This is a genomic window from Domibacillus mangrovi, assembly GCF_001906925.1.
In the GTDB taxonomy this organism is placed as follows: domain Bacteria; phylum Bacillota; class Bacilli; order Bacillales; family Domibacillaceae; genus Domibacillus; species Domibacillus mangrovi.
Map to the genome: position 1 here is coordinate 346030 of NZ_MRWQ01000005.1, position 57671 is coordinate 403700.

Sequence of the window (57671 nt, forward strand, 5' to 3'; positions counted from 1 at the left end):
CTGTGTACCAACTTTCGTTAAGCCATAAATACCGCCAAGCATGAGCACAAGCGCGATGCCAAGTACTACGAAACGGTGAGCAAGTGACCATCTGACTGCTTTTTCAAACAGGACGAGATGACGTGATTGTTGCCGTTTCACTTCGATATTTTCAGGTATTGCCGTTAAAAAACGGCTCGCCAGCATCGGAATTACCGTTAATGCGACAACGAGTGACGCCACTAAACTGAATGAAATCGTCAGCGCAAATTCTTTAAAAATTTGCCCCAGAATCCCAGAAATAAAGACGACCGGTAAAAAGACAGCAACTGTTGTAAGCGTTGATGCCGTAATAGCCATACCTACTTCTTTCGCCCCGTCATAGGCCGCTTTCTTCGGATCTTTCCCCATTGAAAGATGCCGGTATATGTTTTCGATGACGACAATGGCATTATCGACAAGCATCCCGATTCCGAGCGCAAGTGCACCGAGCGTCATAATATTCAAATTAAACCCTGCAAAATACATGAGCACAAATGTTATAATGACTGAGTATGGAATCGCGACACCGATAATAAGCGGACTTTTTATGTTACGCAAAAAGAAAAACAAAACCGCCATCGCAAGCGCACCCCCGACAATAAGCGAGTTGGCAATGTTGCCGATCGCAAGACGAATGTAATCCCCTTGGTCAAATAAAAGATCGGCCTGTACACCTTCATATTGACTCCTTAATAACAACTCATCTAACTTTTCTTGAAATTCTTTGGACACAGCCGCTGTATTCGCACCTGATTCTTGGAGAACACTTAGTAATATGGCTGGTTTTTCATTCGCACGTGTCACCGTGTCTTCATTTAGCGGCTTCAATTCTACCGTTGCGACATCTGAAATCTTGACTTCTTCTCCATTTAGAGGGTTAACAGAAATCGTCAAGTTTTCAATATCAGCCGCTGTCGTTAACTGACTCATTATACGTGTCGTTAACGTTTTCCCTTCTGCTTCAACTGTGTTGCCCGGCAATGAAATGTTGTTCGCTTGAATCAATTGAACGACATCTGACTGACCAATCCCGTATTCCTTAAGCTTTTCTTCATCGAGTTCAACAATAAATTCATCAGATGTAACACCCGTTACCGATACGTTAGCCACTCCTTCTACTGACGATAAATCAGTCTCCAATGTTTTGGACAACTGCTCAAGATCAACCTTTCCATCTGATTGCAGTGACAACTGAATAATGGGAAACTGGGACGGATCAAATTTCAAAAACTGCGGCTCACCGGCGCCTGTTGGCATTGGTGTCTGGGCGATCCGCTGCAGGACATCATTTTGAACATCATCAATGTTTGTGCTCCATGAAAATTCAAGCAAAATGAAATTGGAGCCTTCCTGTGATGTCGATGTTATCGTATCAATTCCTGGAAGCGTCGATAAACTGGCTTCGAGCGGCTTCGTAACTTTTTCTGACACTTCTTCTGGTCCTGCTCCGTCATACGTCGTCACGATAACTGCAATGGGCGGGTTCAAATCCGGAATGAGTTTCAATGGAATACGCATCAATGATACGATGCCTAGAATGATCACTAAAAACATTAAGACCGTTGTAAAAACCGGCCGATCAATAGAAAATTTACTGATTTTCAATCTTCTGCCCCCTCTGCGATTTGCTCTGCTGTCTTTTAACTATACCTAATATTTCCTCGAGTTAATCAATTCAAACGCATTCGATTACACAAAAAACCGACCTTAACATTAAGATCGGTTTTCTTTGGAGATCGTCCATCCTGTATATCCATACAAAACCGTCAACAGGGGACTGACTAAACAAAAAAATGCGAAAAAGAAATAGTCCGTCACCGGAACACCAAGCACATCCGCAATAAAGACACCGCATACGCTCCATGGAACAAGCGGATTCACAACGGTTCCTGCATCTTCAAGTGTTCTTGATAAATTCTTTTTTACTAGTCCCAATTTTTCAAAATGGTGACTAAACGCTTCACCTGTAAGTAATATGGATAAATATTGCTCACCGATTATGACGTTGATCCCCATTGCGGTAGCAGCTGTCGCAGCAATCGAATGCCCTGCTGTTGTTAGTTTTCGCTCAATTCCTTCAAATAGGCATGGAATAACACCAAGCGTAAAAAGCAAACCACCAAGACTTAATGATAGCAATATAAGGGACACTGTGAACATCATGCTGTCAAGTCCTCCCCGTGACAGCAATGCATCCACTTCGGCATTCCCTGTGTCCGGCACGAATCCGGCAAATAAAACGGCCGCTGTGTCTGCAATTGATTTGCCCGAATGAAAAAAAGAAAGCCCTGTGGCAAACGCTGTACTGGCCGCAAGCGTTAAGAGCGGCGGAACTCTTCTAATAGAAAGGATAACAAGCATTAGAGCCGGCAACCAAGAATACCAGTGAATAAAGCCCATCTCTTGAATCGTGTCTCTTATCTGCTGAACATCTTGAAATGAACTACCATCAAGATCAGGGGACAAAGCCGCAAATCCAGCAAGGGATAGAAGAAAGGCTGGCACTGTCGTCCACGCCATATTTTGAATATGAACGAACAAATCCACACCAGCGATCGATGCCGCTAAATTGGTCGTGTCTGATAAAGGGGACATTTTATCGCCAAAAAAAGCACCGGACACTACTGCGCCTGCTGTAATAGCAGCTGACGCATCCATCGCAGATGCCACGCCGACAAGCGCAACGCCAATTGTCGCCACTGTCGTTAATGAACTGCCAATAAACAATCCGATTAATGAGGCAGTTAAAAACACAGCACCATAAAAAAAGCCGGGCGATACAAAGAAAAAAGCAGTATCCATTAGTGAAAGAATCGTTCCTGACAGCAGCCATGCACTAATTAACAGTCCAATCATGAAAAAAATAAACACGGCTGAAATTCCTGATTTCGCTCCGTCTACCAGTCCTTTTTCAAGAGAGGTGTATGGAACACGCTTCATAAGGCCAAACAGAATCAGAACAAAAATCGACACAATAACCGGTATGTGCGGTACTGTTCCTACAAAAATAATCATTGTACTAATAATGGCCATAATCATAAAAAGTAAGCTCATCGCTTCATAAAAAGCGGGTTGATATACCTGCTTTATGTTAAACATTCCAACACCCCTGATTCCTTACACATTTTACATGCCTTATTATTGCGAAATAAAAATCACCCGTCAACATAGAAAAGCCCCTCTATGAGCAAGAGAGGCTACCTTGTTCCATTTATCCCATTAAGTTGTACAAACGAATATTTTCATGTTTATCCTGGAACCAGCGCAGTGCAAAATCATTTTCAAATAAAAAGACAAGTTTGCCTGCACGATCTCGAACAAGCGTGCTTCTCGATGATGACATGGAATCTTTAATGTCTTCTTCATTTTCTACCCAACGAGCAATTTTCGAGCCAATTGATTCCATCCGCACTTCCGAATTGTATTCGCCTATCATCCGATGTTCAAACACTTCAAACTGAAGTTGACCGACCGCACCTAGAATATATTCTTCTGTACGAACTGTTTTGTATAATTGTATAGCACCTTCTTGCACAAGCTGATCGATTCCTTTATGGAAACTTTTTTGTTTCATCACATTTTTAGCGGCTACTTTCACGAACAATTCCGGTGTAAACTGGGGCAATTTTTCATATTGAAAGATTGGTTTACCAGCAGTGATTGTATCACCAATCTGATAATTACCTGTGTCATACAACCCGATGATATCGCCGCTTACCGCTTCATTGACCGTACTACGGTCATCCGCAAGAAATTGTGTGGACTGCGATACTTTCGTCGTTTTCCCCGTCCGTGCAAGTGTCACAGCCATCCCACGCTCAAATTTGCCTGAGCAAATACGTAAAAAGGCAATCCGGTCACGATGAGCTGGATTCATATTTGCCTGTATTTTAAAAATAAAACCCGAAAATTGTTCATTTAACGGATCAATTTCACCGATATCGGCTGTACGCGGCTGTGGCGCCGGCGCAAATTGCAAATACGTTTCTAAAAACGTCTGCACACCAAAGTTCGTCAAGGCGCTGCCGAAAAATACAGGTGATAATTCACCGGAATCAATTTTCTCACGTGAAAAATCATTTCCTGCTTCTTCAAGCAACATAATATCGTCCATTGCTTCTATATAATGGGACGTTTGTTTGATCGGATGATCAGCAGCAATATGTCCGTCTGCATCAAGCGATAAAAAACGATCGGCTTCTTCTGTACGGAATTGTTCTACCCGTTTGTTATAGCGGTCATAAATACCGAAAAATTCTTTTCCCATTCCGATCGGCCAGTTCATTGGATACGACTGAATGCCAAGGACTTCTTCTAATTCTTCTAACAGTTCAAGCGGCATTTTCCCCTGGCGGTCAAGCTTGTTAATAAATGTGAATATCGGAATGCCTCTCATGCGGCATACTTTAAATAATTTTAATGTCTGTGCTTCAATTCCTTTCGCTGCATCGACTATCATGACCGCACTATCTACAGCCATAAGCGTTCGATACGTATCTTCACTAAAGTCTTGATGCCCTGGTGTATCCAAAATATTGACATTAAAATCTTTATATGCAAACTGCATAACAGATGATGTAACCGAAATACCACGTTGCTTTTCAATTTCCATCCAGTCAGATGTCGCAAATTTCCCTGACTTTTTTCCTTTTACTGTTCCTGCATCTCGAATCGCGCCTCCAAATAAAAGCAGCTTTTCAGTCATAGTCGTTTTCCCGGCATCTGGATGGGAGATAATTGCAAATGTCCGTCTTGATAATACGTCTTCTTTAAATGATGTCACACTCTTTCTTCCTTTCCATTCTGACACGTTTATAGTCTGTCGATTCAGATAGCATATATAGTAAGTACTTTTTAAATTTCACGTCTTTTTCAAACAGTTAAATAACCGACGGACTTAATTATAAACTAGACAGCTGTTTATGTGTAACTAAAAATTAAGAAGTGAGTACGATGATGTATGTATGGAGACTATTCTACAGATGTATTGTTCTTATAATCAGCTTTCTTTTTTTAATAAATAGATATCAAATTAACTTGCCCATCAAAAAAACAATAATATTCAGAATATTTTTTCATTGACTTTTTTGTTTTTTATTTTGCAATAACGGGAATACATAAACCAACATAGCATTACAACTTAAACTTTTAGGAGGAAATAAATCATGGGCTTTATTATGTTCTTAATTGTCGGTGGGGTCATCGGCTGGCTTGCAGGACTTATATTAGGTAAAGACATTCCAGGCGGTATCATTGGCAATATCATTGCAGGTATTATTGGAGCATGGGTCGGCGGAGCACTTCTTGGCCGTATGGGTCCAGACATTGGCGGTATGGCGATTATTCCAGCTCTAATCGGTGCAGTTATTCTCGTTGCTATCGTAAGCTTTATCCTTAAGAGAATGCGTCATGCATAATAAAAAAGTGTCGCCCGCTCAAGCTGGCGACACTTTTTTTATGTTAATGTTTGAAATGCCTGGTCAAAGTCACGGATTAAATCATCCGGTGATTCAAGACCTACTGACAAACGAAGAAGACCGTCTGTTATGCCACGTTTATTCCGTTCTTCTGGCGGCATTGCCGCGTGAGACATTTTTGGCGGATACGATAAAATTGATTCAACTGCACCAAGACTTACGGCAAAAACCGGAATTTTCACATTGGCGCTAAACTGGCGAACAGCGTCTTCATTTTCAAGTTCAAATGATAAAACGGCGCCTCCTCCTGATGCTTGGCGGAAATGTGTAGAATGACCTGGATGAACAGCTAGACCTGGATAATACACATTTTTCACAAGCGGATGTACAGCCAAGTAATTCGCTATTTCAGCTGCACCTTTTTGTGATTGTTCAAGTCGAACAGACAATGTTTTTAATCCACGTAGTACGAGCCAGCAGTCCTGTACCCCTAATACGGCACCAAATGAGTTTTGAAGCGCATAAATCTTTGATGCAATGACTTCATCCTTTGCGACAGCAAGGCCTGCTAACACATCGCTGTGGCCTGATAAGAACTTCGTTGCACTGTGTAAAACAAGGTCGACTCCAAATTCGATTGGACGTTGCAATGCGGGCGTTAAAAACGTATTATCAAGGAATGTCAGACAGTTATTCGCTTTCGCTAGTTTAACGATCCCTTCAATATCGGTCACTTTCAAAAGCGGATTGGATGGTGTTTCCATATAAATGACTTTCGTATTCGGCTGAATTGCTTTGGCCACTGCATCAAGATCCGTCATATCAACGAATGTATGTTCAATACCGAATCGTGTCAATACCGCTGTTACCATGCGGAATGTGCCGCCGTATACGTCCTCTGTTACAACGACATGATCTCCTTTAGATAATAGAAGAAACGCAGTTGAAATCGCCGCCATACCAGATGCAAACGCAAATCCGCGCACACCTCCTTCTAATTCTGCAATCGCGGCTTCAAGTGTTTCACGCGTCGGATTTCCGGAACGGCTGTAATCATACTGGCCAAATGAATCAAAATCAGATTGGTGAAACGTTGATGCATGCTGAATTGGTACACTGACGGCTCCTGTATATGAATCGAATTTATGCTCGTTATGAAGCAATTTTGTTTGAAATGTATAGTCACTCATCTAATCTTCCTTTCATTTTTTCAAATGCTTGCGTTAAATCCTCCATTAAATCTTCTACGTGCTCAATACCAATTGAGAAACGCAGAAGCTTGTTACAGATTCCGTTTGCGATGCGCACGTCTTCAGGTATGTCCATATGCGTCTGCGTCGCAGGGTACGTAATAAAGCTTTCTACGCCTCCAAGGCTTTCCGCAAATGAAATCAACTGCATATTTCGCAAAAATGGATTGACCCAGTTTTCCGATTTTAAACGAAACGAAAGCATCCCGCCCTGTCCCGGATATAACACATCTAAAATGTCTTCGTGTGCTTCTAAAAACGCAGCGATTTTCCGTCCATTTTCTGTGTGCTGCTTCATACGTAGACTAAGCGTTTTCATTCCCCGGGCAAGCAGCCAAGAATCAAACGGTGACAGTACCGCACCAATCGCATTTTGAAATTCAAATACTTTTGCCGAGAGCTCTTCTCCTTTTACTGCGATCAGTCCAGCAAGTACGTCATTGTGACCGCCAAGATATTTCGTCGCGCTATGGAGAACGATGTCAGCCCCTTGCTCGATCGGACGCTGCAACAACGGTGTATAAAACGTATTATCAACAATCAAAAGTAACTTATGTTCTTTTGCAAATGAGGCAACAGAGGAAATATCCGTTTCCTTCATCAATGGATTCGTCGGTGTTTCCAAAAAAATGGCTTTCGTTTTGTTTGAAATGCGCTCTTTCGTTTTAGTCAAATCCTCAAAGCTGTCGTATGTAAATGCCAGACCAAACTTTTTCCAACCTTTTTCAAACAGACGATATGTGCCTCCATATAGATCAGCTGATACGAGAAATTCATCGCCCGGCTCAAATAAAGACAAAAGTGTATGTATGGCTGCCATGCCAGATGAAAAAGCAAAACCTGCATCCGCTCCTTCTAGATCGGCAATCGTTTTTTCAACGACTTCACGTGTCGGATTTCCTGTTCGCACATAATCATACCCTGTCGACATACCAATTCCTTCGTGACGGTATGCTGTTGAAAAATAGACAGGCGTATTAATTGTACCGGTTGGATTATTCGTTCTGTTGCCAATTTGCGCTAATTTCGTTTCAATATTTGTCATCGCGATCGCTCCTTTTTATAAAAAAACAAGCCTTCATGGAAGAAGGCTTGTTTTTACACTTCTTCTCATCTCCCGGACGGTGTCAGTCCGCTGGATTTAGCACCTTTGCCCTGCAAGGCCGGTTGCTGAAGCATCATCGGGCCAGTCCCTCCGCTTCTCTTGATAAGGTTTGTTTAATTAGTCTTATTTTTTTAAATGTACAGGAAAATAAGCGTGATGACAACCTTTTTATTGTACAAATTGTTTATCAATTAATGCTGCAAAATCTGGTTTTTCTTTCAAAAACTTGAGGTCGTATGAGGAAGCCGCAAATTCCTTCACCACTTCTTCATTAATATCTGCTGTATACGTGATCCGTTTCCATGCACTGTCAACGACATCTGCAGGTAGCTCCTGTTTCGTCGTTTCTTTAATATCTGCAATCGTTAACGTTTTCGTTTCATCTGGATTACTGTTAATAAAATCAATCGCTTTTTTGTGAGCACTGACAATTGATTGAACAAGCTCAGGATTTTCTTCAATTAAAGCGCCATTTGTTGCAAGTACCGAGTTCGGTAATGTCGTTCCGTATGAGATTTCTGTGCTGTCAACAATGATTTTTGCATTTTCTTCTTTGACAAGAAGTGATCCCCACGGCTCTGGAACAGCAGCTAGATCCACTTTTCCTGATTCAAATAAGCCCGCATATTGCGCCGGTTTCCCTGTCGTATGCTTTAATGTACCACCAATCCGGTTTGATTGGATACCGTAATCGCTGATGAACGTTTCCATTTGAACATCATGTGTGCATCCGACGCCTGGCGTGATAAACGTCTTCCCTTCGAAATCTTCCACTGTTTCAATCCCGCTGCCATCGCGTGCAACAATGACGGTACCGCCTGAGGAGCTCCCTGCAATCATTTTCACGTCTGCTCCATTTGTAAAATTATTCATGACCGGTCCAGGACCGACAAGACCAGCATCCACATCACCGGTTTTTAGCGCCACCATAAACGCGCCTCCATCCGGGAATGTTTTGTACTCCACATCATATTCGTCGCCAAGCGCTTCTTCATAATAGCCTTTTTCTTTGGCAACAATCGCTGGAACGTGATCAAGATTCGGGAAATAGCCAATGACGACTTTTTCTTTTTCGCCTGCCCCTTCTTCACTTGACCCGCATGCTGCGAGTGTTAATACTGTTGCCGCGGCAATAAAACCAGCTGCCCATTTCTTTTTCATATTATTCTCCTCCTTTAGTTCGTATCCAATCCCCAACGTTTCATCACATTTCGTTCAACACGCTGGAAGAAAATCAAATCGACAATCGAGCCTATAACACCAATTAAAATCATAACGGCGATCACAAGGCTCATATCACCGAAATCAGATGCATATTTCAGTGTATAGCCAAGACCCGGTCCTGTACTTAAAATTTCAGCGGCCATTAACGCACGCCAGGCAAATGCCCACGCAAGGCGCATGCCCGTTACCGCATAAGGCACAGATGCCGGTAAAATAACGCGAATAAATTGATCAATCCCTTTTGACCCCATCGTTTCCGCAGCACGTATGTAAAGCGGTGGTACGTTTTTGATACCCATTCGCATATTGATCGTCATCACGAGCGTTCCACCAAGTACGACAATAAAAATAACGGCTTTTTCGTTCAAACCAAACCACATAATAGCTAATGGAAGCCAGACGATACTTGGTACGCTTTGTAAAGCAAGAATGAGAGCACCGAGTGTGTCATCCGCTGTTTTTGATTTTGCCAGAATAATGCCAAGGGCTGTTCCAAGAGCAAGTGAGATGGCAAGGCCAATAAACAAACGGGTAAAACTAGCTCGTAAATCATATAAAAGCGTCTTATCCACAAATCCGCGTTTCATTGCTTCCCATACGTCAGTCGGTTTCGGCATGACATCCGGTGTCCATCCTCCTGCTCTGACGATAAACTCCCACGCAATAACTAGAACAATAAAAAAGATGAATTGCTTACCTATTTTCTGCATATGATAATTCCTCTTTTACAACTTTATCGATTTCTTCTTTTAATAACTGGTTAATTCGTTTCTCAAGCTCAATCGTTTCAGGCACATCGAAGCGGCGCGGACGAGGCAGATCAACTGGAATGTCCGCAATAATCCGTCCTGGCCGCGTCCCCATAACAATAATTCGCTCGGACAGTTTAATGGATTCAGAAATACTATGTGTAACGAACAAAACAGTTTTTTTCGTGTCCAGCCAAATGCGTTCCAATTCTCCATGCATACGTGTTCGCGTTTGTTCATCAAGCGCACCGAACGGTTCATCCATTAACAGAACTTTCGGGTCCATCGCAAATGCCCGGGCAATCGCGACACGCTGCTGCATACCGCCGGATAATTCATGCGGGTAATGCTTCCCATAATTAGACAACTGAACCATTTGCAAATAGTGGCGCGCCTTTTCGACGGCTTCTGCTTTTTTCATTTCTTTTTTATAAGGAAATATGACGTTTTCTTCCACATTTAGCCACGGAAATAACGCAGCCTGTTGAAAGACCATCCCGCGGTCTTTACCAGGCTTCGTAATTGGTACACCATCGAGTAGGATTGTACCGCTTGACGGTTTGACAAGACCCGCCACCATCGATAAAAGTGTTGATTTCCCGCATCCTGATGGACCCAGTATTGAAATAAATTCTCCCTCGTCAACAGAAGCTGAGACATTGTCTAGCACAATATTAATCACTTTATTATTTGTATACTCTTTATTAATTTGATCGATGTGTAAAAACATTTTAACACCCACTTATTTAATAATCCCCATTTGTTAAATCGGATTTATATGTATTATACGCTATGCCTTGAAATTGTCAATCTAATTTCTTAAGTTAATTTTTTCCAAACGAATGCTGAGCTCATTATTTTTATGTTGGATAAATAATCCGAAGTCAGAAACTTTACTGGAAGAGACAATAGGAGAAAACAGTCACATTACCAAAATCATCGTGTTGTTTGAAAACATATAAGCATATACCCTCTTAAGTCTTCCTTTTATCACCTGCTTAGAAACTGTTAACGGTTATGACAACATCACATATAAAAAATCTTATCTTTCGGAATTTTTCATGTATAAATAAAAGTTTGCAGCATATATATTAAGTAGTACATAACTATTTATTTTTTACATATTAATCTTTTGTAAATTTTATGTTAAGATATAAGCATAGGTATTGACAAATAGATTGGAGGAAGGAGTGTCGTGAATTATGACAGTAGCTGAATTTTTTGGAGGAATCGAATATTCTGTTACACAATTTGCTGTACAGCTTACGAAAGAAATGGAAGAGAAAATCGTAAAGCGCGAGTTGTTTTACGAAGATCAGATTACCCGCTATATTGATCACCGCGCAACATTATTCACTCAATCATTACCCCTCAATTTGGCCGTCTCAGCGGTAATGAAAAAAGAAATAAAGACCCATGTTTTTTTTAAGCTGAAACCGGTTATAAACCGTCATATCGTATTCCAAGTCGTAAAATAAAACTTCATTCAATAGAGGATCTTACTACCCGTTCATGCGGGATAAAAAGAGACGCTTCGCAGTTTGCGAAGCGTCTCTTTCATGTTGTTAAAATGAGCTGAAGTGCTTTTGCATGAACAGTGATTTGAACCGGAGTTGTTCCGATCTGTTCTCCATCAACCATGATAGAAATCGGTCTGTCTGTATGGATTGTCACGATTTTCCCTTTTTTATACGTAACACCATGCGTTAAAACAGGATTGCCTCGTAATAGTGCCGGGAACAGTCGAAAGAGAATGTTTGTCCGTTTCACTGTATGCAGCATGGTTATATCTAATACACCGTCGATTGGATGTGCATACGGACAAATAACGAGTCCCCCGCCATAAGAGGATGTGTTCCCACATGCAATCAACCACGTTTCATCTGAGACAAACTTGTCATTGTCAATCATGATTGTACTTTTAAATGGTTTAAATACTAGTGACGATAAAATAGTCCCGATCGCATAGTTAAATGTGCCAGCCCCCATTTTATTGAACCACTTTTTATAAAAGGCTCTATTTATACGCTCCGCAATATCTGCGTCCAGTCCTGTTCCTGTGACTGTTAATCCATAGCTTGTATTCACTTTCAGCACATCAATCTGTTTTCGTTTGCGGGCCGTAAGCAGCTGATCCACAAATTGTCCCGGATGATACGTTAATCCGAAAATGCGAGCAATATCGTTACCTGAACCTGCTGGCAAAACAGCGATCGCCACATCCGTATGGACGACATCTTGTAAAATGGCATTGACTGTTCCATCACCGCCGATGATCGCTACAGCTTTCACTTTCACTTCCTTCATTTTTTGCCAGACAAATTCGCGTGCTGATGCTTCTGAACCGCCGATTAGTACATCATACTGGACGTGCTTCTTTTTTAGATGCCGCTCCACTTTTGTCCAGAGTGATCGAGCGTTTCCATTTCCAGATGACGGGTTGACAATAATAATATAAATAAGGACCACCCACTTCAAGACTTTAGGAACCGAAGAAGATAAGTGAGCGGATTAACTGCCCGTAAAAGCCCGACTTGAGCTGTTTGTTATTTCACTTCCACTTGATGCTCTTCATGTTCATGCAGTCCTTCGTTATTTTCAACATGAACTTTCACGGTGAACGTACCTGCTTCTGGAAATGGATAAGCAGCTGTATATTCGCCTGGACTCGTTTCTTTCGTATCAGCCTATTCATGTTTTTCAGCATTGCTATTGTTCCAAATCTCATAACGTACATGAGCTTTTTCTAGTGGCCTATTCTCATTTTCCACATGGGCAGTTAGATTTGTTTCCGTTTCAGTTCCTACATCATTGAGCTTCATAAAATGCACCGAAAAGCCTGTCTTACTTTCGCCGTGTCCATGCTCATGAGCTGCTTCTTCATGAACAGCGCCCATTCCGACTGTAACAGACGTTTTCGGCATCGTATGCAGTCCTCTTGCTGTTACGTGCACCTGTTATCTCTATTTTAAAGGTAGCATCAACCTTTCTATTTTACCTCCTTTGCCAACTAAAATCTCTATCATTCTATCTCTTTACATTTAATGTTTCATATATCGGTGCTGATAAATAGAAGGAAGTACACATGAACAGTCCTTTTCCTCCCAAGGGTCTAACACTTTATTTCCAAAATGAGCAGTCATCTTCAATCCAAATTTGTGCATTCCCAACATAAAAATTCCTGCTAACTGTTGATCATACTTCATATTAAGCGGAGATGGAAACAGCTCCTGAACAGAAGACGAAGATGGCAGACAAAGTTCTAATGTGAGCTGCATCAGATTAGGATTACTCACTCCATCTATAAAAGCACTGAAAATGAATAGTAAACAAGCAGGCATTAAAATCATCCCGTTCAAAAATGTATATCGTTTCCTTTGACCTTTGCAATAGCGCTGATTTGGATCTGGTGATGCAAGAGGCCACCACGTACTAAAAGATAACGCGATTAGCAATAGCATATAGCCATTATGAAGAAGGGAATGTTGCAAAATCACATCTAACACGACTGGTAAATGGTAGATAAAAAATAATACAGCAAAAACAATTAATGATATCATCGGTGGTAAAAAGAATTTACTTATTCCTCTAACAAGTGAAATATTTCGTATTTTCTGAAATAATAATTCAGGAATCCCTAACAAAAAAACGGGAGGGATAATAAAATATAAAATACTCATTTGAATCATATGCATACTGAATGAAAGATGAGCCATTGCTGATAAAGGGCTGGCAATGATTACATAAAATAGAAATAAGCTTAAGAAAAAGAGAAGTGGTTGCTTTTGATATATTTTCGTGCTTGTAAAGGCTTTCAATAATCCGATATACAGTACTGCCACGCAAATGACGCCTATCAAATAGGGTGAATTCCATAACGATTGACTGCTAAACAACATTTCAAAAAACATGTTATCACTCCTTTTGTTCTAATCGTGTTATATTTTGTTACTCTCTTGTTCTATTAGCATTGTTTATTCCTTCTATATCTTCGTTATATCTCGCTGATCGATCATTCTATAAAATAATGTTATTCATCAAAAAACTAGTTTGTATAGGTTTTTTATAATGTTATTGATTAAGATTGATCATATTAAACTCTATGTTTTAAGTATTGTAAAAAACGGAAAGCTGTTATAAATGTTGTTAAAGAACAACATTTATAACAGCTTTCATTCGTTCTGTACATTGCCATAAAAATAGCCCTGATTTTCTTCTTAGAGAGAAAAATCAGAGCTTTATCTAGAGTACTTCTTTTCTTTTTAATTGCTGCTTTCAACAGCCGCTTGCAGTTCTACAACCGCCTGTTTTACGTCATCTGCATAGCTGATCGCTGAAATGATAGAAACGCCATCTGCACCTGCAGCAATAACCGGCGCTGCATTATCAATGGTAATCCCGCCAATGCCTACGATCGGGATCGTAAGATTTTGAGCCCGCATCGTTTTAATAAGTGCCGTTCCTGCAACTGGCCCCGTATCGGTTTTCGTACCCGTCTGATATATGGGACCGGTTCCAACGTAGTCTGCACCGTCTGCGATTGCTTTTTTCGCCTCGTCCATCGTATGAACAGATACACCAACGATGCCCCCGTTTATTTTTCCCCGGACGCTAGAAGCTGCTTCGTCTTCCTGTCCAATATGTACACCATCCGCGCCAATTTCAACGGCCAATTCGATATCATCATTTATAATAAACGGGATATTGGCTTCTCGACAAAGAGCTTGTAGACGAACAGCCTGCTCTTTTTTTGCGCTTCCTGCCAATGCATCTTTTCCCTTTTCACGAAATTGGAACATTGTAATACCGCCGTCAATCGCTGCTTGCAATGTCTCTTCAATCGACTGTTTGCAGTTAGGTGTGCCTGCGATAAAGTAAACGGCCAGTTGTTCTCTGTTCATTAGCATCCACCCCGCTGCCGGTACGCCCAGTGATTCGTCGGACCATGGCCGCTTCCGATGTTAATTCCATCTTCAATCGCCGCCTGAATAAATTGTTTCGCCGTTTCAGCTGCTGTTCGCACAGATGCACCCTTCGCAATCTCCGCTGTCATCGCAGCGGAAAATGTACAGCCCGTTCCATGCGTATCTTTCGTGTCAATTCGCTTTCCTGTAAATGTGTGGAACTCTTTACCATCGTACAGCAAATCATATGTCACGGCTCCTTCGTCATGCCCGCCTTTAATAAGCACATTTTTCACACCAAGTGCCGCAATCACTTTCGCTGCCTCTTTCTTATCTTCCTCCGATTTAATCGTTCGCTTTGAGATCGCTTCTGCTTCCGGAATATTCGGAGTCACGACGAGCGCAAGCGGTAACAATTTTGTTTTTAATGCTTCCATCGCTTCTTCTTGTAAAAGCGGTGCGCCTCCTTTCGCAATCATGACAGGGTCCACGATGACGTTTGTAAAATGATGTTCCTTTATTTTCAATGCGACGGCTTCAATAATGTCGGCTGAGAATAACATACCTGTTTTCAATGAATCAACGCCAATATCTGATGCAACCGCATCAATCTGCTTTTCAACCGCTACCACAGTCATTGGATACACACCGTGGACGCCGAGTGTATTTTGTGCGGTTACAGCCGTCAATGCGGATGTGCCAAATACACCGAGTTCTTGAAATGTCTTTAAATCGGCTTGAATACCTGCTCCACCCCCACTGTCTGAACCAGCTATGGTTAATGCTTTACAAATCGTCATTGCTTCCATTCCTCCCATTTCGCCTGTTGATTTATTTCCTCTCTTCCTGTTAACGATAATTCATTTAAAAATGCTGCCGCAAATGTACCCGGACGATTTGGTCCTGATGTTTCTACTGCGCGCTCAGCTGCTACCCCATAAAAGATAAGTGCGGAGGCCGCTGCTTTTGCATAGTTTTTTTCGACTGCACAAAACGATGCGATCACAGAACCGAGCAAACAGCCCGTTCCTGTCACGCTCGTTAAGATCGGATCGCCATTCCGAACAATAAATGATTCATTTCCTGCAACGACATCTTCCGCTCCTGTAATAACGCACGTGACGCCGAGCATTTTTTCTGCTTCTTTTGCAAGATGACGAACATTCGCATTTCCTCCGCCATCCACGCCTTTTACTTGAACCGATTGGCCACATAAAACCGCAATTTCACCGGCATTTCCACGTAAAATGTCCACATTTACTTCCGCTAAAATTCGTTTTGCACTTTCAGTCCGGTACAATGTTGCACCGGCTCCAACCGGGTCAAATAACACCGGAACACCCGCCTCGTTTGCTGCCTTTCCTGCTAAAATCATTGCGTCGACCTTCGATGCTGTTAGCGTACCGATGTTTAATACAACGGCACTTGCGATTTTCGCCATATCAGCTGCTTCTTCCACTGCATCTGCCATGACCGGGGAGGCACCGAGTGCAAGCAGGCCATTAGCTGTAAAATTTGTAACGACTGTGTTCGTTAAATTATGCACGAGCGGTTTATTTTTTCTGACACGTTCAAGCAATTCTGCTGCAAATTCATTGTTCAACTATTTTCATCCTTTCTGCTTGTTAAAAATGTTTGTTTTCTGTAACCGAATGGCTACGATGACACCGAGAATAGACCCCGTTATACTGCTGATAAGAAAGGCTGGCATGAAAAAGAGAGCGGCTGCTTCCATTCCTAAAAATAGATTCGCTATAGGTACCGACACAAGAGATGCTATTACGCCCGTTCCGATGATTTCGCCTGCTGCTGCAAATGAAGGCTTCTGCCATCTTTTATAAGCATAACCTGCGAGCAGCGCACCAATCATACTTCCAGGAAACGCAAGAAGCGAACCGATCCCTAACAAGTTCCGAACAGCGGCTGTCATAAAAGCAATGACAAGAGCTGGACCTGGTCCGAGCAAGACTGCAGACAATACATTGATCGCATGCTGCACGGGATATGCTCTTGCGACACCTGCCGGAAATGAAATGAATGTTGCGCCTAGTACGGCAATAGCCGTCAACAGTGCCATGATCGCCATATTTTTTGGTGTAAACAATGTAAATCCCTCCATACAAAAAACCAGATCAGCAATACGTCTGATCCGGTTTGTCGTCAGTGATTGCTACTTCCCTACGCCGGTATTAACCGGATCAGGTAGTTGGGGTTAGAAAAAGTATTCCCTCTCAGCCATAGTGTTGGCACCCCCAGTAGTCCTGTTTATTTTTTCATTAATTTTTGTACAGTAACAATAAGTTCTTCAATAACTTCAAGGTCGCCTTCTTGAATGCGTTCAGTCACACACGTTTTTACATGTCCTTCTAAAAGCATTGCCGCTACATGGTTTAATGCAGACTGTGTCGCGGCAATTTGTGTAACGATATCATCACAATACATATCTTCTTCAATCATGCCTTTTATTTCAGGTATCTGTCCTTCAATGCGGTTCAGACGCGTCACTAAGTTTTTTTTGACACCTTCGGAATGGTGGCTTTTCTGCTTATCGGCGGCACATGCCGCATGCTCTTCCTTCATGGCCGTCAACTCCTCTTATGCCAACTATAAAAGACCGGCGCAAGCCGGTCAACATTGATTACGCTTCAAATACGGTTACTTTTTTCATTTTGTCGCCTTGTTTCATGTTTTTAGCTGTTTCTAAGCCCGATGTAATCTTTCCAAAAACAGTATGAACGCCATTTAAATGAGGCTGTGGCTCATGTACTAAGAAGAACTGGCTTGAACCTGTATCTTTACCTGCGTGAGCCATTGATAAGCTTCCTGCTTCATGTTTATTAGGGTTGTTGGCAGTTTCACACTTGATTGTAGTGCCGCTTCCGCCCATCCCTGTACCTGTAGGATCGCCGCCTTGGCTAACAAACCCCGGGATTACTCTGTGAAATACAACGCCATCATAAAACCCTTCATTAGCCAATTTTTCAAAATTAGCTACTGTGTTAGGAGCATCCTCTGGGAAAAATTCAATCTCAATTTTTTCGCCATTTTCCATTTCAATCGTACCTTTTTTAGCCATAACAAACATCTCCATTTCAGATAAAATTAATCAGTCTTTATGATAACATTATTACCGGCATAAAAAAAGCACCGAGCTTTTTGTCATGTCTTTACCTTCTATGACTCATAATTTTTGTTTCGATACTTCTAAACATTTTGTTTCTCCCTTTTTGTGAAATGTTTTCCGCTTTCAAGACAGCTCTTTTTTTCATATAATAGAGGTATTCTAGTAAAGGGAGTGTGATAGTAATGAAGACACGCCCCGGATTGCTATGGAAAGCAGCTGTATTGTTTTTACTGCTTGTATCTGGTGTATTCTGGTATGTGCAAGGTACAAATAAAACGACTGTTATTCCATTTTCATCAGTCGAAAACATTATCCAAAAGGAAAAGGGACAAGCAGTCGAGCTAGAAGAACATCCAGATGGTACTCTTCATATTTCCACGCAAAACGGAGATTATACGTCTTATATTTCACCCGGAAGTACAGCTGTGGATCGATTGAATGAAACGTACAATATCCGCTATGAATATGTAAAAGTGGAGGCGTATGAAAATTGGATCGCCATTGGGTTCATTTTAATCATTGCAGCAATCGGGTTTTATATTTACCGGAAAAAAGGCGGCGTTGGTGTTGCCCAATCCATGAAAAATAGTGTCTCTCATGCTCGCCCACTTCCAAATATTACATTACAGGACGTTGGTGGTTTGTCGGATGAAATGAAGGAAGACATCCTGCAAACACTTTCTATATTGAAAGAAAAAGACTTATCTACACGACTTGGTATCGAACCGCCGCGTGGCATTTTATTGTATGGTCCGCCGGGCACGGGAAAAACATTACTTGCCCAAGCCATTGCACGTGAAATGGGCGCTTCCTTTTTCTCATCAAGCGGATCGGCTTTTACCGAATTGTTTGTCGGCGTTGGTGCATCACGTGTGCGCAGCCTATTTAAAGAAGCACGGAAGCAAAAACCCGCTGTTATTTTTATTGATGAAGTAGATGCGTTGGCCGGCCGCCGGAAAACACATGGCGGTGAAGAAGGGGAAAAGACATTGACCGAGTTGCTCGTACAGCTTGATGGCGGTCATGATAATGACGGACTGCTCTTCATTGCTGCAACGAACCGAAAGGATATGCTGGATGAAGCGTTTCTTCGTCCCGGCCGCGTCGACTTCTCGTTTCATGTGACGCTTCCGGATGCAAGAGGCCGGAAAGAAATTATCGACATTCATGCGCGTGGTAAAAATATGACAGAAAACGCTGCCGCCATGCTGCATGATTTAGCTGAAGCAACTGTTGGCTTTTCTGGTGCTGAATTATCTGCTTTATTTGAAACAGCCAGCAGAAGCGCGATCCGTAGTGGCCGTGACACGATTGAAAAGAAAGATTTTGACTATGCGCTTGATCGGACGATTCTCGGCACTTCAACGCGCCCCCTCGCCGATCCAGCTACGAAACGGCGCGTAGCGATTCATGAATCGGGACATGCGCTTGTTGCCGCGCTCACAAAGCCAGGGTCCGTCCGAAAGGCGACGATTATTCCGCGTGGACAAGCCCTTGGCTATGTCGCACCCGTTCCGAAAGAGCTTCACTTATCTACCGCAAGTGAACTCATTGACCAAGTAGCGATGATTTTATCCGGTGGTGTAGCGGAACGGCTTTATCTCGGTGAACATTCTATCGGTGTCAGCGGCGACGTACAGCAAGCGAAACAAATTTTAGAACGAATGGTAGATACCGGTATTTTTCAAGATCGATTTACCCTCACATTCCGGCAAGCGGACAAAGAAACAAAAATGAATGAATTGTTTGAACTGGCATTAGCACGTTCTGAAACCCTTATTGAAGAACATCGAACAGCGTTTGACCGGCTCGTTGAAGCACTGATGACGCAGGAAACTCTCGAAGGTATTGAAATCGAATCACTTATTCACCCATTTTAAAAAAGGAGGTCTCCGAGCGGCGGAGGCCTCCTTTTTTCGTTAAAGTACTTTTCTTAAACATGCTTTCGTTCATGCTTTAAGGTACTGTTTGCCACAAACATCCGACTGTTACAATGATAAGAATCCAGTCTGCTAGGCTTTTCACTCTTTATTATATTTAATACGCACATTATTTTAAAAGATTAGGCCCGCCATCTAGTTCATTTTAATAGAGGTGAATATACATATAATAATAAACCGGACAAGGGGGCATTTAGCTTAAGACCCTTTATAAAGTGAAACTTCATTCAGTGGGGGTTATGTGAATCATGCAGACGTTGTCACAGGACGTGACGTTCTTAGTCTGCCTTCCTCTTAGCCTCCGCTGAATAAACAGGAACTCAAGTAAAGAGCGCCGCGTCCTGCGGCAATACCTGAGTGACCGGCTTCAGCCGGCCCGAACCAATCGGGCTTTTACGGGCAGTTGATCCTCCACTTATCCTTCTTTTCTTTTCGAAGTCTTGAAGTAGGGGTCTTACTACCCGTTAATGCGGGATAAAAAAGGAGTAAGTAAAATGAGTTTCGATATTGGAATGACGATTTTGGTGTTTATCATGACGATGGTTGTCATCTTTTTACGGCCAGGGGGAATAAATGAAGCATGGCCCGCATCTGTTGGAGCATTGATTATTTTACTGACAGGAAGGGTCTCTTATGAGGATATCACAGATATCATTAATAAAATCGGCGGTGCATCAATTACCATTATGGCCACGATTGTCATGGCTGTCATATTAGAAAGTTTTGGTTTTTTCCACTGGGCCGCTGCAAGACTTGCACGTTTAGCTAAAGGTTCTGGTTACCGCCTCTATTGGTATATTCAATTGTTATGTTTTTTGATGACCCTTCTATTTAACAATGATGGTAGCATTCTTATTACAACTCCGATTTTAATTTTACTCCTAAAAAACCTACGGCTAAAACCATATGAACAACTTCCCTACCTTTTAAGTGGGGCTTTAATTGCAACAGCTTCCAGCGCACCCATTGGCGTAAGTAACATCGTCAACTTAATTGCCTTAAAAATTGTCCATATGTCTCTTTATATGCATACAGCTATGATGTTTGTACCTGCTACTTTAGGGTTGTTGTTTATGTCCTGGTTAATGTTTATCGTCTTAAAGAAAAAATTACCTAAAACCTTGCCTAATACGACATATGATATAGAAGATATGTTTTTCACCCAACACTTCCATCCATTAAATGGAACTATCTCTGTTGATACAAAACGCAAACGGACAATATTTATGCTAAGGATCTTGTTGTTTGTCTTTATGATGCGGTGTCTGCTATTTATAGCCTCCTACATTTCTGTTCCAATTGAACTGGTCGCTGTTCTTGGCTCACTTGCCCTTCTTGCATGGAGATGGTACCATTTGCGGACAAATCCCATTGATATTTTGAAAAAGACACCTTGGCACATTCTTATTTTCGCCTTTTCCATGTATGTGATCATTTATGGGCTTCACAATGCAGGATTGACAGAATTGCTTGTTAATTTATGTAAACCTATTGTGAACCAAGGATTACTTCAAGCGAGCTTTATTATGGGAGGATTAGTGTCTCTATTATCTAACTCGTTTAATAATCACCCTGCTTTAATGATCGGAACCATTACTTTAACAGAAATGGGACTAGATCCTATTACATTAAAAACCATTTATCTCGCAAATATTATTGGCAGTGACATGGGCTCTCTATTATTACCAATCGGAACGCTCGCCTCTCTTATTTGGATGGACATTTTAAGACGTAATAAGATTAAGGTAACGTGGAAGGATTATATAAGTGTATCGCTAATTGTCATCCCAATCACAACGATTATCACATTGTTTTTACTTTTTTATTGGGTTCAAATGATTTTTGCCTGATCGTTTCTTACATGATAAAAACGCCCAAAAGAAAATGCCTCTTTTGGACGTTTTTTAGATTCATCAACTTTTTTGAGCGAATTAGGCTACTGCTGTACTTTTACCGCTTGAATGTTTTTCATTTTATTATCCCAGCAGTTTTGACTCAGATCAACCGGATACTCTTCCGGATTGAGCGGCCGTTTATATTCATTCCAAAGCAGTTCAAGATTTTCACTCGTCAGCTGGCGAATCGATTCAATAGCAGGCAGATCATATACACGTACGCCATTAAAGAAAATAAGCTCATGGAGTTCACGCGCTTCAAAATTCGTGACAAACTTGCTTACAAACGTATGAACGGGATGAAACATTTTCAACTTTTCTTCATTTTGCGGAATTTCTTGGTCAAGCGCTATATAATCACCTTCTGCTTTACCGTTCAATTTATTCACGATTCGATACACACGTTTCAAGCCAGGTGTCGTTACTTTTTCAGGATTAGCTGACAGTTTAATTGTATCAATCATGTCTCCTGCTCCGTCCTCGATGGATACGAGTTTATATACTGCACCAAGTGCTGCCTGGTCATATGCCGTGATCACTTTTGTGCCTATACCCCATACATCAATTCTCGCACCTTCTGCTTTTAAATTCATAATGGTATATTCATCAAGATCATTGGACGCAATAATTTGCGCTTCAGGAAAACCAGCTTCATCTAACATTTTACGCGCCTCTTTTGACAAATACGCCATATCTCCGCTGTCAAGACGGATGCCGATAAAATGAATTTGATCGCCCAGTTCTTTTGCCACTTGAATAGCGGCCGGTACACCTGATTTTAGTGTGTCGTACGTATCGACTAAAAAAACACAGTTACGGTGACGCTGTGCGTATTTATGAAAGGCGGTATATTCATCTTTGTACGTCTGTACGAGTGCATGCGCATGCGTGCCAGATACAGGAATGCCAAATAATTTTCCGGCGCGGACATTGCTTGTCGCATCAAACCCGCCAATGTATGCTGCACGTGTTCCCCATACTGCTGCATCCATTTCATGCGCACGACGTGAACCAAACTCCATCGCAGGCTCTTCCCCCAGCACTTGCTTGATACGCGATGCTTTCGACGCAATTAATGTTTGATAGTTCACAATATTTAGCAAAGCTGTTTCAATAATTTGCGCTTCTGCCAACGGTGCTTCGACACGCAAAATCGGCTCGTTCGCAAAAACAAGCTCGCCTTCTCTCATGCTTTTTAACGTTCCTGTAAATCGCATTTCTTTTAAATACGACAAAAAGTCATCCCCGTATCCGAGAACGCGTAAATATTCAATATCGCTATCTGTAAAACGAAACTTCTCTAAATAATCAATAATTTTTTCAAGACCAGCAAAAACACCGTACCCATTGCCAAATGGAATTTCTCGAAAATATAATTCAAATACTGCTTTTTTTGTATGTATGCCGTCGTACCAGTACGTTTCAGCCATATTAATTTGGTAAAGGTCCGTATGCAAGGCAAGACTGTCGTCTTCATATCGTGACATAATTACTACTCCCTTTGCTTTTCCATCGCGCTTTATCCCTGTCATCTTACACCTTTTTGCATACGGCGGCAACCGTTCTCAAGATATTTTCTCGTCTCTAACAAACAAAAACCCGCATTATGCGAGTTTTTTTGCTTCAATATATATGATGTGATGTCCGTCTATTTCCGTCACTTTAAACACCCAATCGTCTTCTTCAATACTATCATGTAATTTCGTGTCTATCTTACCTGTTAAAAACCAGCCGCCTAATGTATCCACATCTTTATCATCCAGCGCCGTTCCAAGAAGGTCATTCACTTCTCCAATCAACACTTTTGAGCTAAATAAATAATGATCTTCTTTTACTTTCCGTACTTCGGCAATTTCATCGGCATCAAATTCATCACGGATTTCGCCGACAATCTCTTCTAAAATATCTTCAACGGTCACAAGACCAGCCGTACCGCCATATTCATCAATTAAAATTGCCATGTGCGTCCGTTCTTTTTGCATTTTCACAAGTAAATCATGAATGAGTATATTTTCAAATACACGAATAACCGGTTTGACAAACGGACGCAGCTGTTCAACTTTCGGAAGTGGTTCTTCTTTCACCGCAACAGTTAAAATTTCTTTAAAGTTGACCATACCGATTACATTGTCCTTATCCCCAAAAATAACCGGATAACGCGTATATTTTTCTTCTTTGACAACCTCAATCACATCATTCATCGTGTCTTCAATCGACAAACTGACCATTTCCGTCCGCGGCACCATTATTTCTTTCGCCATGCGCTCATCAAATTCAAAAATGTTATTCACATACTTTAGTTCAATTTGATTAATTTCCCCGCTTTCATAGCTTTCAGATAGCAGCAGCCGCCATTCTTCTTCTGTATGAACGGATTCGTGTTCTGACGCCGGCTTCAGCCCAAAAACACCGACTAACAGACGGGCAGATCCATTTAACACCCAAATAAACGGATACATAATGCGGTAAAACCAGATCAACGGAACAGCTAATGCCAGCGTAACAGCTTCTGCTTTTTGGATCGCAACTGTTTTTGGCGCCAGTTCCCCAACGACTACATGTAAAAACGTTACAACCGAAAACGCGATTATAAATGACAAAATTGATGCAATGGAAGGTGCTAGCTCAAATCGCTCAAATAGCGGGTGCAACAGCGCCTCAACGGTCGGTTCGCCTAACCAGCCGAGTCCAAGCGCTGTAACCGTAATTCCAAGCTGACAAGCCGATAAATACTCATCCAAATGCGTTGTGACACGCTCAACTGCCGCCGCACCTGGTTTTCCTTCTGCGACGAGTTGTTCGACACGCGATGAGCGCATTTTAACAACCGCGAATTCTGCTGCAACGAAAAATGCAGTCAGTGCGATTAATAGAGCGATTCCGATTAAATTGATTATCTCCAATGACAAGCCCCGAATAAACGAGGCGTACACCTCCTGTAATGTAAAAATAAGCCGTTTATTTTATCCTATTATACCACGTTATCTATCCATTTAACACAAAATCCGGCTCAGCATCGCTGACCGGACTGTTAGTAAAGTTCGTCTACCCTGACGAGTTTATATCCTTGCTTTTGAAGGTAAACGATCACATCTTCAAGGGCATCAGCTGTCGCTTTGTGAATATCATGCATTAAAATAATCGTACCGTCCCTCGTGTCTCGTTTCACTATATCATAAATGGCTTTCGGGTCGTGAGATTTCCAGTCAAGCGTATCAACTGACCAAAGAACAGGTGGTGCGCCAATAATTTGATTGACTCGTTCATTCGTCGCCCCATAAGGTGGACGGACCGCAATCGGCGAGACACCGGCCGCTTGTTCAACAGCTTCAGCTGTCGTACCAAGCTCTTTCTTTACCGCTTCCGCTGTAATTTTCGTTAAATCTTTATGGCTCCATGTATGGTTGCCAATTTCATGACCTTCTCGAACCATTCGGTCCACAAGTTCCGGATAAAAATCAACACGGCTGCCGAGAACAAAAAAGGTTGCTCTCACTTCATACTTTTTCAACACATTTAAAATAGCCGTCGTGCTGTCTGGATTCGGACCGTCATCAAATGTAAGGGCCACTTTTTTCACATGATTACCACTGGATGCAGCAAGCGTTTCTTGAACCTGCTGCCCTTCTTCGATATTTTTGGCAAAGCGTTCCCGCCATTCTTTTTTCAAATAAGGATAAACCGTTTTAAGCGGCAATCTCACTTCTGCTAATTCACCTTTATTAAAATTGAAGACCATATCATGCTCTTCTATATATATGTTCGACAGTGCCTCTTTACCCGCGAACAGTTGAGCCACTTGTTCACCTTGTCCTTCTTTTTCTAGAAGAACATTTTGCACAGGCGTTTGCAATACACGTGCAGCTTTGTCGGGGTTAATAAATAACTCTCGTGACGTAATCCACTTTTTAGCTGCCACATCTGCGATCATTGTATCGCATGAAACAGTATTTTTGCCCATTCCAATATATGTTTCTGTTGTGAATATAATAGAATAAAACCCTTCACCTGCTGAATTAAGACGAAATGTAAGAGTAAATGACGCCGGTTTTTTAGACAATCTACTTTTCCTAACAGCATCCAATTCCTCGAAAAATTGTGTTTCTTTTGACTGGACATATTTTTCTATCTGTTCATTTAAAATCGCTTCTGAAAAAATGGGATAATGAACAGCCATATTATAAAGCTTTTCTTCGGCCACTTTCGTTTTAATGTCCACACCGTCATATTTTGATTTTTTCATTTCCGTTGCCCACACGATTGCTTCATCCCGGCTATCTGTTCCTGTAACAAGCAGGTTAGCTACAATTAGAAGAACAAACAGCGTTATACTGCCCAGCACTACAAGAATTAATTTCTTTTGCTTCATCTTGCATCCCCTACTATTTCGCGCATTTTTTGGTTATGAATTCCATTTTTTTAATTTTAATGAATCTATGAAAAGAATACAACCCTTTTCCTGAAATAATTGTTACATTTTTGTCATCAATTGTTGAAGAATGCAAAGGGCATCTTTTTTTGTCAACGGATTTTCTCCACATAAGCGTCCAATTTCAAATGCCCAGGGAATGTCTAGAGCAGAGGAGAGTGGCTCACTGAAAACAACGGAAGGCCGATCATGTTTCAACAGGCTGCCTTTATCTAAAATAATGTATTCATCCGCCCATTCATAAGCAAAATCAACATGATGGGTTGATACGATGACGGTTTTGCCACGCTGGTGGAATGTGTGAATTAAAGCGATAAGTTTTTGCACATTCGCGGGGTCTAGTCCAGCTTCTGGTTCGTCCAAAATGAATACATCCGGATCCATCGCTGCTACCCCAGCGATAGCGGCACGCTTTTTTTCACCTGCGCTAAGTGCATGCGGCGGTTTATGACGAAGATGCTCAATTCCACACGCCTTCATCGTTTCTGTTGCAGCTATTCTTGCCGCTTCTTTCGTCCAGCCAAGCTGAAGCGGACCATACATCACATCTTCCTCTATTGTCGGTGCAAACAACTGCATATCCGGATTTTGCATCACAAAGCCGATTCTTCTTCTCCATTTTTGCAGATGCTTTCTTTTGTAGATAAGCTCTTCCCCGTCCCATAAAATCGTACCGGCAGTTGGCTGCATTAATCCGGTTAAATGATGAAAAAGTGTTGATTTTCCCGAACCGCTTTCACCGAGGACAGCTATTTTCACACCTTTTTTGATCGTCGTGTTGATTTGTTTTAATGCTTCTGTTCCATCAGGATAAACGGAACAAATACTTTTTAATTCGATCATTTCTTTTTCCTCCAAATTGATTGCCATTCAGACGATGATATATAGTCCAAACCGCCGCGTAAATCGACAGCATGCTGTCTCTCATTCATTTCCATTAATGTTGATGTAAAGATATGAACGGCGGCTCTTGCAGCCATTTGAATACCCGGGCGTCCGGATCGCAGCGTCTGTGCCATCAGCACCTCGCTCTTTTTTTCCCACAATTGAAAAATAAAGCGATAGACGAGCGCCACAATGTCAATAAATAATGAAGGCAATTTACAAACATGCATCAGCCAAATAATTTGTGTAAAAGGCGTTGTCAAAATAAACGCGTAGAGAGATGCGGCAGAAGCAAACGCCGCACAGGCTGTTTTCACAGCTTCTTGTATAGTCTCTTTATTTGCGTATATAGATAACCAGCCTTCAAAAGAAAAAGCAATTGGCAAAACGCCGGCTATAATAAACGTAGCCGGCGCCATTAATAATCGCATATATAAAATGAGTGATACACCGCCCCTAGAAACAAATATGGAAGCCATGAACACTACAAATAGTGCTACGGCCGTTTCTCGCCATATTAAAGAAAGAAGCAGCATCGGTAAACAGATAGCCGCCTTTTCAGCGGGGTGAATGCGAGCGAAACGGCTGTTATATGCCGCGCGGTTGAGCACATTCATGATTTCTCTCTTTTCGAACGCGTGCGGATCGTTCCAATTACGTATCCAATTACGCCAGCGCCAAGAGCAGCTTGCAATGAAAAAAGAAGACTCTCCGTTTCACCGCCCGGCGGTTCAAAAACGGGTGTAGCCCACGGTTTATAGTCCGCTTGAATAGCCGTGATTTTTTCTTCTGCAAGACCGTCTGCCCCACCAAATTCACTGTCCTGCCACATAAAAAGTGGAATGATAGCAATTGCCGCGGCTAACAAAAATAAGATGATGTTTTTTTTCATGAGAAATGAACCCCTCTCAGCGATGTACGGTGCTTCTCTAACCAATTAACGGCAGCAGCTGTCAGCAATCCTTCACATACAGCAAGCGATACTTGTGTCACGGCGAAAATGCCCGCAAATTCAAGAAATGATGCATATACTCCGCCCGTTTCAGATGGAAAAGCAAGTGCCAGTTGCAAAGACGTAACGGTATAGGTTACGATATTTGCCGCAAAGGCCGTGAAAAAAGCATTCGTTCCCGCTTTCACGCCCGCTTTTTTCAACAGACGGTACACTGCGTATGCCGCAAATGGACCGGCAATCGCCATTGAAAAAGCATTCGCACCTAGCGTTGTAATGCCTCCATGCGCGAGCAAAAGAGCCTGAAACAGTAGAACAATCATACCAAGTACGGTCATTGCTGACGGTCCAAACATCATTGTGCCAAGTGCTGTCCCGACCGGATGCGAACTACTGCCAGTCACAGAAGGAATTTTTAATGCGGATAAAACAAACGCAAAGGCACCAGCAAAACCGATCATAAGCTTCGCTTCCGGGTTTTCATCAATAGCTGTTTTTAACGTTTTTAATCCCCACAGAAAAAATGGTATAGTCAGGATCCACCAGAAAATAGCCCATCCTATGGGCAGAAATCCTTCCATAATGTGCATCGCCGCCGGTTCTGTGTAAGAGTTCAGCCAGAAAAAGACAGCAAGCAATAAAATGATTAATTTTTTCATACAATAGCCTCTTTTCAATTAAATGAACGGGCTGCATCGATAAATACAGCAGCAAGTTCTTTGTTGGATGGAAAGCTGCACGTTCTAATTTCATGATAGTCCGGGGGCAAACTTTTACAAATAAGAACGTACCGATTCATTTCGGTTAATTTCTATGTTGACGTATGTCGATCACTCCTTTTTCGGTAACGCAAAAAGCCCCCGCTTCTTTAATGGAGCAGGGGCAGAAAATCGCAAAAAAGACATACTTTATACGTATTCATCCCGTTCTTCCCACCGAAGAATAGTGTTTAGGCATTAAAAGCAGGTCTCCTGGCTCGCGGTCCTTTTACTTTTGTCCTCCTTCCCGGTGTATGCACCAGTGGGTATAGACAATTTCATCGCGCTTACAGTAGCGGGGGCTGCATCGGATTCACACCGATTTCCCTATTATCCCGGACGTTCGAACTCCGGGCACTTTTAATGTTTCATATTTAGTTTTATTTTCCTAGTCAAGGATAGCAGGAAATATATTATTTTGACAAGGGAAAATTCATTAATTCAGTAAAAAATGGATTAGTTGTTCATAAACCAAGTAAAAAAAGCGCCAAAGTATCGCGCTTCTTCAACTTAATCATCTGTATCGGTTTCGCCGACTGTTGCTTCACCGGTTGCACCGTTTACATACACGTCCGTTTCTGTTTTACTGTCACGAATTTCAATTTTATAATGGCCGTCGTCAAGTTCCACTTCAGTTACGTCACCTTTTACTTTTTTCTTCGCAGCCGCAATCGCTTCTTCTTGTTTAACCGTTACATTTACTGCCTCATTGTTATCATCATCGTCGTCATGATCATCACGTTCTATTTTCAATATTTCCCCTGTGTCTCCATCAATGGCGATATCATGATGATTTGTATCTACTTCATAAACAGGTCCATTCCATTCGTGCTCAAGTTCAATGCTTTCCACGACCGCTTTCGTTTCTTTTTCAGCGATCGCTTTTGCTTCTTCCATCGTCAATTTCGCACCCACACTCGGCACTTCCGCTTGAATTTTATCTGTTTGAACACCCCATACAGCTCCTCCACCAATAAGCCCTAATGCTAATAATCCGCCTGTCATTGTACGTTTTTTCATGTTTTTTTCCTCCTTGTTTTTTGATCTTGCTTCTATCATAGCCTCGCAAGATGAGAAAATAAGGTTAGAAAAATGAGAGTTCGATGAGAGACATTAATCATCCCATGAAATGGACATAATCTCACCAGAAATGACATTCACCTGCACGATTGCCTCGTCACCGTTTGCAAGATCAATATCGACAATAAACGAACCCGCTTCGTCCTCGTCGCCCATTTCAATTTCATCGATCGTACCAGGCACTTCACGGAGCGCAATTTCTCCGGCTTCCGCTTCTGTCAACGGTCCTGATTCCTTCGCTGGATCTATTTCTTCTCTAAGTGCATACTCTTCTTCAATTCCCGACTCTTTATATTCCTTCACTCGCTCTGATACTCGAATCATCTTCTGAAGTTCACCCGTCTCGCTATCGACGGTTATCACATATTGCTCTTTGGCCACTTCAATCGTATACACATACTGCCCATCTCTCTCAGCTGATTTTGTCACTGTGCCGTTATACAGCTCGGCCAGCTGCTCACCTGCTTCCGTCATCGTAACGTTCGGCGTCGTCCCATTCCGATATATAAAAAAAAGAGCCGCCGCAGCTGTTAAGACAGCGATTGTGATCCAAACTTTTTTCATTTCTCTTCACTCCGTTTTTTCATTCATTGTAGCCATGTATTCTGAGATATCGCTAAGAGTGATGATCGCCGTCGTCCCTTTTCCTTCTTTACTTTCTATTTTCACATCGGTTCCAATCGCAACCCCTATATCTTTAGCCAACGACAGTCCAAGACCAAACCCGCCCGTTTTGCGAGAACGTGCTTTATCAACTCGGTAAAAACGATCAAATATCTTATCAATGTCACCAGATGGAATACCAATGCCTTTATCAATGACACGAATTTCATTTTTTTCAACAAGAAGGCAAATCTCCTTATCCGAATATTTACGGGCATTGTCAAGAAAAATGTACAGAATTTGGCGTAACTTCGCACGATCAGTCCATACAGTAATGGATGCATATACCTTTACATCAACACGCCGATCATACGCTTTTTCAAACGATTCCGCGGCCTCCTTTACAAATGACGCTACGTGTACAGGCTCTTTTTGAATGTTCCATGATTCATCGTGCCGTGCAAGCGTTAATAGCTGCTGCGTTAATTCTTTCATCCGCACCGCTTCCTCATGAATCGCTTCAACAGATTCATCAAATAAATCCGGCCGGTCTTTCCCTCGCCGCCTTAACAAATTTGCATACGATTCAACGACCGTCAGTGGCGTCTTTAATTCATGTGATGCATTTTGTACAAATGCTTCCTGCTTCACATAGTTTTTTTTCAGCTGCTCCATCATGTCGTTAAATGTTTCCGCCATTTCATTCAATTCATCATTTTGTTTGCTATTCATTTTAATCTGTTCATACTGGCCGCTTTCTCGTATGTGGCGCATCGTTTGCGTCATACTCGCAATCGGATTGGAAATGACTGCCCCAAGCACACGTGCTGATAGGACAGCTGGAATAACCGCTAAAATGGACGTAGCGATTAACACGATTCGCAAAATACTGAGAATGCGGTCAGTCGCCTGCAAATTTTCCATTATTTCTAATGACGCTACGTCCCCATTTCGCCAAATGACAGGTGATGTCACACGTGCATAGCGTGCGCTTCCAACCTCCAGCACACTTCGCTGTTCGGCCGTTTCGTATACAGCTTCACGCTCGCGCAAATCGATGGCTCCGGGTGAGGCAGAAACACCGTCCACTGTCGAATCTGGTAAAATAATGCGCACCATCCCGTCCGCCGGCGCATATGCCCGAAGCAATTCAGCACTTGACACGGCAACAGCTGGATTCGAAACACCCGTCATGATTCGTCTCGCTTCTGTCGCTGTCCGCTCAAGATCTGCTTCTTTTAACATGATGCCGGCTGCAAAATAGACTGCCGTATTCATGAGAATGACGATGACAATGAGCAATACACTCGTCCCGAGATGAATTTTGTTTTTTAACTTCATCAATCTTTTAATACGTAGCCGATGCCGCGGACTGTATGAATAAGCGGCACCTCAAACGATTTATCCATTTTATTCCGCAAATAACGGATATACACGTCGACCACGTTCGTGTCCCCATAGTAATCGTATCCCCACACACCATCGAGCAGCTGTTCTCGAGATAACACATGGCGCTTATTTTTCAATAAATAGAGAAGTAAATCGTATTCACGCGGCGTCAAATCAATCGATTCACCCGCACGGGTCACGTCACGTGACTCTTCATTCAGGAATAGATCCCCGGCGGTTAGTACCATCGTTTGAACCGACTTGCGAAGGGCTGCCCGAATTCTCGCAAGCAATTCATCCATATCAAATGGTTTTGTCACATAGTCACTCGCGCCGATATCAAGACCTTCCACTTTGTCCGTCACTGTGTCTTTCGCCGTCAGCATAATAACGGGTACATCACTTCCTTGACGAATGCGGCGCAGGACACCCATTCCATCCATTCCCGGCAGCATAACATCAAGGAGAACAAGATCAAATGCCCCTTCACGAAAAGCTGCAATGCCATCAAGCCCGTCAAATGTTTTTTTCGTTTCATACCCTTCATGTTCCAGTTCTAGTTCAAGCACGCGGGCGATCCGTTCTTCGTCTTCTATAATTAAAATACGCTGTGCGCTCACATTCAGGTCTCCCCTTTCGTTACTATTTATTATCGTTGCAGCAGTGTGTTTTGTCCAAAAGAAAGGACGGTCCACAAGGAACCGTCCTTTTATTCATTCGTTTAAAAAGTCATGTATCAGCGTCTTTAGTTCTTCGTTTTGTTTCACATCCTCCAGTACCACTTCAATGACGTGGCGGCGTGGTTCCGGCGCCTGCAGTTCATCCTGTAAAAACGACAGAAGTTCTTCCTGATCAGAGTCTCCTGCATCCTGCATCACACCGATTTTTCGCATCAGTACGCTTTTCTTATTTTCCCGATATAATGTTTTTTCCGGCATCCACCGTTCTAGAATGCTTGAATCAAAAAGCTGATCACCTGTCTTCATCACATCTTGCACGACTGATTCGACGCGGCGCATCGCATAGCCAATAATGACATCAAGCTCTAATTTCTCTTCAACCGCTACAACAAAATGAACCATATTTTGCACAAGACCGAACAATGTAACTGCTAAATCCGTTGAATACGGCTGTACCTTTTCGCCAAATACTTCGATCATCCGCCTTTGTATCCATCGCAGTTCTGTTAAATGATGCTGCTTCACAAACTTTTTCAGCTCCGCATCTTCCGACACAAATACTCCTTGAAAAAGCACAAACAAATTATTCTCTTTATTCACTTCCATTTTCACTTTAATCTGCTCGACAAACACTTCTTTATCGTGAACCGTCCGCCCGGCAAGCATACTTATCCGTCGTTCATCCGTTTCACTATTAATTTTTTCAAAAATGCTTATTAATAGCTCATTTTTCGACAAGAAATAATTATAAAATGTTCCTTTCGAAATACCGCTTTCCTCTAAAATATCTTGCACGGATGTGGCTACATATCCTTTTTTAACAAATAGCGCATGTGCGGCCGCCATTACCTTTTTCTTTCGTTCATTCAATTCGTTACACTTCCTCTAGTTTGAACTCATGGTCTAAACATACATTAGCGGAAATTTTCGTTCACTTCAATACTTTCAAAATCATTCACTTAATCATTTGTACTATACGTATAGTTTAAATATTTGTTATAATAACTGTCTAATGAATGAAAAACAAGGTCTTCGAATCGAATAAGAGACCCTGTTTTTATCTTTTTTAGGCGCTTCATCTCCCTCTTCCATTTTGTACAGGGCGTAGCCCAAATATAAGTGGGAGATGAAGCGCCTTTTTGCGTATCAAAACATGTGTTTATATGGTATATTCCTCCTGTACAAGTTGTTCTTTGAAAACTGAAGATATGAGGTTCTAGCAGGAAAAAACGGCTGCTAAGTAAAATCTTCAACGTTCTCATCCCCCACACGTACCGAAGTCGCGAAAACCAAGCTAAAGTAGGGCCTGTGGCAAGTCCAACGTACATGATATTTTGTGCTTTCACCGTAGGGACTACGGGTAGAGCCTGCTCAATAACGGGGGGATACACAGGTGTTCGCAGGAATCCCCCACTTCAAGCGTTAGCTAAGTGGGGGTAGTTCAATTCTGATCAACTTTCATCTTTATCTTATCCCACCTATCTTTTAAATGTTTCGTAATAGGCTAACTTGTCCAGCTCCGTTATGACAATCAGTTCATACGACAGCAAATTATTTCCTGCGGCCGCTAAATACCTAGCATGGACCATTCACTCCAATGCGTCTTTGTCAATTTCCAGCTGTTCAAATACCGTTATTTCCCCTGCGGTCTTCAATCGCTTCATGTACATTCATTCCCTTTCCTGTTTATCTGATTTTTCAGACTAATGAGATCAGTTACTCTTACTGAATAGTTTCATCGCTAAAAACACCCTTCGCTTGAATTCGGCGAGGGCGTTTTTGCTTACTTCACTGCATTTGTTAATGATTTAATAATTCCAAGATGCATGCCTTCATGCCATGTGACAAACTGAAGAATCGCTTCAACCGTCGTCATCTCAAAGCCAGCAATCGTCACTGGATTTGAACTTCGTTTTTCTGAAAAATGCGCTTTAACACGGCCTACTTGCTGCCCAAGTGCCTTTACTATTTCCTCTGCTTCTGGTACGTCGCCTGTCCATTCAGATGGACGTGTTCCATTTCCAAATAGAGCGCCCCACTCGGGTCGTTCGATCTCATAGCTGTCATCCACCCTATGTAATAGCGCTTCTGTTATAAAATAAACATGTCCCGCATTCCAGTGAATCGTATTTGAATAGCCAGAAGGCTGCTCGTCCCACTTTTCTTTCGGTGCCTGCTCCAGTGTACCAATTGTAGCCGCACGTGAAAATCCAAATTGTTTCATTGATTCCATCAAAATCACTCCTTTATGTAAACATACAAACACATCATAATACATACTTCCTATCATGCAAACTATTCCGCCTCATTTTTCGTACAAACGACGATGTCAATTGGGTAATGCCGCCCCTTCCTTCCAGGTACCTGTTCAACCAACACACCTCGCTGATAATAGCTTTCTACCGATTCATAACGCTTGCCGCGTCCGTGTCCAAACAGCGTTGATATGATTAGTGTTCCACCTGGTTTTAACATCGTATACAAATGGTTAAGATACATTGTTTCATCTTGCAAATGTTCGATCGTTTCAAAACTAAATATGGAATCGAACACCCCTAACCGATCAGGCAGCATCGGATCTGCTTCATTCTGTGCTTCAAATGTAATAAGCGGATAATAATAGCGTCCTTTCGCATACACGATCGTCTCAACATCACGATCAACGCCAACTACTTCCGTCAATCTCTTTTTCGCTGTTTTCGCAATAATCTGCGTGCCAAATCTGCTTCCACATGCAATATCAAGTACACGCCCTTTTACATAGTGAATCGCAAATTGATAACGCGCAATATGCTCAATCAGCATTCCATTCATCTCATCCGGCCAAATCTATTCCTCTGTCTTTTCCATAATTGATGGCCCCTTTTCGCAAACAATGCCTTTATCACCGCTATCCGTTTATTTTATCATTTTCCGACATAAAAAACGCCCCCTCTATTTAGATGGAGATCCTATTAGATGAAAGTAGCTTTTTTTCAAATAAATTACAATCCAGTGAAATTCTAAAGGATTATCTTCCAAAAAGTCGAATACATTAAGGGCCTAAATTATTTACGACGAGAAGAAACCTCGTAACTCTTAGTGATGATAGATAAGTTTGAACATCTGAGGTTTCTTATTCAAAAATAGTGCAAGAGCGATTGCTCAATCAAGAAAGAGCTTATCATTGACAAAGCACAGCTCATATGAAAACGTATGCAATTCTACTTTTAATCTAGTTAGGAGGGTATGCCTTGAAAGTTCCTACGAAGCCATGGACATTGTTGTATAAAATACAACAAGAAGTGATTCCCGATGCACATCATTATTTAAATGAATGGAGGGAGAAGGCTAACAAGATCCCAAATGAGGAATTACGAAAACAAGCGCTTTCCAGCATTAAAGAGAAGACTTTCCACTGTGAAGGTGGAGCTGTTTACGGATTGCTTGCAGGAAAAGAATGCAGAAACATTATTCGATTTATTGTGGCTTATCAAACGATCAGTGACTACTTAGATAATCTTTGTGACAGGAGCACTTCTTTAGATGAAAGAGATTTCCGGATGCTTCATCAATCTATGCACCATGCCTTAACCCCTAGAAAAGAGCCCGAAAATTATTATCAATATCGGAACGAGCAAGACGATGGCGGTTATTTGGCTTCCCTTGTATTAACTTGTCAAAATGTTCTGGAAAAACTGCCTGGATTTCAAAATGCACAGAATGCTATGCATCAATTAGCCGGTTACTATTGTGATTTACAAGTATTCAAACATGTTGAAAAAAATAAGCGTGTTGAATTATTAGAAAATTGGTTTGAGAGGCACAAGCACGAAGTACCCGCAATGACTTGGTATGAATTTTCTGCTTGTGCAGGTTCTACATTAGGTATTTTTTGTTTTGCTGCCTATGCATCCTACCGTTTGAAAGAAGAAGAAGTGAGCGTATTAAAAAATGGATATTTCCCTTGGATTCAAGGTCTTCATATTATGCTTGATTATTTTATTGATCAACAAGAAGACCGAGAAGAGGATGATTTGAATTTTGTCTTCTATTATGAAAATGAAGAAAAAATGGTTGAACGAATCCGGTATTTCAAAGAAAAAGCCGAGGAGAGTATCCGTAGTTTGCCTGATTGTAAATTTCATCAACTGATTAACAAAGGCCTGATCGCCATTTACCTAGCGGATAAGAAAGTTCAGGAAGATAAAGATCTGAAACGAACGGCTAAACGTTTTATCCGCTTTGGTGGGTTGCCCACTCTGTTTTTTTATCTAAATAGTTGGGTGTATCGCCAAGCATAAACATTGTTTCAAACAAAAGCACCTTCCCGAAATATGATTTCGAAGGGGCGCTTTCGGCTCTGCTGTATATGCTTTTGTCGTCCCTGCAACTAGTTTTTGATTGTCAATACTATTTTTCTTTACAAATTCATCTACGTTGACATCGTATGTCGGTTTTAATGCAAGATAGGCCATCCAAAAAACGGTGAAGCAACTCGTTTTGCTTCACCGTTTTTTATTTTATTACCGTTTTCTTTTGTTCTTTTCTTTGATCATTTTTCTTACGTTTTTCATGCCACCCATTTTACCAAACATCGCATTCATTTTTTCAGTTTCAATTTGCTTCGAATTTAAGCCCTCATACTTCGCTTCTTTTTTCAGCTTTTGATAACTGACCAATCTTTCACTTAATATAACTCCATTTTGAATCGCTTTTAACACGGCACAGTTTGGTTCTTTTTCATGCGAGCAGTCGTGAAATCGGCAATTTTCAGCAAGCTTATCAATATCCGCAAAAGATTTTGAAACAGAAGCAGATTCGATTCCTAATTCACGCATACCTGGAGTGTCAATTAACGCTCCGCGATCCGGAAGAACGATGAGCTCCCGCCTTGTCGTCGTATGCCTGCCTTTATCGTCATTCCTTGTTTCCTTTGTATAAAGAAGGTCGGCCCCTAAAATACGATTAATTAGTGTCGATTTCCCGACACCGGAAGAACCGACAAAAGCAACCGTTTTGCCACTATCAATATAAGGTTCTACTGCTTGATGACCTTTCTCGCTTCTACTGTTTGTAACAAGTACATCTACACCAATTGCAACAGAATCCAGCTGAGCAATATTTGCAGAAATATCCTTGCTTATATCCGATTTAGTCAGAACAATGACAGGTATGGCACCGCTGTCCCACGCTATGGATAAATACCTTTCTACTCTCCGCACATTAAAGTCCTGGTTAAGCGCCATACAGATAAAAACAGTATCGATATTAACAGCGATTACTTGAACATCATTCGCTGTCCCCGCCGCTTTCCGTTCAAAAATACTTTTTCTTGTCAGCACTGCATGAATAATGGCATTTCCACTTCTGTCATTTGTTTTGTCCAGCATAACAAAATCACCAACAGCAGGATATTGCGACAAATCTTTAACTTTGTAGCGAAATTTACCCGAAATCTCGGCTGTAAGCTCGCCATATTCTGTGATCACTTTGTATACATTCTTGTATTGAGAGACGATGCGTCCCACATAAAGTTCTTTATATAAGGCCGCTTCCTGAATAAACTGTTCAGACAGACCTGCATTTTTCATATTTATCTTGTGCAATTTTATTTCCTCCTAAAGATTGAGTAAGCTTTTGGGAGGATGATACATTTATTGTTTTATGTATCCCCCCCAGCCCACTACAATCTCCGTTGCATTTTTGTTCCTCATAAATAAACAGCCCCTTTCGCTCTTATTGAGAATTAGTTTACATGCATTTAAAAAAACATTCAATATTACTCGATTGCCTTGGACGAAAAAAGAGAGCACAAGATATTGTTTAATATCTCGTGCCCTCTTTGTAGCTGAATAAGCATGTATGATGATTTAATTATTTCCCAATAAACATTTGTGTCCAGTGACCATCTACATATCCAACACCAATATGCGTGAAGTCGGGGCTTAAAATATTTTTACGATGTCCATCACTGTTCATCCAAGCATTCATTACTTCTTCCGGTGTTTTTTGTCCTTTTGCGATATTTTCACCGGCTGCTTTGTACGTAATGCCAAACTGTTTCATCATATCAAACGGCGAACCGTATGTTGGAGATTGATGAGAGAAATAGCCTTTATTTTTCATATCTTGTGATTTTGTACGTGCAACATCACTTAACTTCGTATCTAGTTGAAGAGCTTTCACTCCTTGTTTCGCACGTTCTTGGTTAACCAATTCAAAGACTTGCTGTTCGAATGCACTGACGCTGCCTGCTTCTGCTTTTTGCTCAGTTTGCTGTGGCTGTTCTTGTGTTACAGGTGCTTTCGGTGCTTCCGTAGGTGCTTTTTCTTGTGTTACAGGCGCTTTCGGTGCTTCCGCAGGTGCTTTTTCTTGTGTTACAGGCGCTTTTGGTTGTGTTGCATGTGCTTTCGTTGTCTGTTCAACTAGTTTTTTAATATCAATATTATATTTCTTTGCAAATTCATCTAAATTGACTTGTTGACTATTATATTTCTTTACTATTTCATTTACGTTAACTTGTTTAACTGTTTGTGTTGATACATTGACATTACATGTTGGCGATGCTGCCTCTGCCTGACCTGCTGTGAAGAGTCCTAATGTAACAGCACCGGCGATTGTTGCCATGCGAATATTCTTTTTCATATTATAAATTCCTCCTAAAAGATTGTGTTTTTCTTAATCTACTTAATGCCTGTCCCCTGCTGCCTACTTATTGTTGCACGATCTTTTACCGCCCCGCAATGGATTCTGGCGTGGAAAATTTCGCCACCTTTTGAAAATGGTAGTTTCCTATAATGACCACCCTCTTAAACACTGATACAGTAGCGGATTGAACATAATCGATTCTTTCACTACTTGTTTCGGTAATGAAAGTGTAAATACCCTGTCATATTCGTTACATAAAAAAAAGCGCCTTTTAGGCACTTTTTTACAAATCATAAACAAGTTCTTCATTTTGAAAGCGAGGTCTACAGACTCTCGTAAAATTATTACCGATTTCCAAACTGTGCTTCATGAAGACGGCGATAATGGCCGCCACGCTCAAGCAGCTCATGATGGCTGCCCTGTTCTTCGATTCCGGACGGCGTCACCACAATAATCCGGTCTGCATGCTTAATTGTCGCAAGCCGATGGGCGATAACAAGCGTCGTGCGTCCAACAGCAAGCTCCGCCAGCGCCTGCTGAATAGCAAGTTCTGTTTCAGTATCAAGAGCAGATGTCGCTTCATCCAAAATTAAAATCGGCGGATTCTTTAAAAAGATCCGTGCGATGGCCAGACGCTGCTTTTGCCCGCCAGATAGTTTTACCCCTCGTTCGCCGATCACGGTTTCAAGTCCTTCCTGTAAAGAAAGAACGAACTCATCAAGACGCGAGCGCTTCAATGCATCCATAATCGCTTCATCGGATGCCCTAAGGTCGCCATACAAAATGTTTTCACGAATCGTTCCAGAGAATAAAAAGACATCTTGCTGCACAATGCCGATCTGGCGTCTGAGAGAGGCGAGTGTCATTTTTTTCGTATCGAGTCCATCCATGGAGATATAGCCTTCCTGGGCATCATAAAAACGCGGCAACAAACTGCACATCGTCGTTTTACCGGCACCAGATGGTCCGACAAATGCTACCGTCTCTCCCGCTTTAATCCACAGGCTAATATCGTTTAATATGGATGTTTTGCCTTCATAGCCGAACGTGACGTTATGGTAGCGAATATCGCCACGAACTTTATCGATATCGATCGCGTCCCATGAATCCGCTACATCCGGTTCTGTATCCAGCAATTCAACATACCGTTTAAAGCCTGCAATGCCTTTCGGATAGCTTTCAATGATGGCATTGATTTTTTCAATCGGTCGGAAGAAAATGTTCGAGAGCAAAATAAAGCCCACAAACTCGCCATAAGTCAACTCGCCATGCATGACGAAATAGGTACCGCAAATCAGGACGAACAGTGTCACCGTTCTCATCAGCATGTAGCTGATCGACATGTTGAGCGCCATGATTTTATACGAGATAAGCTTCGTCAATCGGAAACGGCTGTTGTTTTTTTCAAACTGCGCTGTTTCATGCTTTTCATTGGCGAACGCCTGCACGACACGAATGCCGCCCATGCTATCCTCAATACGGGCATTAAAATCCGCAATATCGCCAAACAGCCGATGAAAGGCGCCGGTCATTTTTTTGTTGAAGTAGACGGCTAGCCATAAAATAATCGGAATAATGATAAAGGTCAGTACAGCCAGTTTCCAGTTAATGTATGCCATCATCGCAAACGCGCCGGTCAGTGTCATTAAAGCGATAAACAAATCTTCCGGACCATGATGCGCCATTTCACCTATTTCCATTAAATCGCTCGTCATTCGTGAAATAAGGTGGCCAGTTTTCGTATTATCAAAAAAGCGAAACGACAGCTTTTGTACGTGGCCAAAGAGTTTACGGCGCATGTCTGTTTCAATGTTAATACCAAGCATATGTCCCCAATATGTTACTACATATTGAAGACCTGCATTGACTATGTAAATAAGTAAAAGCCCGATGCTCACGGCCAAAATTAAATTCCAGTCGCCACCCGGCAATAAATCATCGATAAAATGATTAACGACAAGCGGAAAAGCGAGTTCCAAAAGCCCCGCCGCCACTGCACAGAAAAAGTCCAAAAAGAAAAGTTTCTTATAAGGACGATAATAAGAGAAAAACTGCTTAATCATACTTTATACACCTCTTCTAATCGTTTGCATTTATGCCAACACCCATATCTAAATTAAGCAATTGAAAATGATAATCATTTTTAATTAAATGTTACCATAATTATCCCTAATATGAAACGTGAATCTACACTTTTTATTTTAATTTGACACACAAAAAATAGCCCTTAATTAATGTTAAGGACTAATTCTCTGATGAACAAAGTCACGATTGGACTTTAGCGATTCATTTTTCACGGCATTTCCGCCGTACATGCACCTGATTCAAAGCGCTCTCCAAACAGGAAGCCTTGTTCATTCGTATAATCAATGTGGATCTCCTCATTCAAATAGCGCTTTGTGAAGTGATCGATTCGAATTTGAACACCCTTATTCTCCAAAATACTGTCATATCGCCGCGGCTCATCGAAAATAATAGAAAGGTTGACGGCCAATCCGCATCCACCAGATATATTGGCATCAATCCGTGGAAATTTCCCTTCGTTTGAAACAGATGCTTTTAATTTATTCACTGCCGCCTCCGTCAACAATATACGCATGTCTCCCCCCTCCTCCCTAAGAGTATTTTCAGTTTATTTCTCTTTCGAATAACGCAATACGGGCTGTCTCGCCGCTTGTACTTCATCTAACCGTCCAATGATTGTTGTATGTGGTGCTTCTAATACAAGTTCTGGATTTTCTTCTACTTCTTTGGCAATCTGAATCATTGCCTCCGCAAAAGCATCCATCGTTTCTTTCGACTCTGTTTCCGTCGGCTCGATCATCATGCATTCCTCTACATTTAATGGAAAATAAATAGTAGGTGGGTGATAACCAAAATCAAGCAGCCGTTTTGCCATATCGAGTGTTCTAACACCTAGTTTCTTCTGCCTGGACCCTGATAAAACAAATTCATGCTTACAAAATTGTGAATATGGTGATTCAAAATAAGGCTCCAGCTTTTTACGCAAATAATTAGCGTGCAGAACAGCACTTTCAGATACTTGACGTAACCCAATAGGCCCCATTGTGCGAATGTATGTGTACGCACGTACAAGTATGCCAAAGTTTCCATAATACCCTTTCACACGGCCAATCGATAAAGGGTGATGACTATTCAATACGTATCGATCGTTTTCTTTCTCAATACGTGGCACCGGCAAATACGGAATCAGTTTCTCTTTCACACCGACTGGGCCTGCTCCAGGACCGCCGCCGCCATGAGGCGTTGTAAATGTTTTATGAAGATTTAAGTGGACAATATCAAAACCCATTTTCCCAGGTGTCGTTTTCCCTAATATGGCATTCGCATTGGCCCCATCGTAATACAATAAGCCGCCTGCCTCATGAATCACTTTGGCGATATCAACAATGTCTTTTTCAAATAACCCCAATGTATTTGGATTGGTCAGCATTAAAGCGGCTGTATCATGATCGACATGTTTTCTGAGTTCTGTAAGATCCACTAAACCATCTTCATTTGACGGAATAGTCACTGTTTTAAAACCTGCCACCGTTGCACTTGCAGGATTCGTTCCATGTGCAGAGTCAGGAACAAGTACTTTTGTTCTTTTTTCACCTTTTTGCGCAAAGTACGCTTTGACCATCATTAACCCTGTCCATTCTCCCTGCGCTCCGGCTGACGGCTGCAGCGTCACAGCATCCATGCCCGTAACTTTAGCTAAATCTTCTTGCAGCTCATATAAAAGTGTAAGGGCTCCTTGTACCGTTTCAATAGGCTGATATGGATGAATCCGACTAAATCCTTCAAAGCGTGCTACATCTTCATTAATTTTCGGATTGTACTTCATCGTACACGAACCGAGTGGATAAAACCCATTATCAATGCCATGATTTTTATTTGATAGTGCTGTGTAATGACGAATAAGCTGCAGTTCTGACACTTCCGGGAGTTCCGCTGGCAAGTCACGTATTAAATGAGCAGGCAGCTTATCATGTAAATCAACTTTTTCAACGTCACTTTCCGGAAGGCTTGATCCGATTCGCCCCGGACGGCTAATTTCAAAGATTAATTCATTGTATTCAGCCATTAATCATCGCCTCCAACACCGTTACAAATTGGTCAATTTCTTCTTTTGTCCGCTGCTCTGTCACCGCAATCAGCATTTGCTTCTCAAGTCTATAGTCATTCCCTAAATCGAACCCACCGATCATGCTCCTCTCCAACAGTTTTGCATTGATTTTTTTAATAGGTAGCGGTAACTCCACAATAAATTCATTAAAAAACGGAGCTTTATTTTTCACGTTAAAACCTTTCTTTTGAAGGCATTTAGCCATATAATCCGCTTTTTCAATGTTCAACTGTGCCATCTGACGGATTCCTTCTTTTCCAAGTGATGCCATGCAAACAGCAGAAGCAAGTGCATTTAATGCTTGATTTGAACAAATATTAGAGGACGCCTTATCTCGGCGTATATGCTGTTCGCGTGCTTGAAGCGTTAAGACAAACCCTCGTTTTCCTTGTTCATCCGTCGTTTGTCCAACAATACGCCCAGGTACTTTACGCATCATTTTTTTCTTCACGGCGAAATAGCCGCAATGCGGGCCGCCAAAAGACATCGGGATGCCTAGTGGTTGCATGTCCCCTGTCACGATATCCGCACCTAGTTTACCCGGCGCCTCTAAAAGCGCTAAAGCGAGCGGATTGGCACTCACAATGAAAAGCGCGCCTTTCTCTTCTGATATTTTCTTAATCTTCGTTAAATCTTCAATAGAACCGAAAAAGTTTGGATATTGAACAATGACCGCCGCCGTGTCTTGATCCATTTGTTCTTGCAGCTTTTTGAGATCTGTTATATCTCCATCTAGTACAGCTTCTTCGACAGTGTAGTCTAGTCCACCTGATACTGTATTTAAGATCGCTCTCGATTCAGGATGCACCGATCTTGATACAACCACTTTTGATCGTCTCGTTGACATAACAGCAAGTGACGCAGCTTCTGCCAGTGATGTAGGACCATCGTACATCGAAGAATTCGCTACATCCATGCCTGTCAGTTCACAAACCATCGTTTGAAATTCGAAAATAGCCTGTAATTCCCCTTGGCTGATTTCCGGCTGATAAGGTGTGTACGCCGTATAAAATTCAGACCGTGAAATGACGTGATTGACGACGCTTGGAATGTAATGATCATATGTGCCGGCACCGAGAAAAATAGGGTATTGATTGGCCTGTTTATTTTGTGATGATAGCTGATGCATTTTTTTTACAAGAAGCGCTTCTGATAAAGCATCCGGAATGTTTAGCTCACCTTCTAAACGGATTTCTTTTGGTACGTCTTCAAACAATTCATCCACTGAAGAAATCATTAAAAGAGCGAGCATCTCTTTTTGATCTTGTTTTGTGTCTGGTAAGTATCGATAAGTGGATGTCATTTTATCGTTCTCCTTCTCTTTTGTAGAATGGTGTTTTGACAACACGGGCATCTACCTTTTTATGGCGTATTTCTATTTTAAGCGGCGTTCCCTCTTTAGTATGTTCCGATTGGATCAAGGCAAGACCGATATTTTTCTTTAAAGTCGGTGAATACGTTCCTGATGTTATTATCCCAATTTCTTCTTCTAATTCGGAAAACACTTTATACCCATGACGCGGAATACCTCTCCCCGTTACTTCAATCCCAGCTATTTTTCTTGTTAACCCATCTTCTTTTTGTTGTATAAGAGTTGATTTACCGATAAAATCACTTCCTTTATTCGTTTTTACAGCAAAGCTGATTCCTGCTTCTAACGGACTGATGTCATCAGTGAGCTCTTGACCGTACAAAGCAAAACGTGCTTCTAAGCGAAGAGTGTCACGCGCACCAAGTCCGCATCGCTTTAAGCCCTTTGCTTTCCCAGCTTCTAGAAGGCCCTCCCATAGTTTTTCCGCGTCAATTGCGTTTAAATAAAGTTCAAAACCGTCTTCACCTGTATACCCTGTCCGGGAGACAAGCACGTTTTCCACACCGTTCACACGGACATTCTGCGCAAAATGGAAAAAGCCAATTTTAGATAAATGAACGTCCGTGACTGTTTGTAAAATGTCCTCTGCTTTAGGTCCCTGAATTGCAATCAGGGCAATGTCATTTGATCTATTTTCGAGCTTTACACTTCCTTTCACGTGCTGCTTCATCCATTCCAAATCTTTTTCAGTATTGGCTGCATTAATGACAAGCAAATATTTTTCATTCTCTAACTTATAAATGAGCAGATCATCGACTGTTCCGCCATCTGGATCACACATCGCTGTATACTGCGCTTGATTGATCTGAAGCTTTGTCACATCGTTTGTGACGAGATAATTCAAATAACATTCGGCACCTTTTCCTTCGACAAGTACTTCTCCCATGTGAGAAACATCAAAAAGTCCCGCTTTAGTCCGGACAGCTTCATGTTCTTCGATAATGCCTGTAAACTGGACGGGCAATGCCCATCCGCCAAAATCAATTACTTTCGCTCCATTTTTTTTGTATATGTCAAAAAGTGGTGTTCTCTTTAGCTCTGTTTCCTCACTCATTCCTACACCTCCGCCTTCATTTTATTCATTGTATCTTTTCATTCTTACGTGCTTTTTACTCATAGAAAAAAGGACATAGAAGGGTACACTGTCTCCCTTTATATATCCTTTTACTTGAGGTTTTAACCTTATAATAATGGCATATTTTTCACAAAAAACTCTTATAGCGACGTGTTTTCCTCAATATGAAAAAATAAATATTTGATAGCTGGTGTATACGCAGGTGAGCTCGTGTAACTCCAATGACGATTCCGGCTGTTGTTCGTATGAGCATTAACAAAAGGCACACCGCCGCGCATGCTTGTCACAATCGTTGAATGATCCATTCGTCCATCCCCCGTAAAATCATAAAAAATAACATCTCCTAAATGCAGCTGATCAGGTGATGATACTTTTTTTGCCTTTAATCCTTGCTTTGAACCCTCCAAATACCATCTCAATGAATGGGACACACTCCAACTGAAACTCCATGTACCGCCTCCGATCCACCATCCTTTTTCCCGATAAGGATACCCATGCTGTGGTGCCCCGCCTGCCAACAAACATTGCGATATATAATTGGTACAGTCGACTTCAAAATGCGGAAAAGCCGGATTGTGGCTGTTCCACCATTGTTGTGCGTACGCAACCGCTTTTTCTCTATTGTACAAATGTCACGCCTCCTTTTTACATTGTATGCAAAAAAGAGCATAGAAAAACCGGACTGATTAATCAGCCCGGTTTCGTTCAATCATTATTGTGTAACTCACAACGTTTTTAGGATGAAATCTCCATTCATCTCAAATTAAACCGCCGCGGTTCTATTCCACATCGTCGTTTATGATCTACCTAAACGACCTAAGCCCTGCCTTCTCTTAAGTCCTTGTGGCTCCGAAGCCACTCCAGTGTGAATAAGTTTTATCAACACTAGCAGAATGCCAAATTTTCTTATATGAAACGTTCTAAGTTACGATCTTCATGAGGATTCAAATATATCATGCAACTCCATTTATGTCAATTTCATTTATACATAACCATCGCTGTGTAGAAAAAAGATGGTGACAAGAATTTATCATCCATAACCTCAATCGCTGAATCCGGAAAAAATTTGATTCCATCTCTCCATTGCATTCCGAATAGAACGGCTTAATATAGTAAATCCAATCATTACATGATATTTGAATACAGTAACATTTAATTTGTTTATATTATAAAAGTAAGCATTTAATACATCAAGGTTTATTACAACAAATTTTTCCCATTATACGATTAGATTATACCCTGAAAAATAAGGGCTCTTGTATAACCATGCCGTCCCATAAATAGTCACAAAATGGGTAAGATATGGTGAATTTTAAATCTAAAAAAGAACTATTAAAGCAAGCATTTCAACACCGTCTTTTTTTGATCTCTTTATTTGTTCTGTTTAAAATTCCCCATTTCGGAAATAATAAAAGTATGAGATAATAGATAAGATTGACAAATAAAATCGGGGGTGACGTTATGTCTTATTACAGCAAAAATCGTGCCGAACCATTACCAAACGTTGACATTGAGACGTGGGAGTGTACAAAGGACGACTGCAATGGCTGGATGAGAAAGAATTTTTCCGAAGATGATTCGCCTTCGTGCCCATTTTGTGGAAGTGACATGGAAACCGGGAACCGTCTTACCAATTCCTTGCAAAATAATACATTTCGTAAATCGGCGGAAGCCGAACAAAACGAACAAAAAAAAGCGTGATTCCCTTAGTGGAATCCGCTTTTTCTACTTACTCGATCCCTTTTCTCAAAGTGAAATGATGGCGTCAAAAAAGAACCAAATAATCATCATCAATTGAATGACGACTTTTGCGAATGTACCGCTCAAGAATGCAACGAGTGTTGCGTAGGCTGCAAGAAAAGCTATCTTCATATTTTTTTGAATGGCAAGTTCAACGAGAAGAACCGCTGTAAACGGCACAATCAAAATCCCAAACGGCGGTATTATAAATGAACCGGCGATAATCGCAACGACTGCTGTCCATTCCCCCCATTTCGATCCGCCGTACTTTTTCACAAAATAGCTGTTTGTCAGGAAGTCAGCGACGAAAATCAGTACGGTGAATAAAAGCATCGCAATCCAGAAAACAACCGATAGCTCGTCTTTACTCATGCCAAAATAATAAAGGACAAATCCCACCCATAGGAGGAGTACAGATGGAACAACCGGAAAGATAAATCCAATAAAACTGGCGATAAATAATAAAATAATTCCGGTCCATACTAAAATAGCCACCCATAGCCACCTCTTCTCTGTTATGATAACATTGTACCATTATGTGAAAGAATAGGAAGTGATTGAATTTGATTAACATTGACATGCCGCAAGCTGACTTCATTTTAATAAGAAAACGAAATCTGGAAGATACGAGCGAAGCCGCTATTGCCAAAGAATATGGCTTTACGGATTATCATAAAATTCCGCGCGACAAAGCAGGTATCTATATGTTTTACGATGTAAGTGACAACTTACTGTTTGTCGGTAAAGCACGAAAACTTCGCATGCGTATCCGTAAACATTTTGAAGATAACGTCTCAAACATTAAAAATCACCGCGATGACGTTCATAAAATTGTTGTCTGTGTTGTGGAAAATCCGATGGAACGGGAAATTTATGAAACGTATATTATTAATACGCTCCAGTCAAAATATAATATAGAAAAAGCTTTTTTCAGATCTTGACCTACCACCCGACTGTTTAATAGTCGGGCCTTTTTTATGTACAATCGCTCAACATCCCACTGGATGTTTCCTCTCTTTCCTCTTTAAAGATCTCGACAAACGTACAAAGTTATAAGAGCTTTTGTCGAAACTGTTTCTTTCTTTATTTTCATCACGTATACTAGTCCCTAATATGTTTTTAGCCTTTTAAAAATGATTATTTTGGAGGATCGTAAAGGATGAATAACCATGATCACTTTCATGACTTAATGCTTCAAATTAAAACGGTGCGTACATTGATGATTTCAGCCGGAACGGTGAATGGACTCAGTCATCCTGATACGATTAAACATAGCCAACATTTGGACAAACTAATGAATCAATTTCAGCGGGAATTTGATGTACATAAAGCAAACAACACGGCTGTCTAAGCTCCGCCGTGTTGCTCATTTTATTATTTCAAGCCCTTTTGTTTTAATACTTCCTTCTGTTTCCGGGCTTTTTTACTGACATACGTATTTTTCCAGACAGCGTACAAGTTAATACCGAGCGCTACTATTGAACCGCAAAGCATAATAAACGCATCGATACTTTCCGGCGTAAACCAGTCAAAAGAGACACCAATTGCTCCTAAAAACAAGAATAATGAAGTCAAAAAACCACCTAATAAAGTAATAATATCTCGTTTCATTAGCATCTCCCTCTTCCATTACTTATTTTATACATATGTATGTACGTTTTATAAATTTGTTTACATACAAACCTGTTCATACACAAAAAAATCAGTCCCTATAAGGAACTGATTTAGAAAGTTATTGTTGGGCAAGCTGCCTTTGCCGTATGGATTACATAAGAAAGTTTTAAACCACCACTCCTCAAAGTGGGTGTTCGCAAAAACGTTCTTGCCTGTCCTCCTTGTCGTATCGACAGAGGCATGTCAGTTCCGTTTTTATATAAAACTCCCGATTACAGCTTAAAGGTTAAAACTTAATTATTGATTACGTACAACGCAGCCTGTATTCGTATAGTACTTCATTTGCTTCGATAAAGCAATGGTAATGTTTTCTCCTCCTTCCTAAGTACGATAATGTACTCTTCCTGATATCAAATTATTTCATTTTGTCTCATACACTCGAGACTTTTATCGAAGACACAGAAGCAGATTTTTTATTCCTCTTCTAAATACGAACAGCAATAATCCACTATTGTATGTACGTTTAACTGAAAGGACTCATTCGCTGGCACGTAAAAAACGCCGCTTCCATCGATTGTTTTCCACTCGCCGCCTGCAAGCTTATACTGAAGTTTTCCAGCCGTAATGTCCATCTCTTCTTTCAGCACAGTCGCAAATTCATATTCCCCTGGCATCATAATACCAAGTGTTTTTTTCGTTCCGTCTTCAAAGAAAACCGTCCGGCTTGTCACCTTTCCACCAAAATAAATATTCGCCGCTTTGTCTACTGTTACATTTTCAAATTGTATCATCGTCATTTTCATCTCCTATTCATTTTTTACTGTACCACAAAATCTAAATATTGAAAAAGACACCCGATTGGATGCCTAAGCCTAGATCATTCATTTACTGTGTACGTTAATGGGTACACACTTTCACATTGTATTCTTCAAACCACTGATTCATCTGTACAAAATAAGCAAGCAGCTGCGGCCCCGTCATAAGCTGACCAAACCATGGCACATGAAACGATGCCCCTCCCGAATCGGTAATCTCTTGTAGGGAGGAACGCGAAAAAAATTCAAGCAACGGCGAATCTTTGATAAGAACGTCATTCATCATTCCGATGACCAAGTTTGTATAGTCCGGATGATGTGTCTTCGGATACGGGCTTTTCTTCCGGTACAATACCTCACCTGGCAACAACCCGTTAAGAGCCTTCCTCAAAATCCCTTTTTCCCGTCCATCCGCCATTTTCATCTCCCATGGAATATTCCATGCATACTCAACGAGCCGGTGATCTGCAAACGGTACCCGCACTTCAAGACCAGCACCCATACTCATCCGATCTTTCCGCTCAAGAAGTGCCGTCATAAACGACACCATATTCACATAAAACATTTCCCGACGGCGGCGCTCAAGCCCACTTTCTCCGTCGAAATATGGTGTTTCACGGATTAGATCATTGTACCGCTGATCCCCGTACTCTTCTAATGGAAGAATGTTTCGCCATTTTTCATTCAGCAAAAGTGTCTTATCCGCTAACGACTGAGTCCAAGGAAAGCCACTTGCATTCAACAACTCTTCCCGATGAAACCACGGATACCCACCGAAAATTTCATCCGCACACTCACCAGACAACCCAACTGTGAAATCATGTTTAATTTCTTCACAAAACCATAATAAAGATGAGTCCACATCCGCCATCCCTGGCGCATCACGTGCAATCATCGCCGCCTTTAGTTTCCCTGCAAGCTCGTCATGTTCAATGATCGATGAATGATGAATCGATCCAATATGTTTTTGCATTTTATCAATCCACAGCCTATCTTCACTTGGCTGAAAGACACTTTTCTTAAAGTATTGGCTGTTTTCCGCATATTCAATCGAATAAGTATGAAGAGAACCTCGTCCATTTTTTCGAAAATAATCCGCAGCGAACGCGCTGATCGCACTCGAATCAACACCGCCGGATAAAAAGGTACAAACAGGCACATCGGCTGTCAGCTGACGCTCAACCGCATCTTTTAATAAAAATCGTATCTGTTCCGCTGTTTCATCCATCGAATGAAGATGCTTCTTGCTTACCACGTTCCAGTATCGCCATATGCGACGTCCAGTCCGATTCAACGTAATCGCATGAGCCGGGCGCAGTTCATGAATTCCTTTAAAAATTCCGTGCCCAGGCGTTCGCCCAGGTCCGAGTGAAAACAATTCCATGAGTCCTTCGCGATCGATCTCCGCGTTTACATGACGATGCGCCAAAAGCGCCTTTATTTCCGATCCAAACAAAAAAGAATTGTTCCATTCGGTATAAAAGAGTGGCTTTACTCCGAGCCGGTCTCTCGCCATAAACAGCTCCTGCTGATTTTCATCCCATACACCGAATGCAAAAATTCCATTTAGACGATCTACACATTTCTCACGCCATTCAATAAAAGCAGTCAGCAGCACTTCCGTATCAGAATGTCCTTGAAACGTATATCCCTTTTTCAGCAGTTCCCGTCTAATTTCTTCTGTATTATATAACTCGCCATTATACACAATCGTATACGGACCGCATGTCATCGGCTGTACGCCGCCTGCCGGATCGACGACAACGAGCCTAGTGTGACCGAATGCTGCATGATGAGTTGCCCACACACGAAAGTCATCCGGACCACGCTTTTTAAGCATTGCCGCCATCGCTTTAACTGTCTCTTGTTCATTCCTCATATCTCGTGCAAAATCTACCCATCCCGTTATTCCGCACATGCAGATCACCCTTTCCTGCATTAATGTATTCAGGCAGAATGTGAATCATTCCAAGTAAACCTTGACGGATTACATGCGAATGAGTAGAGATCTTTCTGTCATTACATGAATTTTTTTCTAACTCAGCACCTTTAACTTAAAATAATAAATGATTGTGTAGCGTCTTATTAACCGATAAAGATAGTGTGTGTTAGCCTTGACTAAATATTTACTATGTCTCACCCTATTCAAACGGGTCTCCCTCACTGCTCTTGTTGAGGTGAATACACTGTAAAAACGCATCCTGAAAGTACGCTAATTTAATTAAAATAGTTAAAAGAGCACGGAGAAGTTTCAATGCCCTTTTTCATGTCTATCCATATATACTTCTGATGAAGGCCCACGAGGTACTGAGTATCTCTATCCTATCGCCCCATTATACATTCCGCTTTTTTCTATTTCTGAAGAGCCCTATTTAAAAACGCTGAAAATTGTTCTCTCGTTACGTCACTATCTGGTTTGAATGTATTGTCCCCATATCCGAATGCAATTTCTGCGGCAACAACTCGTTTAATCGAATCATACGCCTTCATGGACGAAGAAACATCTGAAAATGTAATTGCGCCTGTTTCCTTCAAGTCAAATGCATTTGTTAAAAGAATCGCCATTTGTCCGCGTGTGACAGGATCGTTTTCATAAAAGTGCCCATCTGTAAATCCGGACATCATGCCATTCTCTTTCACCGCTTCGATATAATCTCCACCGCTTACCGGCAAATGAAACGCACGCGCCATCATAATCGCCGCCTGTCCGCGGGTTACGATCTGCCGGGGACCAAATGACCCGTCCGGGAAGCCGGAAATGATTCCCCGTTTACTTAGCGCCGTAATGTCCGTGTAAAAACGATTTTGCATGCTCACATCTGAAAACGATATAGCCGGCGCACCCGTTTTTTCGAGATAAGCAGACGCGATATAGCCAGCTTGTCCATCTGACGTCCTCACCGGATACCAAACATATTGATTGGTGCCTTGGCCGTATAAAAACGGACCAGTCACCGTCAGAACTGTCTGTTTCGGTAGCTGTTTCAAAATCGTGGAGCCTGGTTGGATACGTAGATTAACTGCATCCGTTGTCACAGCATAGTCCCCCGCTTTCAGCCCATAAATCGAATCATGTGTATCCTTTGATATTACATACTCTTTTTTCAAAAACGTAATGTTTTGATTGGAACTTGGATCATATGCAAAATCATCTTTATGGAACGGAAATGCCGCAAGTTCTCTATCCCCTGCAAAGCTGTCCTGCTCAATAATTGCAAACACCCGCTCTTGATATGCATTTGTATTCACAAGGCCTGTCCCTTTTACAATCGGGCTGTTCACAGGCTTAATGCCATTGTACGCCATCACTGGAAAATACCAGTTTTCAATCACATGACGTCCCGCATCTTTAATCTTCGGGAGATCCGACGATGTGCGGTCATACATACTATCGAGAATTTGAATGCCTGCTTCGATATTGTAAACAAGATCCGTTTTCAGCTTTTCTTGATCATAGTTTGATTGATTCGTAATCTGCATTAAACCAATCCCGCCGTCAGATGACGTTACGGCATTTCCATTTGCATCAAACTGCTTCCAGCCGCCGTTTTCCTTCGTTGCCACTGCTTTGAAAACTTCTGGTGGAATATCTGCTTCAAGTGCCGCATTCGTCAAAAGACAGTTCACATGCTGAAAAGACGGATTCACGCCTGTTTTCACATTCCCAAACGCCTCACATGCAGACATACCGGATGACTCTGCCAACGCTTCACCATTATTATTCATAAGACTGGCTACAAGAATCGCTAGGAGGCCGATCTTTCCAAAAGATGCTTTCACTCTATCATGCTCCTGTCTCTCTTTATTTATCTTCCATTTTACCATAACGTTTATTTTGGTTCTATTTTCCTGCAGACTAAAATAGTCCTCTTCTTTTACTTCTTGTATACTATCAGGACTCATATTGGTATTCCAATAGTCATTACCTTAAATGTAATCGCTATGTTTAAAAATATGAGAAGATGCTTCTTTCTATTTTAGGCCTCATCATGCTTGGTTTTATAAGTCTTCTTTTCTATATAGCGGGTCATAAATCCTCCAGCTTCACATATTTCACATCACAAACAATTTAAGAAAAAACCTCTGAATCGTATGAAAATATCGTACAATTCAGAGGTTTTTTTGAAAATCATTATCCAATTTAACATACTAGCATTGATTGCACCTGCAATGAGCATAGCAATCCTGACATCAACTAACTCGAAACGAAAGATCTTTTTTCGTTCAACATCGTTTTGGCCAACAATTCTATTCTGTGTTAAAGCAGAAAGTAAATAAATAGCATGCGGCATGACGCTCTCTACAAGCATCCCATCCGATAATAAAAAACTTAAAAAATCACTCTCTCAAAAAGACATGATTTAATTTAAAATTATGTATAGACTATAGTTGTATAAAATTGTGTTATAGACCAATAAGCCCTCCAAGATTTCGTGAAAATCCTGGAGGTGTTAACGCAACACTGTTGAATTGAATTGCATTTTTTCATGATATGAAGCAGGATCGTTATTTCTCACCAAATTTAATAAACGTCATTTCATCTTCAATTAATCCGCAAGCAGCACATTGGATTCTCTGCTTTGGACCGTTGTAAACAGTATGAAAAGGGCCTGCTTCATCGGGACCTTCAAATCGTTCAATGACTTCACCTGTTTGAGAATCTAATTTGACCGCATGGGCAACCTGTTCAATTATGTTGAATCTAGACCGATTCGTTTTGCAGTTTGGGCAGCAATATCGAGTACTCATAAAAAACCCCCTATAGTAGATGTTGTCCATTATGATCTCCAGAAGCCGCTATTATTATTAAAAAAGCACTGGAGACAATTAAGCCCCTGCGCTTTTTAAACGATTCATTATAATACGTTTTTCAAATCCTCTTCTATTTTCCCCGGAACCGTCGCCGGTGCATACCGCTCGACAACCTGTCCATTTTTATCGACTAAAAACTTCGTGAAATTCCATTTGATTTTTTTCGATAAAATCCCTTTCTTCTCTGTCGTCAGATGTTTAAATAGCGGGTCTGCATTGTCACCGTTCACATTAATTTTCGCAAACATCGGGAACGAGACACCATAGTTTCGCTGGCAAAACTCGGTCGTTTCGCTAATGTCATCAAACTCTTGATTATTAAACTGATCACATGGAAAACCGAGCACAACCAGTCCTTCATCTTTATATTTTTCATAAAGGGATTGCAGTCCGCCGAACTGAGGCGTGAATCCGCATTTGCTCGCGGTATTGACAATCAGTAATGGCTTTCCTTCATACTCTTTTAACGATGTTATTTCACCATTCGGCTTCTTTACTTCAAAATCATATACACTTGTCATATTTAGCTATCTCCTCTTTTCCCAATTTATATCGCGTTCATTTTCATCGTACACGATACAAGTAACAGATGCACTTTGTTTGCATACAAAAAAACCACTCTTAAAAAAGTGGCTTCTTTGCATATAAAGGGGATGTTTTAGTTAGCGCTTTTTTCTTTTCCAAAAAGGAATCCGGCCATTCCGTCATTCCGTACGCCTTACATACTGAACGAATGCCGCCTTCAATGCCTTTTCCAGAAGTCTCAAATATCCAGCCATCTTCCGTTCGGCACACTTCACCAATGACAACAGCTGTTTCATTCGAAAAATCTTTTTCAAGCTCATAACAGACGATTTCTTCTTTCGTTTCGCCACTGACAATACGGACATAAGCATCATTCACCTTACCAAATGTTTGATCGCGCTCATCCCCCTCATGAATGACAATTGCCACCACTATTTTGTAAATCGAAGCAGGTACATACGATAATTGAAGGAATAATTGTTCATCATCGCCTGTTCCGGCACCATTTTGATTATCATTTGACAAAACAACCGCTCCATCAAACGCTGTCAACTGATTATAAAATACAATTGAATGAATGCTGTCTGCTTCATCCACTAATAAGGCTAATGCGTCCAAATCAAAATGAGATGCTGAATCGTCACTGATCGACCAACCAAGACCGAGCTGAATAGATGTCACCATAGAAGACGGCTTCGTTAACTCTATTTTTTGTCCGTTAACCAGTTTAACCAACGAGATTCCTCCTGCCTACAATATCTTTTTCTTACTCTCATTTGACTTCTCCCACCCCTAAAGGGACAAGCCCTTCATCTTGAGGTGAAACGAGTGGGATTCTTTACAAGAAGTTTGGTTATTTAACCCTTATCCTTGATGGGCGAGCCAAGCTCCCTCTAACTTGTAGGATTTTGCAATCCAGCAAGTTACTTTTACACAAAATGTTTAAAGCACCATTAATATCAGCATTTAGTTCATATCCATTTTCTCGTTCAGAAAAGCTATAATTATTAAATCGTACCACACCGTCCCACCTCTCTTCAATTTTGAATCTTTTGCCCTCCGGCTTCTTTCTCCTTTGTTCATCTAAAAGACAAAAGAAAAAAGCACCCCCAAATGGATGCCTAATCGTTAACAAGCCTATTCCGTTAACTTAAAATCTCCCGCTTCATTAACATCTACATTCAGTCTATTTAATATTGTTCCACTAACGTTCTCGTATCGTTTTTTAATTGGATCAACATTTGTTCAGCAATCGCATCGTATCCGCGTGCGTTCGGATGGACTCCATCATAAGAAAGATACTGCCGCTGCTCACTATTGATCACATCCGTCGTTTCAATCACTACTGCATAGTCCACTTCATCTGCTAGTTGATAAAGCTTCAAGTTCCATTTAGGGAGTATTTTATCTGCTAAAGAATAAAATTCGTTTTCTTGATCCAATGGGTTATATAGCTCCAACAAAAGAACAGTCGCATTAGGATTAAGCTTGTTAATTCGATTCATCGTACTCGATAGGTTATGAACAAAGTCGGTTTGGATTCGATCAAATGAGCGGATTGCTTCATAAAAGCCTTCCTCAAAACCGAGGCGCAGTATATCATTCCCCCCAATATTAATGGTGACAATATCTGCATTCTTAATCTTCTCGTCAAATTCTCCTTGCTGGACTAAGTTGTTTAATTCTTCGCTTGTGATTTCATTAATACCTTCATTTTGATAAATAACTTGTTTTTGAATGTCCTTTTCCAAGTTCAATGAAAATGCTTTGACTAAATTCTTGTTCGAACTAGCCCCGAAACCTTTTATAATTGAATCACCTAACGCTAGATGATGAAGAATTGGTTTATCGACAGAACGGTAATATTCCGTATACGAAATGTGATGTTCACTCGCCATTGTATGTGAAACAGCGGCCGTTTCTTTTTTCACCTTATCGATTTGATACTGCGGATAATAAAGCCAAATCGATACACCTAACACGCCTACTCCTATGAGACTGAGTACATATCCAATGACTTTCATTTTTTCGTCTTACTTCCTCCTTTTATATGCAAACACATTCAATTATCGTCCAATTCATAACATTTTATACGCCATACATCGTCATATCAATCATAAAAAAAGATAGTACTCATAAACTAAAAAGTCAATTAATGAATCCGCCAATAAAGCGTAATGGAGTGATAGGAATATCCGTGAAAAAACATGGGCAATGCAACCTTTTTATGTCATCTTTTTTCTCGTTTATCTGATTTATGTAGCTGGCATCAGTTTGTACCTATTTAGTCTTACGCCCGGTGATATCCCACAAGATTATAAAGGAACGACAGCAGACCCTGCTGCCTTTTTAACCTTGGCTCAAATCGAAGAGTCCCACCAGCTTGATTTGATCGGTTATTTTACTTTTTTTCTAAAAACACCACTTGATTTTTTCCTTTTCATTGCCGTTCTTTCCTGTTCCAAACGGGTATGTGTCCATGCCAAAAAAATCGCCAAACGCTCCTTCTGGCAATTTTCTTTTTACTATGCCGTCCTTTCACTCATACTCG

57 protein-coding genes, 1 other RNA gene, 1 pseudogene and 3 riboswitches (2 of these 62 only partly in view) are annotated in these 57671 nt (G+C 41.3%); of the genes and pseudogenes, 9 read left to right on the forward strand and 50 right to left on the reverse strand.

Features of this window, described 5'->3' with window-relative positions; all coding sequences use genetic code 11:
* The 3 genes from BLL40_RS06870 to BLL40_RS06880 all read right to left on the reverse strand — a co-directional run.
* Positions 1-1626, reverse strand: partial view of an efflux RND transporter permease subunit gene (locus tag BLL40_RS06870; protein WP_073711163.1) — the 5' portion only. The gene continues 1458 nt to the left of window position 1, outside the view; 1626 of the gene's 3084 nt are visible here — the first part of the coding sequence; its start codon is at positions 1624-1626; its stop codon lies off the left edge, out of view.
* 108 nt (positions 1627-1734) lie between these two features.
* Positions 1735-3120 (reverse strand): Na+/H+ antiporter NhaC, encoded by a 1386-nt coding sequence (nhaC, locus tag BLL40_RS06875; RefSeq protein WP_073711164.1) that lies wholly within the window; start codon positions 3118-3120, stop codon positions 1735-1737.
* 112 nt (positions 3121-3232) lie between these two features.
* Complete coding sequence (locus tag BLL40_RS06880; protein ID WP_073711165.1) at positions 3233-4804, reverse strand: peptide chain release factor 3; 1572 nt, start codon at positions 4802-4804, stop codon at positions 3233-3235.
* Positions 4805-5186: 382 nt separating this feature from the next.
* Here BLL40_RS06880 and BLL40_RS06885 point away from each other — a divergent pair, with 382 nt between their 5' ends.
* Positions 5187-5438, forward strand: a complete 252-nt coding sequence (locus BLL40_RS06885) for a GlsB/YeaQ/YmgE family stress response membrane protein (protein ID WP_073711166.1) — start codon at positions 5187-5189, stop codon at positions 5436-5438.
* Between the two features lie 38 nt (positions 5439-5476).
* Here BLL40_RS06885 and metC read toward each other — a convergent pair whose 3' ends face one another.
* The 5 genes from metC to BLL40_RS06910 form a co-directional block, all read right to left on the reverse strand.
* Entirely contained in the window at positions 5477-6628 is a 1152-nt protein-coding gene (gene metC / locus BLL40_RS06890; RefSeq protein WP_073711167.1) for a cystathionine beta-lyase, read from the reverse strand.
* On the reverse strand, positions 6621-7733 hold the full coding sequence (locus BLL40_RS06895) for a methionine biosynthesis PLP-dependent protein (RefSeq protein ID WP_073711168.1): 1113 nt from the start codon (positions 7731-7733) through the stop codon (positions 6621-6623). The genes metC and BLL40_RS06895 overlap by 8 nt, the downstream gene beginning before the upstream one ends.
* Before the next feature lie 62 nt (positions 7734-7795).
* A riboswitch (SAM riboswitch) is annotated at positions 7796-7902 on the reverse strand.
* 59 nt (positions 7903-7961) lie between these two features.
* Positions 7962-8954, reverse strand: a complete 993-nt coding sequence (locus tag BLL40_RS06900; RefSeq protein WP_073711169.1) for an aliphatic sulfonate ABC transporter substrate-binding protein — start codon at positions 8952-8954, stop codon at positions 7962-7964.
* A gap of 14 nt (positions 8955-8968) precedes the next feature.
* Positions 8969-9727, reverse strand: a complete 759-nt coding sequence (locus tag BLL40_RS06905; protein ID WP_073711170.1) for an ABC transporter permease — start codon at positions 9725-9727, stop codon at positions 8969-8971.
* Positions 9711-10496, reverse strand: a complete 786-nt coding sequence (locus BLL40_RS06910; protein ID WP_073711171.1) for an ABC transporter ATP-binding protein — start codon at positions 10494-10496, stop codon at positions 9711-9713. Before BLL40_RS06910 ends, BLL40_RS06905 begins: the two co-directional genes overlap by 17 nt.
* A gap of 472 nt (positions 10497-10968) precedes the next feature.
* Here BLL40_RS06910 and BLL40_RS06915 point away from each other — a divergent pair, with 472 nt between their 5' ends.
* Complete coding sequence (locus BLL40_RS06915; protein ID WP_073711172.1) at positions 10969-11244, forward strand: hypothetical protein; 276 nt, start codon at positions 10969-10971, stop codon at positions 11242-11244.
* A gap of 79 nt (positions 11245-11323) precedes the next feature.
* Here the strand turns inward: BLL40_RS06915 and BLL40_RS06920 are convergent, their stop codons facing one another.
* The 9 genes from BLL40_RS06920 to BLL40_RS06960 all read right to left on the reverse strand — a co-directional run bounded on the left by BLL40_RS06920 (position 11324) and on the right by BLL40_RS06960 (position 17746).
* Positions 11324-12235, reverse strand: coding sequence for a diacylglycerol/lipid kinase family protein (locus BLL40_RS06920; protein WP_073711173.1), 912 nt, complete (start codon positions 12233-12235; stop codon positions 11324-11326).
* Positions 12236-12453: 218 nt separating this feature from the next.
* Positions 12454-12720 (reverse strand): hypothetical protein, encoded by a 267-nt coding sequence (locus BLL40_RS06925; protein WP_159434203.1) that lies wholly within the window; start codon positions 12718-12720, stop codon positions 12454-12456.
* Positions 12721-12807: 87 nt separating this feature from the next.
* Positions 12808-13677, reverse strand: coding sequence for a cytochrome c oxidase assembly protein (locus tag BLL40_RS06930; protein ID WP_073711175.1), 870 nt, complete (start codon positions 13675-13677; stop codon positions 12808-12810).
* A gap of 351 nt (positions 13678-14028) precedes the next feature.
* Entirely contained in the window at positions 14029-14667 is a 639-nt protein-coding gene (gene thiE, locus BLL40_RS06935; RefSeq protein ID WP_095532828.1) for a thiamine phosphate synthase, read from the reverse strand.
* Positions 14667-15470, reverse strand: coding sequence for a bifunctional hydroxymethylpyrimidine kinase/phosphomethylpyrimidine kinase (thiD, locus tag BLL40_RS06940; RefSeq protein ID WP_073711177.1), 804 nt, complete (start codon positions 15468-15470; stop codon positions 14667-14669). Before thiD ends, thiE begins: the two co-directional genes overlap by 1 nt.
* Positions 15467-16273 (reverse strand): hydroxyethylthiazole kinase, encoded by an 807-nt coding sequence (gene thiM / locus BLL40_RS06945; RefSeq protein ID WP_073711178.1) that lies wholly within the window; start codon positions 16271-16273, stop codon positions 15467-15469. Before thiM ends, thiD begins: the two co-directional genes overlap by 4 nt.
* 6 nt (positions 16274-16279) lie before the next feature.
* Complete coding sequence (thiW, locus tag BLL40_RS06950; RefSeq protein WP_245797907.1) at positions 16280-16774, reverse strand: energy coupling factor transporter S component ThiW; 495 nt, start codon at positions 16772-16774, stop codon at positions 16280-16282.
* A gap of 54 nt (positions 16775-16828) precedes the next feature.
* Positions 16829-16934, reverse strand: a riboswitch (TPP riboswitch).
* A 1-nt stretch (position 16935) separates the two neighbouring features.
* The gene (locus BLL40_RS06955; protein WP_073711180.1) at positions 16936-17250 is read right to left on the reverse strand and encodes a metal-sensitive transcriptional regulator; all 315 of its coding nucleotides are present in this window, start codon (positions 17248-17250) and stop codon (positions 16936-16938) included.
* Between the two features lie 58 nt (positions 17251-17308).
* Positions 17309-17746, reverse strand: a complete 438-nt coding sequence (locus BLL40_RS06960; RefSeq protein ID WP_073711181.1) for a peptidylprolyl isomerase — start codon at positions 17744-17746, stop codon at positions 17309-17311.
* Positions 17747-17976: 230 nt separating this feature from the next.
* Here BLL40_RS06960 and BLL40_RS06965 point away from each other — a divergent pair, with 230 nt between their 5' ends.
* Both BLL40_RS06965 and BLL40_RS06970 read left to right on the forward strand, forming a co-directional pair.
* Complete coding sequence (locus BLL40_RS06965; protein ID WP_073711182.1) at positions 17977-19674, forward strand: AAA family ATPase; 1698 nt, start codon at positions 17977-17979, stop codon at positions 19672-19674.
* A gap of 554 nt (positions 19675-20228) precedes the next feature.
* Positions 20229-21584, forward strand: coding sequence for an arsenic transporter (locus BLL40_RS06970; protein WP_073711183.1), 1356 nt, complete (start codon positions 20229-20231; stop codon positions 21582-21584).
* Between the two features lie 86 nt (positions 21585-21670).
* Here the strand turns inward: BLL40_RS06970 and BLL40_RS06975 are convergent, their stop codons facing one another.
* The 14 genes from BLL40_RS06975 to BLL40_RS07045 all read right to left on the reverse strand — a co-directional run bounded on the left by BLL40_RS06975 (position 21671) and on the right by BLL40_RS07045 (position 35210).
* On the reverse strand, positions 21671-23116 hold the full coding sequence (locus BLL40_RS06975; protein WP_073711184.1) for a nicotinate phosphoribosyltransferase: 1446 nt from the start codon (positions 23114-23116) through the stop codon (positions 21671-21673).
* Positions 23117-23233: 117 nt separating this feature from the next.
* On the reverse strand, positions 23234-24532 hold the full coding sequence (locus BLL40_RS06980) for a hemolysin family protein (protein ID WP_073711185.1): 1299 nt from the start codon (positions 24530-24532) through the stop codon (positions 23234-23236).
* Between the two features lie 128 nt (positions 24533-24660).
* Positions 24661-25998 (reverse strand): polysaccharide deacetylase family protein, encoded by a 1338-nt coding sequence (locus tag BLL40_RS06985; protein ID WP_073711186.1) that lies wholly within the window; start codon positions 25996-25998, stop codon positions 24661-24663.
* Between the two features lie 102 nt (positions 25999-26100).
* Positions 26101-26901, reverse strand: coding sequence for an energy-coupling factor ABC transporter ATP-binding protein (locus BLL40_RS06990; protein WP_159434204.1), 801 nt, complete (start codon positions 26899-26901; stop codon positions 26101-26103).
* Positions 26898-27560 (reverse strand): energy-coupling factor transporter transmembrane component T family protein, encoded by a 663-nt coding sequence (locus BLL40_RS06995; protein ID WP_073711188.1) that lies wholly within the window; start codon positions 27558-27560, stop codon positions 26898-26900. Before BLL40_RS06995 ends, BLL40_RS06990 begins: the two co-directional genes overlap by 4 nt.
* Positions 27557-27835, reverse strand: coding sequence for an energy-coupling factor ABC transporter substrate-binding protein (locus BLL40_RS07000; protein WP_073711189.1), 279 nt, complete (start codon positions 27833-27835; stop codon positions 27557-27559). The genes BLL40_RS06995 and BLL40_RS07000 overlap by 4 nt, the downstream gene beginning before the upstream one ends.
* The gene (locus tag BLL40_RS07005; protein WP_073711190.1) at positions 27832-28554 is read right to left on the reverse strand and encodes an energy-coupling factor ABC transporter permease; all 723 of its coding nucleotides are present in this window, start codon (positions 28552-28554) and stop codon (positions 27832-27834) included. Before BLL40_RS07005 ends, BLL40_RS07000 begins: the two co-directional genes overlap by 4 nt.
* A 285-nt stretch (positions 28555-28839) precedes the next feature.
* A riboswitch (cobalamin riboswitch) is annotated at positions 28840-29030 on the reverse strand.
* Positions 29031-29163: 133 nt separating this feature from the next.
* Complete coding sequence (locus BLL40_RS07010) at positions 29164-29673, reverse strand: PepSY domain-containing protein (RefSeq protein WP_073711191.1); 510 nt, start codon at positions 29671-29673, stop codon at positions 29164-29166.
* Positions 29674-29766: 93 nt separating this feature from the next.
* Entirely contained in the window at positions 29767-30297 is a 531-nt protein-coding gene (locus tag BLL40_RS07015; protein WP_073711192.1) for a PepSY domain-containing protein, read from the reverse strand.
* Between the two features lie 6 nt (positions 30298-30303).
* Complete coding sequence (locus BLL40_RS07020) at positions 30304-31677, reverse strand: sensor histidine kinase (protein ID WP_073711193.1); 1374 nt, start codon at positions 31675-31677, stop codon at positions 30304-30306.
* Positions 31677-32345 (reverse strand): response regulator transcription factor, encoded by a 669-nt coding sequence (locus tag BLL40_RS07025; RefSeq protein ID WP_073711194.1) that lies wholly within the window; start codon positions 32343-32345, stop codon positions 31677-31679. The genes BLL40_RS07020 and BLL40_RS07025 overlap by 1 nt, the downstream gene beginning before the upstream one ends.
* 93 nt (positions 32346-32438) lie before the next feature.
* Positions 32439-33275, reverse strand: coding sequence for a TetR/AcrR family transcriptional regulator (locus BLL40_RS07030; RefSeq protein WP_073711195.1), 837 nt, complete (start codon positions 33273-33275; stop codon positions 32439-32441).
* A gap of 913 nt (positions 33276-34188) precedes the next feature.
* Positions 34189-34638 (reverse strand): DinB family protein, encoded by a 450-nt coding sequence (locus tag BLL40_RS07040; RefSeq protein WP_073711267.1) that lies wholly within the window; start codon positions 34636-34638, stop codon positions 34189-34191.
* A gap of 62 nt (positions 34639-34700) precedes the next feature.
* Complete coding sequence (locus BLL40_RS07045) at positions 34701-35210, reverse strand: class I SAM-dependent methyltransferase (protein ID WP_342743116.1); 510 nt, start codon at positions 35208-35210, stop codon at positions 34701-34703.
* A 428-nt stretch (positions 35211-35638) separates the two neighbouring features.
* On the opposite strand from BLL40_RS07045, the gene BLL40_RS07050 reads away from it, so the two are divergent.
* Positions 35639-36688, forward strand: a complete 1050-nt coding sequence (locus BLL40_RS07050) for a tetraprenyl-beta-curcumene synthase family protein (RefSeq protein WP_073711197.1) — start codon at positions 35639-35641, stop codon at positions 36686-36688.
* Between the two features lie 222 nt (positions 36689-36910).
* Here the strand turns inward: BLL40_RS07050 and rsgA are convergent, their stop codons facing one another.
* The 8 genes from rsgA to BLL40_RS07090 all read right to left on the reverse strand — a co-directional run bounded on the left by rsgA (position 36911) and on the right by BLL40_RS07090 (position 46243).
* Entirely contained in the window at positions 36911-37993 is a 1083-nt protein-coding gene (rsgA, locus tag BLL40_RS07055; RefSeq protein ID WP_073711198.1) for a ribosome small subunit-dependent GTPase A, read from the reverse strand.
* Positions 37994-38261: 268 nt separating this feature from the next.
* A complete protein-coding gene (locus BLL40_RS07060) occupies positions 38262-39032 on the reverse strand; it encodes a CAP domain-containing protein (RefSeq protein ID WP_073711199.1) in 771 nt (256 codons plus the stop codon).
* A gap of 347 nt (positions 39033-39379) precedes the next feature.
* Positions 39380-41098, reverse strand: coding sequence for an ABC transporter ATP-binding protein (locus tag BLL40_RS07065; protein WP_073711200.1), 1719 nt, complete (start codon positions 41096-41098; stop codon positions 39380-39382).
* A gap of 230 nt (positions 41099-41328) precedes the next feature.
* Positions 41329-41634, reverse strand: a complete 306-nt coding sequence (locus BLL40_RS07070) for an iron-sulfur cluster biosynthesis family protein (RefSeq protein ID WP_073711201.1) — start codon at positions 41632-41634, stop codon at positions 41329-41331.
* A gap of 33 nt (positions 41635-41667) precedes the next feature.
* Entirely contained in the window at positions 41668-43125 is a 1458-nt protein-coding gene (gene gcvPB, locus BLL40_RS07075) for an aminomethyl-transferring glycine dehydrogenase subunit GcvPB (protein ID WP_073711202.1), read from the reverse strand.
* Complete coding sequence (gcvPA, locus tag BLL40_RS07080; protein ID WP_073711203.1) at positions 43118-44470, reverse strand: aminomethyl-transferring glycine dehydrogenase subunit GcvPA; 1353 nt, start codon at positions 44468-44470, stop codon at positions 43118-43120. Before gcvPA ends, gcvPB begins: the two co-directional genes overlap by 8 nt.
* Before the next feature lies 1 nt (position 44471).
* The gene (gcvT, locus tag BLL40_RS07085; RefSeq protein WP_073711204.1) at positions 44472-45593 is read right to left on the reverse strand and encodes a glycine cleavage system aminomethyltransferase GcvT; all 1122 of its coding nucleotides are present in this window, start codon (positions 45591-45593) and stop codon (positions 44472-44474) included.
* Positions 45594-45754: 161 nt separating this feature from the next.
* Positions 45755-46243 (reverse strand): amidase domain-containing protein, encoded by a 489-nt coding sequence (locus tag BLL40_RS07090; RefSeq protein ID WP_073711205.1) that lies wholly within the window; start codon positions 46241-46243, stop codon positions 45755-45757.
* An 832-nt stretch (positions 46244-47075) separates the two neighbouring features.
* Here BLL40_RS07090 and BLL40_RS07095 point away from each other — a divergent pair.
* Positions 47076-47315 (forward strand): cold-shock protein, encoded by a 240-nt coding sequence (locus tag BLL40_RS07095; RefSeq protein WP_073711206.1) that lies wholly within the window; start codon positions 47076-47078, stop codon positions 47313-47315.
* 45 nt (positions 47316-47360) lie between these two features.
* On the opposite strand, the gene BLL40_RS07100 is transcribed toward BLL40_RS07095, so the two are convergent.
* Complete coding sequence (locus BLL40_RS07100) at positions 47361-47849, reverse strand: DUF456 domain-containing protein (RefSeq protein WP_073711207.1); 489 nt, start codon at positions 47847-47849, stop codon at positions 47361-47363.
* An 83-nt stretch (positions 47850-47932) separates the two neighbouring features.
* On the opposite strand from BLL40_RS07100, the gene BLL40_RS07105 reads away from it, so the two are divergent.
* Positions 47933-48295 (forward strand): nucleotide excision repair endonuclease, encoded by a 363-nt coding sequence (locus BLL40_RS07105; RefSeq protein WP_425429402.1) that lies wholly within the window; start codon positions 47933-47935, stop codon positions 48293-48295.
* Between the two features lie 218 nt (positions 48296-48513).
* On the forward strand, positions 48514-48705 hold the full coding sequence (locus BLL40_RS07110; RefSeq protein WP_073711209.1) for an aspartyl-phosphate phosphatase Spo0E family protein: 192 nt from the start codon (positions 48514-48516) through the stop codon (positions 48703-48705).
* A gap of 23 nt (positions 48706-48728) precedes the next feature.
* Here the strand turns inward: BLL40_RS07110 and BLL40_RS07115 are convergent, their stop codons facing one another.
* From BLL40_RS07115 to BLL40_RS07165, 10 genes and pseudogenes are all read right to left on the reverse strand, one after another.
* Positions 48729-48965 carry a phage holin gene (locus BLL40_RS07115; protein ID WP_159434205.1) on the reverse strand — a complete coding sequence of 79 codons (237 nt, stop codon included), beginning with the start codon at positions 48963-48965 and terminating at the stop codon, positions 48729-48731.
* A 129-nt stretch (positions 48966-49094) separates the two neighbouring features.
* Positions 49095-49293, reverse strand: a non-coding RNA gene (gene ssrS / locus BLL40_RS07120) — 6S RNA.
* A gap of 148 nt (positions 49294-49441) precedes the next feature.
* The gene (ppnP, locus tag BLL40_RS07125) at positions 49442-49759 is read right to left on the reverse strand and encodes a pyrimidine/purine nucleoside phosphorylase (RefSeq protein WP_073711268.1); all 318 of its coding nucleotides are present in this window, start codon (positions 49757-49759) and stop codon (positions 49442-49444) included.
* Between the two features lie 106 nt (positions 49760-49865).
* Positions 49866-51701, reverse strand: coding sequence for an asparagine synthase (glutamine-hydrolyzing) (gene asnB, locus BLL40_RS07130; RefSeq protein ID WP_073711211.1), 1836 nt, complete (start codon positions 51699-51701; stop codon positions 49866-49868).
* Positions 51702-52135: 434 nt separating this feature from the next.
* Positions 52136-53563 (reverse strand): S-layer homology domain-containing protein, encoded by a 1428-nt coding sequence (locus tag BLL40_RS07135; protein WP_073711212.1) that lies wholly within the window; start codon positions 53561-53563, stop codon positions 52136-52138.
* A 362-nt stretch (positions 53564-53925) separates the two neighbouring features.
* Positions 53926-54114: pseudogene (locus BLL40_RS07140) on the reverse strand (divalent metal cation transporter); the annotation flags it as partial.
* A 175-nt stretch (positions 54115-54289) separates the two neighbouring features.
* Positions 54290-54532, reverse strand: a complete 243-nt coding sequence (locus tag BLL40_RS07145; protein ID WP_073711213.1) for a DNA alkylation repair protein — start codon at positions 54530-54532, stop codon at positions 54290-54292.
* 107 nt (positions 54533-54639) lie between these two features.
* Positions 54640-55116: a glutathione peroxidase gene (locus BLL40_RS07150; protein ID WP_073711214.1), complete on the reverse strand. Its 477-nt coding sequence runs from the start codon at positions 55114-55116 to the stop codon at positions 54640-54642.
* Between the two features lie 100 nt (positions 55117-55216).
* Positions 55217-55855 (reverse strand): TerD family protein, encoded by a 639-nt coding sequence (locus tag BLL40_RS07155; RefSeq protein WP_073711215.1) that lies wholly within the window; start codon positions 55853-55855, stop codon positions 55217-55219.
* Positions 55856-56310: 455 nt separating this feature from the next.
* Positions 56311-57144 carry a GDSL-type esterase/lipase family protein gene (locus BLL40_RS07165; RefSeq protein WP_073711217.1) on the reverse strand — a complete coding sequence of 278 codons (834 nt, stop codon included), beginning with the start codon at positions 57142-57144 and terminating at the stop codon, positions 56311-56313.
* A 190-nt stretch (positions 57145-57334) separates the two neighbouring features.
* On the opposite strand from BLL40_RS07165, the gene BLL40_RS07170 reads away from it, so the two are divergent.
* Positions 57335-57671: the 5' end (the start) of a M48 family metallopeptidase gene (locus BLL40_RS07170; protein ID WP_073711218.1), read on the forward strand. It continues 920 nt past the right edge of the window; the window shows 337 of its 1257 coding nt (coding positions 1-337); the start codon lies at positions 57335-57337; its stop codon lies off the right edge, out of view.

Coding starts and splice junctions, on each gene's coding strand:
- nhaC (WP_073711164.1), bottom strand. CDS start 3,120: ATGTTTAACATAAAGCAGGTATATCAACCCGCTTTTTATGAAGCGATG.
- BLL40_RS06885 (WP_073711166.1), top strand. CDS start 5,187: ATGGGCTTTATTATGTTCTTAATTGTCGGTGGGGTCATCGGCTGGCTT.
- metC (WP_073711167.1), bottom strand. CDS start 6,628: ATGAGTGACTATACATTTCAAACAAAATTGCTTCATAACGAGCATAAA.
- BLL40_RS06895 (WP_073711168.1), bottom strand. CDS start 7,733: ATGACAAATATTGAAACGAAATTAGCGCAAATTGGCAACAGAACGAAT.
- BLL40_RS06900 (WP_073711169.1), bottom strand. CDS start 8,954: ATGAAAAAGAAATGGGCAGCTGGTTTTATTGCCGCGGCAACAGTATTA.
- BLL40_RS06905 (WP_073711170.1), bottom strand. CDS start 9,727: ATGCAGAAAATAGGTAAGCAATTCATCTTTTTTATTGTTCTAGTTATT.
- BLL40_RS06910 (WP_073711171.1), bottom strand. CDS start 10,496: ATGTTTTTACACATCGATCAAATTAATAAAGAGTATACAAATAATAAA.
- BLL40_RS06915 (WP_073711172.1), top strand. CDS start 10,969: ATGACAGTAGCTGAATTTTTTGGAGGAATCGAATATTCTGTTACACAA.
- BLL40_RS06930 (WP_073711175.1), bottom strand. CDS start 13,677: ATGTTTTTTGAAATGTTGTTTAGCAGTCAATCGTTATGGAATTCACCC.
- thiE (WP_095532828.1), bottom strand. CDS start 14,667: ATGAACAGAGAACAACTGGCCGTTTACTTTATCGCAGGCACACCTAAC.
- thiD (WP_073711177.1), bottom strand. CDS start 15,470: ATGACGATTTGTAAAGCATTAACCATAGCTGGTTCAGACAGTGGGGGT.
- BLL40_RS06955 (WP_073711180.1), bottom strand. CDS start 17,250: ATGAAGGAAGAGCATGCGGCATGTGCCGCCGATAAGCAGAAAAGCCAC.
- BLL40_RS06960 (WP_073711181.1), bottom strand. CDS start 17,746: ATGGCTAAAAAAGGTACGATTGAAATGGAAAATGGCGAAAAAATTGAG.
- BLL40_RS06965 (WP_073711182.1), top strand. CDS start 17,977: ATGAAGACACGCCCCGGATTGCTATGGAAAGCAGCTGTATTGTTTTTA.
- BLL40_RS06970 (WP_073711183.1), top strand. CDS start 20,229: ATGAGTTTCGATATTGGAATGACGATTTTGGTGTTTATCATGACGATG.
- BLL40_RS06975 (WP_073711184.1), bottom strand. CDS start 23,116: ATGTCACGATATGAAGACGACAGTCTTGCCTTGCATACGGACCTTTAC.
- BLL40_RS06985 (WP_073711186.1), bottom strand. CDS start 25,998: ATGAAGCAAAAGAAATTAATTCTTGTAGTGCTGGGCAGTATAACGCTG.
- BLL40_RS06990 (WP_159434204.1), bottom strand. CDS start 26,901: ATGATCGAATTAAAAAGTATTTGTTCCGTTTATCCTGATGGAACAGAA.
- BLL40_RS06995 (WP_073711188.1), bottom strand. CDS start 27,560: ATGAATGTGCTCAACCGCGCGGCATATAACAGCCGTTTCGCTCGCATT.
- BLL40_RS07000 (WP_073711189.1), bottom strand. CDS start 27,835: ATGAAAAAAAACATCATCTTATTTTTGTTAGCCGCGGCAATTGCTATC.
- BLL40_RS07005 (WP_073711190.1), bottom strand. CDS start 28,554: ATGAAAAAATTAATCATTTTATTGCTTGCTGTCTTTTTCTGGCTGAAC.
- BLL40_RS07010 (WP_073711191.1), bottom strand. CDS start 29,673: ATGAAAAAACGTACAATGACAGGCGGATTATTAGCATTAGGGCTTATT.
- BLL40_RS07015 (WP_073711192.1), bottom strand. CDS start 30,297: ATGAAAAAAGTTTGGATCACAATCGCTGTCTTAACAGCTGCGGCGGCT.
- BLL40_RS07020 (WP_073711193.1), bottom strand. CDS start 31,677: ATGAAGTTAAAAAACAAAATTCATCTCGGGACGAGTGTATTGCTCATT.
- BLL40_RS07040 (WP_073711267.1), bottom strand. CDS start 34,638: ATGGAATCAATGAAACAATTTGGATTTTCACGTGCGGCTACAATTGGT.
- BLL40_RS07045 (WP_342743116.1), bottom strand. CDS start 35,210: ATGCTGATTGAGCATATTGCGCGTTATCAATTTGCGATTCACTATGTA.
- BLL40_RS07060 (WP_073711199.1), bottom strand. CDS start 39,032: ATGAAAAAGAATATTCGCATGGCAACAATCGCCGGTGCTGTTACATTA.
- BLL40_RS07065 (WP_073711200.1), bottom strand. CDS start 41,098: ATGATTAAGCAGTTTTTCTCTTATTATCGTCCTTATAAGAAACTTTTC.
- BLL40_RS07070 (WP_073711201.1), bottom strand. CDS start 41,634: ATGCGTATATTGTTGACGGAGGCGGCAGTGAATAAATTAAAAGCATCT.
- gcvPB (WP_073711202.1), bottom strand. CDS start 43,125: ATGGCTGAATACAATGAATTAATCTTTGAAATTAGCCGTCCGGGGCGA.
- gcvPA (WP_073711203.1), bottom strand. CDS start 44,470: ATGACATCCACTTATCGATACTTACCAGACACAAAACAAGATCAAAAA.
- gcvT (WP_073711204.1), bottom strand. CDS start 45,593: ATGAGTGAGGAAACAGAGCTAAAGAGAACACCACTTTTTGACATATAC.
- BLL40_RS07095 (WP_073711206.1), top strand. CDS start 47,076: ATGTCTTATTACAGCAAAAATCGTGCCGAACCATTACCAAACGTTGAC.
- BLL40_RS07105 (WP_425429402.1), top strand. CDS start 47,933: ATGCCGCAAGCTGACTTCATTTTAATAAGAAAACGAAATCTGGAAGAT.
- BLL40_RS07110 (WP_073711209.1), top strand. CDS start 48,514: ATGAATAACCATGATCACTTTCATGACTTAATGCTTCAAATTAAAACG.
- BLL40_RS07115 (WP_159434205.1), bottom strand. CDS start 48,965: ATGAAACGAGATATTATTACTTTATTAGGTGGTTTTTTGACTTCATTA.
- ppnP (WP_073711268.1), bottom strand. CDS start 49,759: ATGATACAATTTGAAAATGTAACAGTAGACAAAGCGGCGAATATTTAT.
- asnB (WP_073711211.1), bottom strand. CDS start 51,701: ATGTGCGGAATAACGGGATGGGTAGATTTTGCACGAGATATGAGGAAT.
- BLL40_RS07145 (WP_073711213.1), bottom strand. CDS start 54,532: ATGAGTACTCGATATTGCTGCCCAAACTGCAAAACGAATCGGTCTAGA.
- BLL40_RS07150 (WP_073711214.1), bottom strand. CDS start 55,116: ATGACAAGTGTATATGATTTTGAAGTAAAGAAGCCGAATGGTGAAATA.
- BLL40_RS07165 (WP_073711217.1), bottom strand. CDS start 57,144: ATGAAAGTCATTGGATATGTACTCAGTCTCATAGGAGTAGGCGTGTTA.